The sequence below is a fragment of the Kitasatospora sp. NBC_01250 genome (assembly GCF_036226465.1).
Classification (GTDB): domain Bacteria; phylum Actinomycetota; class Actinomycetes; order Streptomycetales; family Streptomycetaceae; genus Kitasatospora.
This window is the reverse complement of record NZ_CP108476.1, coordinates 3,603,267-3,658,742: the sequence shown is the minus strand read 5'-3', so window position 1 is coordinate 3,658,742 and position 55,476 is coordinate 3,603,267. Positions and strand designations below refer to the sequence as shown.

The 55,476-nt window shown below is 73.1% G+C and carries 55 protein-coding genes, 2 tRNA genes and 2 pseudogenes (2 of these 59 running past the window's edge); 42 read left to right on the top strand and 17 right to left on the bottom strand.

Features of this window, described 5'->3' with window-relative positions; all coding sequences use genetic code 11:
* Positions 1-1,279, top strand: the 3' portion of a protein-coding gene (locus OG500_RS38185) for a (2Fe-2S)-binding protein (RefSeq protein ID WP_442907039.1). It extends 5 nt beyond the left edge of the window; the window shows 1,279 of its 1,284 coding nt (coding positions 6-1,284); its start codon lies off the left edge, out of view; the stop codon is at positions 1,277-1,279.
* The gene (locus OG500_RS14865; RefSeq protein ID WP_329580578.1) at positions 1,276-3,645 is read left to right on the top strand and encodes a xanthine dehydrogenase family protein molybdopterin-binding subunit; all 2,370 of its coding nucleotides are present in this window, start codon (positions 1,276-1,278) and stop codon (positions 3,643-3,645) included. The genes OG500_RS38185 and OG500_RS14865 overlap by 4 nt, the downstream gene beginning before the upstream one ends.
* A 124-nt stretch (positions 3,646-3,769) precedes the next feature.
* Here the strand turns inward: OG500_RS14865 and OG500_RS14860 are convergent.
* Positions 3,770-3,841 (bottom strand) — tRNA-Cys (locus tag OG500_RS14860).
* 267 nt (positions 3,842-4,108) lie between these two features.
* Between OG500_RS14860 and OG500_RS14855 the strand changes: the two genes are divergently transcribed.
* Positions 4,109-5,545, top strand: coding sequence for an MFS transporter (locus tag OG500_RS14855; protein WP_327067155.1), 1,437 nt, complete (start codon positions 4,109-4,111; stop codon positions 5,543-5,545).
* A 39-nt stretch (positions 5,546-5,584) separates the two neighbouring features.
* On the opposite strand, the gene OG500_RS14850 is transcribed toward OG500_RS14855, so the two are convergent.
* Together OG500_RS14850 and OG500_RS14845 are read right to left on the bottom strand one after the other, a co-directional pair.
* Positions 5,585-6,223, bottom strand: a complete 639-nt coding sequence (locus tag OG500_RS14850) for a hypothetical protein (protein ID WP_327067154.1) — start codon at positions 6,221-6,223, stop codon at positions 5,585-5,587.
* 188 nt (positions 6,224-6,411) lie between these two features.
* Positions 6,412-7,659: a hypothetical protein gene (locus OG500_RS14845; RefSeq protein ID WP_327067153.1), complete on the bottom strand. Its 1,248-nt coding sequence runs from the start codon at positions 7,657-7,659 to the stop codon at positions 6,412-6,414.
* Between the two features lie 289 nt (positions 7,660-7,948).
* Here OG500_RS14845 and OG500_RS14840 point away from each other — a divergent pair, with 289 nt between their 5' ends.
* Genes OG500_RS14840 through OG500_RS14825 form a run of 4 tightly spaced genes read left to right on the top strand, consistent with a single transcriptional unit; the run spans position 7,949 to position 15,086 of the window.
* Positions 7,949-10,549, top strand: coding sequence for a phosphatidylglycerol lysyltransferase domain-containing protein (locus OG500_RS14840; RefSeq protein ID WP_327067152.1), 2,601 nt, complete (start codon positions 7,949-7,951; stop codon positions 10,547-10,549).
* 27 nt (positions 10,550-10,576) lie between these two features.
* Positions 10,577-11,215 (top strand): class F sortase, encoded by a 639-nt coding sequence (locus OG500_RS14835; protein ID WP_329580574.1) that lies wholly within the window; start codon positions 10,577-10,579, stop codon positions 11,213-11,215.
* A complete protein-coding gene (locus tag OG500_RS14830; protein ID WP_329580571.1) occupies positions 11,212-12,534 on the top strand; it encodes an alpha/beta hydrolase in 1,323 nt (440 codons plus the stop codon). The genes OG500_RS14835 and OG500_RS14830 overlap by 4 nt, the downstream gene beginning before the upstream one ends.
* Entirely contained in the window at positions 12,531-15,086 is a 2,556-nt protein-coding gene (locus tag OG500_RS14825) for a bifunctional lysylphosphatidylglycerol flippase/synthetase MprF (protein ID WP_329580569.1), read from the top strand. Before OG500_RS14830 ends, OG500_RS14825 begins: the two co-directional genes overlap by 4 nt.
* A gap of 15 nt (positions 15,087-15,101) precedes the next feature.
* On the opposite strand, the gene OG500_RS14820 is transcribed toward OG500_RS14825, so the two are convergent.
* Positions 15,102-15,533, bottom strand: a complete 432-nt coding sequence (locus OG500_RS14820) for an SsgA family sporulation/cell division regulator (RefSeq protein ID WP_329580566.1) — start codon at positions 15,531-15,533, stop codon at positions 15,102-15,104.
* 247 nt (positions 15,534-15,780) lie between these two features.
* On the opposite strand from OG500_RS14820, the gene OG500_RS14815 reads away from it, so the two are divergent.
* From OG500_RS14815 to OG500_RS14805, 3 genes are all read left to right on the top strand, one after another.
* Positions 15,781-17,610, top strand: a complete 1,830-nt coding sequence (locus tag OG500_RS14815; protein WP_327067147.1) for a DEAD/DEAH box helicase — start codon at positions 15,781-15,783, stop codon at positions 17,608-17,610.
* A 387-nt stretch (positions 17,611-17,997) separates the two neighbouring features.
* On the top strand, positions 17,998-18,648 hold the full coding sequence (locus OG500_RS14810) for an IclR family transcriptional regulator (protein WP_327067146.1): 651 nt from the start codon (positions 17,998-18,000) through the stop codon (positions 18,646-18,648).
* 71 nt (positions 18,649-18,719) lie between these two features.
* Entirely contained in the window at positions 18,720-19,532 is an 813-nt protein-coding gene (locus tag OG500_RS14805) for a S16 family serine protease (RefSeq protein ID WP_327067145.1), read from the top strand.
* Between the two features lie 16 nt (positions 19,533-19,548).
* On the opposite strand, the gene OG500_RS14800 is transcribed toward OG500_RS14805, so the two are convergent.
* Positions 19,549-20,052 carry an Lrp/AsnC family transcriptional regulator gene (locus OG500_RS14800; protein WP_327067144.1) on the bottom strand — a complete coding sequence of 168 codons (504 nt, stop codon included), beginning with the start codon at positions 20,050-20,052 and terminating at the stop codon, positions 19,549-19,551.
* A 219-nt stretch (positions 20,053-20,271) separates the two neighbouring features.
* Here OG500_RS14800 and hppD point away from each other — a divergent pair, with 219 nt between their 5' ends.
* Positions 20,272-21,420: a 4-hydroxyphenylpyruvate dioxygenase gene (gene hppD, locus OG500_RS14795; protein WP_329580561.1), complete on the top strand. Its 1,149-nt coding sequence runs from the start codon at positions 20,272-20,274 to the stop codon at positions 21,418-21,420.
* A gap of 87 nt (positions 21,421-21,507) precedes the next feature.
* Here hppD and OG500_RS14790 read toward each other — a convergent pair whose 3' ends face one another.
* Positions 21,508-22,293: a hypothetical protein gene (locus tag OG500_RS14790; protein ID WP_329580558.1), complete on the bottom strand. Its 786-nt coding sequence runs from the start codon at positions 22,291-22,293 to the stop codon at positions 21,508-21,510.
* A 100-nt stretch (positions 22,294-22,393) separates the two neighbouring features.
* Here OG500_RS14790 and OG500_RS14785 point away from each other — a divergent pair, with 100 nt between their 5' ends.
* From OG500_RS14785 to OG500_RS14775, 3 genes are all read left to right on the top strand, one after another.
* Positions 22,394-23,107: a response regulator transcription factor gene (locus tag OG500_RS14785; protein WP_329580555.1), complete on the top strand. Its 714-nt coding sequence runs from the start codon at positions 22,394-22,396 to the stop codon at positions 23,105-23,107.
* Between the two features lie 101 nt (positions 23,108-23,208).
* Positions 23,209-24,627, top strand: a complete 1,419-nt coding sequence (locus OG500_RS14780) for a HAMP domain-containing sensor histidine kinase (RefSeq protein WP_329587582.1) — start codon at positions 23,209-23,211, stop codon at positions 24,625-24,627.
* Between the two features lie 141 nt (positions 24,628-24,768).
* Entirely contained in the window at positions 24,769-26,190 is a 1,422-nt protein-coding gene (locus tag OG500_RS14775; protein WP_327067140.1) for a glycosyltransferase 87 family protein, read from the top strand.
* A 47-nt stretch (positions 26,191-26,237) separates the two neighbouring features.
* On the opposite strand, the gene OG500_RS14770 is transcribed toward OG500_RS14775, so the two are convergent.
* The gene (locus OG500_RS14770; protein WP_327067139.1) at positions 26,238-26,681 is read right to left on the bottom strand and encodes an SsgA family sporulation/cell division regulator; all 444 of its coding nucleotides are present in this window, start codon (positions 26,679-26,681) and stop codon (positions 26,238-26,240) included.
* A gap of 352 nt (positions 26,682-27,033) precedes the next feature.
* Between OG500_RS14770 and OG500_RS14765 the strand changes: the two genes are divergently transcribed.
* The 8 genes and pseudogenes from OG500_RS14765 to OG500_RS14730 form a co-directional block, all read left to right on the top strand.
* Positions 27,034-28,344, top strand: coding sequence for an RDD family protein (locus OG500_RS14765; RefSeq protein WP_329580551.1), 1,311 nt, complete (start codon positions 27,034-27,036; stop codon positions 28,342-28,344).
* Between the two features lie 72 nt (positions 28,345-28,416).
* Positions 28,417-29,100, top strand: coding sequence for an RDD family protein (locus OG500_RS14760; protein WP_327067137.1), 684 nt, complete (start codon positions 28,417-28,419; stop codon positions 29,098-29,100).
* 157 nt (positions 29,101-29,257) lie between these two features.
* Positions 29,258-29,947 carry an endonuclease V gene (locus tag OG500_RS14755; protein ID WP_329587579.1) on the top strand — a complete coding sequence of 230 codons (690 nt, stop codon included), beginning with the start codon at positions 29,258-29,260 and terminating at the stop codon, positions 29,945-29,947.
* A 121-nt stretch (positions 29,948-30,068) separates the two neighbouring features.
* Positions 30,069-30,770: a hypothetical protein gene (locus OG500_RS14750; RefSeq protein ID WP_329580548.1), complete on the top strand. Its 702-nt coding sequence runs from the start codon at positions 30,069-30,071 to the stop codon at positions 30,768-30,770.
* Between the two features lie 70 nt (positions 30,771-30,840).
* On the top strand, positions 30,841-32,394 hold the full coding sequence (locus tag OG500_RS14745; protein WP_329580544.1) for a PPE domain-containing protein: 1,554 nt from the start codon (positions 30,841-30,843) through the stop codon (positions 32,392-32,394).
* A gap of 71 nt (positions 32,395-32,465) precedes the next feature.
* Positions 32,466-33,746: a type VII secretion-associated serine protease mycosin gene (gene mycP, locus OG500_RS14740; protein WP_329580542.1), complete on the top strand. Its 1,281-nt coding sequence runs from the start codon at positions 32,466-32,468 to the stop codon at positions 33,744-33,746.
* A 5-nt stretch (positions 33,747-33,751) separates the two neighbouring features.
* Positions 33,752-34,249, top strand: coding sequence for an HIT family protein (locus OG500_RS14735; protein WP_329580539.1), 498 nt, complete (start codon positions 33,752-33,754; stop codon positions 34,247-34,249).
* Positions 34,225-34,524 (top strand): annotated as a pseudogene (locus tag OG500_RS14730) (glyoxalase); the annotation flags it as partial. The gene OG500_RS14735 and the pseudogene OG500_RS14730, both read left to right, overlap by 25 nt.
* A 163-nt stretch (positions 34,525-34,687) precedes the next feature.
* Here OG500_RS14730 and OG500_RS14725 read toward each other — a convergent pair.
* Positions 34,688-34,990 (bottom strand): hypothetical protein, encoded by a 303-nt coding sequence (locus tag OG500_RS14725; RefSeq protein WP_184937733.1) that lies wholly within the window; start codon positions 34,988-34,990, stop codon positions 34,688-34,690.
* A 107-nt stretch (positions 34,991-35,097) separates the two neighbouring features.
* Positions 35,098-35,625: a hypothetical protein gene (locus OG500_RS14720; protein WP_329580532.1), complete on the bottom strand. Its 528-nt coding sequence runs from the start codon at positions 35,623-35,625 to the stop codon at positions 35,098-35,100.
* A 310-nt stretch (positions 35,626-35,935) separates the two neighbouring features.
* Between OG500_RS14720 and OG500_RS14715 the strand changes: the two genes are divergently transcribed.
* The gene (locus OG500_RS14715) at positions 35,936-37,093 is read left to right on the top strand and encodes a hypothetical protein (protein WP_329580529.1); all 1,158 of its coding nucleotides are present in this window, start codon (positions 35,936-35,938) and stop codon (positions 37,091-37,093) included.
* Positions 37,094-37,115: 22 nt separating this feature from the next.
* Here OG500_RS14715 and OG500_RS14710 read toward each other — a convergent pair whose 3' ends face one another.
* A complete protein-coding gene (locus OG500_RS14710; RefSeq protein ID WP_327067130.1) occupies positions 37,116-37,703 on the bottom strand; it encodes an isochorismatase family protein in 588 nt (195 codons plus the stop codon).
* A 119-nt stretch (positions 37,704-37,822) separates the two neighbouring features.
* Positions 37,823-39,178, bottom strand: coding sequence for a nicotinate phosphoribosyltransferase (locus tag OG500_RS14705; protein WP_327067129.1), 1,356 nt, complete (start codon positions 39,176-39,178; stop codon positions 37,823-37,825).
* A gap of 181 nt (positions 39,179-39,359) precedes the next feature.
* On the opposite strand from OG500_RS14705, the gene clpS reads away from it, so the two are divergent.
* The 6 genes from clpS (at position 39,360) to OG500_RS14675 (ending at position 42,404) form a co-directional block, all read left to right on the top strand.
* A complete protein-coding gene (gene clpS, locus OG500_RS14700; protein ID WP_327067128.1) occupies positions 39,360-39,653 on the top strand; it encodes an ATP-dependent Clp protease adapter ClpS in 294 nt (97 codons plus the stop codon).
* A 68-nt stretch (positions 39,654-39,721) separates the two neighbouring features.
* Complete coding sequence (locus OG500_RS14695) at positions 39,722-40,306, top strand: DUF2017 domain-containing protein (protein WP_327067127.1); 585 nt, start codon at positions 39,722-39,724, stop codon at positions 40,304-40,306.
* 62 nt (positions 40,307-40,368) lie between these two features.
* Entirely contained in the window at positions 40,369-40,800 is a 432-nt protein-coding gene (locus OG500_RS14690) for a M67 family metallopeptidase (protein WP_329580525.1), read from the top strand.
* Between the two features lie 134 nt (positions 40,801-40,934).
* Positions 40,935-41,039 (top strand): putative leader peptide, encoded by a 105-nt coding sequence (locus OG500_RS14685; protein ID WP_327067125.1) that lies wholly within the window; start codon positions 40,935-40,937, stop codon positions 41,037-41,039.
* Positions 41,040-41,157: 118 nt separating this feature from the next.
* Complete coding sequence (locus OG500_RS14680) at positions 41,158-41,436, top strand: MoaD/ThiS family protein (protein WP_184937747.1); 279 nt, start codon at positions 41,158-41,160, stop codon at positions 41,434-41,436.
* A complete protein-coding gene (locus tag OG500_RS14675) occupies positions 41,436-42,404 on the top strand; it encodes a PLP-dependent cysteine synthase family protein (protein WP_327067124.1) in 969 nt (322 codons plus the stop codon). The genes OG500_RS14680 and OG500_RS14675 overlap by 1 nt, the downstream gene beginning before the upstream one ends.
* A gap of 79 nt (positions 42,405-42,483) precedes the next feature.
* Here the strand turns inward: OG500_RS14675 and OG500_RS14670 are convergent, their stop codons facing one another.
* On the bottom strand, positions 42,484-43,038 hold the full coding sequence (locus OG500_RS14670) for a type II toxin-antitoxin system PemK/MazF family toxin (protein ID WP_329580519.1): 555 nt from the start codon (positions 43,036-43,038) through the stop codon (positions 42,484-42,486).
* A gap of 167 nt (positions 43,039-43,205) precedes the next feature.
* Between OG500_RS14670 and OG500_RS14665 the strand changes: the two genes are divergently transcribed.
* Positions 43,206-43,406, top strand: coding sequence for a MerR family transcriptional regulator (locus tag OG500_RS14665; RefSeq protein WP_327067122.1), 201 nt, complete (start codon positions 43,206-43,208; stop codon positions 43,404-43,406).
* Between the two features lie 212 nt (positions 43,407-43,618).
* Positions 43,619-44,365, top strand: coding sequence for an MBL fold metallo-hydrolase (locus OG500_RS14660; protein WP_329580516.1), 747 nt, complete (start codon positions 43,619-43,621; stop codon positions 44,363-44,365).
* A 74-nt stretch (positions 44,366-44,439) separates the two neighbouring features.
* On the opposite strand, the gene OG500_RS14655 is transcribed toward OG500_RS14660, so the two are convergent.
* Both OG500_RS14655 and OG500_RS14650 read right to left on the bottom strand, forming a co-directional pair.
* Entirely contained in the window at positions 44,440-45,696 is a 1,257-nt protein-coding gene (locus OG500_RS14655; RefSeq protein WP_327067120.1) for a PTS transporter subunit EIIC, read from the bottom strand.
* 253 nt (positions 45,697-45,949) lie between these two features.
* The gene (locus OG500_RS14650) at positions 45,950-47,194 is read right to left on the bottom strand and encodes a PTS transporter subunit EIIC (protein ID WP_329580512.1); all 1,245 of its coding nucleotides are present in this window, start codon (positions 47,192-47,194) and stop codon (positions 45,950-45,952) included.
* 317 nt (positions 47,195-47,511) lie between these two features.
* Here OG500_RS14650 and OG500_RS14645 point away from each other — a divergent pair, with 317 nt between their 5' ends.
* The 4 genes from OG500_RS14645 to rdgB all read left to right on the top strand — a co-directional run bounded on the left by OG500_RS14645 (position 47,512) and on the right by rdgB (position 49,824).
* Positions 47,512-47,802, top strand: coding sequence for a PTS glucose/sucrose transporter subunit IIB (locus tag OG500_RS14645; protein WP_327071564.1), 291 nt, complete (start codon positions 47,512-47,514; stop codon positions 47,800-47,802).
* 102 nt (positions 47,803-47,904) lie between these two features.
* Positions 47,905-48,630: a ribonuclease PH gene (gene rph, locus OG500_RS14640; RefSeq protein ID WP_329580509.1), complete on the top strand. Its 726-nt coding sequence runs from the start codon at positions 47,905-47,907 to the stop codon at positions 48,628-48,630.
* A gap of 102 nt (positions 48,631-48,732) precedes the next feature.
* The gene (locus tag OG500_RS14635) at positions 48,733-49,122 is read left to right on the top strand and encodes a hypothetical protein (protein WP_329580506.1); all 390 of its coding nucleotides are present in this window, start codon (positions 48,733-48,735) and stop codon (positions 49,120-49,122) included.
* 90 nt (positions 49,123-49,212) lie between these two features.
* Positions 49,213-49,824, top strand: a complete 612-nt coding sequence (gene rdgB / locus OG500_RS14630; protein WP_327067116.1) for an RdgB/HAM1 family non-canonical purine NTP pyrophosphatase — start codon at positions 49,213-49,215, stop codon at positions 49,822-49,824.
* Between the two features lie 67 nt (positions 49,825-49,891).
* On the opposite strand, the gene OG500_RS14625 is transcribed toward rdgB, so the two are convergent.
* The 3 genes and pseudogenes from OG500_RS14625 to bcp form a co-directional block, all read right to left on the bottom strand.
* Positions 49,892-49,973 (bottom strand) — tRNA-Leu (locus OG500_RS14625).
* 42 nt (positions 49,974-50,015) lie between these two features.
* Positions 50,016-50,159 (bottom strand): annotated as a pseudogene (locus OG500_RS14620) (HNH endonuclease); the annotation flags it as partial.
* A gap of 24 nt (positions 50,160-50,183) precedes the next feature.
* The gene (gene bcp, locus OG500_RS14615; RefSeq protein WP_327067115.1) at positions 50,184-50,657 is read right to left on the bottom strand and encodes a thioredoxin-dependent thiol peroxidase; all 474 of its coding nucleotides are present in this window, start codon (positions 50,655-50,657) and stop codon (positions 50,184-50,186) included.
* Between the two features lie 141 nt (positions 50,658-50,798).
* Between bcp and OG500_RS14610 the strand changes: the two genes are divergently transcribed.
* The 7 genes from OG500_RS14610 to OG500_RS14580 all read left to right on the top strand — a co-directional run.
* Positions 50,799-51,152, top strand: a complete 354-nt coding sequence (locus tag OG500_RS14610; protein WP_327067114.1) for a DUF3618 domain-containing protein — start codon at positions 50,799-50,801, stop codon at positions 51,150-51,152.
* 182 nt (positions 51,153-51,334) lie between these two features.
* Positions 51,335-51,637, top strand: a complete 303-nt coding sequence (locus OG500_RS14605) for a GroES family chaperonin (protein WP_327071563.1) — start codon at positions 51,335-51,337, stop codon at positions 51,635-51,637.
* Between the two features lie 171 nt (positions 51,638-51,808).
* The gene (locus OG500_RS14600) at positions 51,809-52,384 is read left to right on the top strand and encodes a hypothetical protein (RefSeq protein WP_329580502.1); all 576 of its coding nucleotides are present in this window, start codon (positions 51,809-51,811) and stop codon (positions 52,382-52,384) included.
* A gap of 275 nt (positions 52,385-52,659) precedes the next feature.
* Entirely contained in the window at positions 52,660-53,484 is an 825-nt protein-coding gene (locus OG500_RS14595; RefSeq protein ID WP_329580499.1) for an ABC transporter permease, read from the top strand.
* Positions 53,477-54,304, top strand: a complete 828-nt coding sequence (locus tag OG500_RS14590; RefSeq protein ID WP_327067111.1) for an ABC transporter permease — start codon at positions 53,477-53,479, stop codon at positions 54,302-54,304. Before OG500_RS14595 ends, OG500_RS14590 begins: the two co-directional genes overlap by 8 nt.
* A gap of 38 nt (positions 54,305-54,342) precedes the next feature.
* A complete protein-coding gene (locus OG500_RS14585) occupies positions 54,343-55,299 on the top strand; it encodes an ABC transporter ATP-binding protein (protein ID WP_329580495.1) in 957 nt (318 codons plus the stop codon).
* A 55-nt stretch (positions 55,300-55,354) separates the two neighbouring features.
* Positions 55,355-55,476: the beginning of a hypothetical protein gene (locus OG500_RS14580; RefSeq protein ID WP_329580492.1), read on the top strand. 1,177 nt of this gene lie beyond the right edge of the window; 122 of the gene's 1,299 nt are visible here — the first part of the coding sequence; the start codon lies at positions 55,355-55,357; the stop codon falls past the right edge of the window.

The following is a 55,476-nucleotide window of genomic DNA, read 5'->3' as shown; positions in this document are numbered from 1 at the left end:
GACCGATCCGACCAACCACCCCGTCGCGCTGGGCGACGGACGACCCACCACGTCCTACACGCTGCGGGTCAACGGCTTCGAACGGCCCGTCACCGACGCCTGGATCGGCGAGAGCCTGCTCTACGTGCTGCGCGAGCGCCTCGGCCTGGCCGGCGCCAAGAACGGCTGCGAGCAGGGCGAGTGCGGGGCCTGCTCGGTGCAGGTGGACGGCCAGCTGGTGGCCGGCTGCCTGGTGCCGGCGGCGCTCGCGGCGGACAGCGAGATCAACACCGTGGAGGGCCTGTCGGCCGGCGGTGCGGCCAGCGACGTGCAGCAGGCGCTGGCCGAGTCGGGCGCGGTGCAGTGCGGTTACTGCACCCCCGGCATGGCGATGGCGGTGCACGACCTGCTGCAGCGCAACCACCGGCCCAGCGAGGTGGAGGCGCGGCAGGCGCTGTGCGGCAACCTCTGCCGGTGCACCGGCTACCGCAGCGTGCTGGCCGCCGTGCAGACGGTGGCGGACGCGCGGGGGGCGGCGCTGCTGGAGGCCGAGCAGGCCGCCGAACAGGCCGCCGGGGAGGCGGGCGCCGCACCCGCACCCGCCCCCGACGCCGCGGGCCCGCAGGCGCCGCTCGCCGAGCCGGCCCCGCTTCCCGCGCCGGACCCGGTGGCCCAGGCCGCCCCGGTGGCGCCGGTCGACCAGGTCGATCCGCCGGTCTACCAGGACGCCTGGACCGAGACCGCCACCACCGGCGAGGTCCCGCTGTTCGGCAGCGACGGCAGCGGCTGGATCACCGCCGACCCGCTGCTGGGCCAGCAGCCGCCCGCCGCCGAGCACCCCGCGGCCACCGCCGCCGGCATCGGCCTCGGGGTGATCCCGAACCAGGGCTACTCCGGCTACGACCCGACCGCCTACGGCCCGGGCACCGTCTACGACGGCGGCAGCAGCTACGAGCCCACCCCCGCGCACGGCACCGCCGCCCCCGGCGCGCCGTACGAGGGGACCCCGGCGCACGGCACGCCGTACGAGCCGACGCCCCCGCACGGCGTCCCGTACGACGCGACGCCCGCGCACGGCACCGCGTACCCGGCCGCGCCGCCGTACGCGGCCGGGCCGTACGCCCAGGCGCCCTACCCGGGTGTGGCCTACGACGGCGTCGGCTACCAGGGCACCCCCGCGCACGGGGTCCCGGCCCCCGGCACCCCGTTCGACGGCACCGTCTACGAGACCGCCCCCGGGATGCCCGAGGCGGGCACCCCGGCCCACGGGCTCCTCCTCCCCGAGGACGACCACGCATGACCACGCCCACCGAGACCAGCACCGCCGCCACCACCGCGGGCGAGGACACCGAGCGCGGGGGCGCGCCGCAGGGCCGGCCCGTGACGGCCTTCGGCCGGGGCGGTCCGCACGGACTGGGCAGCTCGCCGCTGCGCACCGACGCGCTGCCCAAGGCGCTCGGCATCTACCCCTACGCTGCCGACCTGTGGGCCGAGGGGATCCTGTGGGGCGCGGTGCTGCGCTCGCCGCACCCGCACGCCCGGATCGTCTCGATCGACACCTCGGCCGCGCTGGCGATCCCCGGCGTGCACGCGGTGCTCACCGCCGCCGACCTGCCCGCCCCCGGTGCGGGTGGGAGCGGCACCGGCCCGCTGTGGCCCGGCGGGCGTCCGGTGCTGGCCGGCGAGGTGGTCCGGCACCACGGCGAGCCGGTGGCCGCGGTGGCCGCCGACCACCCCGACACCGCGCGCCTGGCGGCGGCCTCGATCGCGGTCGAGTACCAGCTGCTGGACGCGCTCACCGACCCCGAGCAGGCCTTCCACGGCCCCGCCCTGCACCCCGACGGCAACCTGCTGCGCCACCTGCCGCTGCGCACCGGCGACCCCGACGTGGTCGGCGAGGTGATCGTGGAGGGCCTCTACCAGGTCGGCCGCCAGGACCCCGCCCCGATCGGCGCCGAGGCCGGCCTCGCCGTGCCGCGCCCGGACGGCGGCGTCGAACTGCACCTGTCCTCCACCGACCCGCACGGCGACCGCGAGCGCACCGCCGCCTGCCTGGGCCTGGAGCTGGACCGGGTGCGGCTGGTGGTCACCGGGGTGCCCGGGGCGACCGCGGACCGCGAGGACCGTTCGTTCCAGGCGACGCTGGCCCTGCTGGCGCTGCGCACCGGGCGGCCGGTGAAGATGACGCTCACCCGCGAGGAGTCCTTCCTGACCCACGCGGCCCGGCACCCGGCGCTGCTGAGGTACCGCCACCACGCCGACGCGCAGGGCAAGCTGGTCAAGGTCGAGGCACAGATCCTGCTGGACGGCGGCGCCTACGCCGACGTGTCGAGCGAGGTGCTGGCCGCTGCCACCGCCTTCTCGGTGGGCCCCTACCTGTGCCCGAACGTCTTCGTCGACGCCTGGGCGGTGCGGACCAACAACCCGCCCGCCGGGCGGATGCGCGGCGAGGGCGCGCTGCAGTCCTGCTTCGCCCACGAGTCGCAGCTCGACCTGCTGGCCGCCCGGCTCGGCCTCGATCCGCTGGAGGTGCGCCGGCGCAACGTGCTGGCCACCGGCGACGCGCTGCCCACCGGGCAGGCCGTCACCTGCCCGGCCCCGGTGGCCGCGCTGCTCGACGCGGTCGCCGAGACCCCGCTGCCCGCGCTCCCGGTGGCCGAGCCCGACACCGAGTGGCTGCTGCCCGGCGGCCCCGGCGGCGCGGGCGAGCCCTCGGCGGTGCGGCGCGGGATCGGCTACGCGGTGGGCATGGTGCACATGCTCGGCGCGGAGGGCGAGGACGAGGTCTCCACCGCCACCGTGCGGGTCAGCGGCGACAGCGCCACGGTGATCTGCGCAGCGGTCGACGCCGGGCAGGGCTTCGCCACGCTGGCCCGGCAGATCGTACAGTCGGTGCTCGGGGTGAGCGAGGTCTACGTCGCGCCGGTGGACAGCGACCAGTCGATCGCCGGGCCCTCGGCCCGCGGCCGGCACACCTGGGTGTCGGGCGGCGCGGTGGAGAAGGCCGCGCTGATGGTCCGCCACCAGCTGCTGGCGCCGATCGCGGCGGACTTCGGCATGTCGGTGGAGCTGCTCTCGATCGCCGACGGCAAGATCACCTCCTACGACGGGGTGCTCGGCATGCCGGTCGAGGAGGCGTTGGAGGGCAAGGAGCTCTGGGCCACCGCCCAGTGCCGTCCGCACCCGACCGAGCCGCTCGACGAGGCCGGTCAGGGCGACGCCTTCGTCTCGATCGCCTTCTGCGCGATGCGCGCGGTGGTGGACGTGGACATCGAGCTGGGCGCGGTCCGGGTGGTCGACGTGACGGTGGCCCAGGACGTGGGCCGGGCGCTGAACCCGGGCCAGATCGAGGACCGGATCGAGGCGGGCGTGGCCCAGGGCGTGGGCCTGGCGCTGCTGGAGGACCTGCGCACCGCGGGCGGCGTGATCGCCAACCCCTCGCTCACCGGCTACCGCCTGCCCACCGCCCTGGACACCCCCGAGGTGCGGATCGCCGCGCTGCTGGAGGAGCGCGACGTGGTCGCCACCTTCGGTGCCAAGGCGGTCAGTGCCGTCCCGGCCGTGGTCGCGCCCGCGGCGGTGGCCGCGGCCGTCCGGGCCGCCACCAGCCTGCCGATCGGCCGGCTGCCGATCCCGCCGGAGGACGCGGTGGTCCTGGCGGTCTGACCGCTGCTCAGCACATGCCGAACCCGCCGGGCCCGCCCGGCGGGTTTCGCGCTTTCCGGCGCCCGGGAATGCCGGAATATCCGGTCGGCGAGAAGCCGACCGGATATTCCGGGAAAAAACGCGGAGGCCATGACGGGAATCGAACCCGTGTAAACCGCTTTGCAGGCGGTTCCCTCAACCACTCGGGCACACGGCCGTGCGAAGGGCGCTGACGGCCCTTCGAGTCAGGAGTGGGCCGGGCGACAACAGGAGGGAGCGGCGGGGCGAATACGGTGGCACATCGCGGGGCTCCTCTCCGGGGTCGGTATTTCTGCGATGCTTTCGGAATTCATTCTGCTGGCCGGTCGACGGGGCGTCAATAGCCGAATGTGACGGGCGTATGAAGTCCTACGACCATGGTCGGAGGACGGTCGGGACTCCAGGTCAGGAGTCAATCGCTCGGTTGGCACTTACCATGGCGGGCATGAGCATAGCCACCGAGACCTCGAAGCCCTCGTCGCTGCCGGCGGACCACGGTGGCGAAGGCGTGCTGAGTGCCCGCTACCGCGCGCTGACCCTCGGGATCGTCTCCGTCGTGCTGCTGCTCGCGTTCGAGGCGACCGCCGTCAACACGGCGATGCCGGTGGCGGCCCGGCAGCTGCACGGGCTCGGCCTGTACGCGTTCGCCTTCTCCGGCTACTTCACCAGCACGCTCTTCGCGATGGTGCTGTCGGGGGAGTGGTGCGACCGGCGCGGCCCGGTGCTGCCGCTGTTCGCCGGGATCGGGATCTTCGCGGCCGGGCTGGTGGTCGCGGGGACGGCGGGCAGCATGTGGCTCTTCGTCGGCGGCCGGGCGATCCAGGGGCTGGGCGGCGGGCTGGTGATCGTCGCGCTCTACGTGGTGGTGGGGCGGGCGTTCCCGGAGCGGCTGCGGCCGGCCGTCTTCGCGGCCTTCTCGGCCGCCTGGGTGCTGCCCTCGATCGTCGGTCCGCTGGTCTCCGGCCTGGTCACCCAGCACCTCGGGTGGCGCTGGGTGTTCCTGGCCGTCCCGGCCCTGGTGGTGCTGCCGCTGGCGGTGATGGGCCCGGCGCTGCGCCGCGCCGAGCGCGAGCTGCCGGCGGCCCCGCCCGGCGGATCGCTGGACCGGGGCCGGATCGGGCTGGCCGCGATGGCCGCGCTGGGTGCCGGGCTGCTCCAGTACGCGGGCCAGCGGCTGGACCTGCTGGGTCTGCTGCCGGCCGCGGCGGGCGGCGCGCTGCTGCTGCCGGCCGTGCTGCGGCTGCTGCCGAGCGGCACGCTGCGGGCCGCGCGCGGGCTGCCGACGCTGATCCTGCTGCGCGGGGTGGCGGCGGGGGCCTTCTTCGCCGCCGAGGCGTTCATCCCGCTGATGATGGTCACCCAGCGGCACCTGTCGCCGACGCTGGCCGGGCTCACCCTGACCAGCGGCGGACTCTCCTGGGCGTTCGGCTCCTGGCTGCAGGGGCGCCCGGGCGCGGAGCGGTACCGCGAGCGGCTGATCAGGATCGGCTTCCTGCTGACGGCGCTGGCGATCGCCGGTGCCGCGCTGGTGCTGCTGCCGGCGGCCCCGACCTGGACCGCCGCACTGGCCTGGGTGTTCGGCGGGGTGGGCATGGGCCTGGCGATCGCCAGCATCAGCGTGCTGATGATGAAGCTCTCGCCGCCCGAGGCGGCCGGCGCCAACTCGGCCTCGCTGCAGATGTCCGACGCGCTCGGCAACGTGCTGCTGGTGGGACTGGCCGGGGTGCTGTTCTCCGCGCTCGGCGGCGGCGCGGTGGCAGCGGCGGACGCGAGCGGCGCGGGCGGCGGGGCGCGCGGCGGCTTCGCCGCGATCTTCCTGGTGATGACGGCCGTCGCGCTGCTCGGCGCCGGGCTGGCCGCCCGGGTCAGGGAGCGGGCCTGAGGGCCCGGGCGGGCGGCTGACGGCCGGTCGGTCGGCCGGTCAGGAGGACCGGCGGCGCCGGTACTGCTGGAAGGTGGCCGCGCCGGCGGTGGCCAGCAGGGTCACCCCGGCCAGCGTCTCGGGGGTGTTCGGGCCGGTGCTGCCGCCCAGCCCCGCGTGCGAGGTGCCCTTGGGTCCGGTCTCGCCGGGCTGCCCGTAGTGGCCCGAGCTGCCGCTCTGGTCCTCGTGGCCCGGGCGGTCCGACTGCGCCGAGGAGCCGGGCGCCGCTGACCCCGCGCCCGGCCCGGACCCCGACTGCCCGGGCTTGGCACTGCTGTCGTGCACGGTGAAGGTGGTGGTCACCTGGCTCTTGGTCACCGTGGTGCACTTGATCGTCACGTCGTAGACGCCGGGCCTGGCGTGCTCGGGGACGGTGGCCATGGCACCCGTCAGCCCGCGCAGCGAGCCGAGCTTGACCGCGGGGATGTCCTGGCCGTCGGAGCCGCCCTGCTCGCGGGAGCGGAAGACGGCCTGGCCGCCGGCGCCGTCGCAGTTGCCCCCGTCGAAGACCGCGAACTGGCTGCCGGGGGTGACCGGGTCCGGCTCGATGATGACCGGGTTGGCGGCGGCGGTGCCGGCGCAGCCGAGGCCGACGGCCAGCGCCAGCAGCCCGGTGGCGGCGAAGTGACGAGCGCGCATGGTGTCTCTCCGGGACGCGGCCACGGGGTCGTCCCCGTGGAGGAGTAGGCGGAACCGTGTCCTGGCATCCAGGGGACGGGCTCACGCGGTGGTGCGCATCCGCACCAAGGCCGCGCGGAGGGCCGAAAACCGGCAGCTACCTGGGGTGATGGCGACTCACCCGGGGTAGCGCCAAACGGGGCCCCGGGTCAGTGCGCGGCACCCAGGAAGCTCGACCAGCCGCCCGCCGGGGCCTCGCCGACCGCCAGCGACTGCAGCTTGCGCAGCACCGCCGGGTCCTGCACCTCCAGCCACTGCACCAGCTGGCGGAAGGAGACCAGCCGCACCTCGGGCTTGTCCGCGATGGTCTTGAGCACCTCCTCGACGGCGTTCATGTAGATGCCGCCGTTCCAGCCCTCGAAGTGGTTGCCGATGTACATGGGCGCGCGGTTGGTGGTGTAGGCACGGTCGAAGCCGGACAGGTAGGACTCCGTGGCCTGCTTCTGCCAGGCCGTGTGCATCGTCGGATCGCCCTTGGTGTTGTCGCCGGACTGGTTGAACATGATGTTGTAGTCCATCGAGAGCACCTGGAAGGTGTGCCCGGGGAACGGGATGGACTGCAGCGGCATGTCCCACAGCGCGCCGCCCTGCACCTTCTGCGGCCAGATCTGGAGCCCGCCGGGCCCGCTGGTGTCGTACTTCCAGCCGCGCGCGGCGGCCGTCGGGAGCAGGCCGCGCTGGCCCTCCAGGCACGGGGCGCGCCCGCCGATCAGCTCCTTGCGGTAGTCGAAGGGCAGCGCGGGCAGGTCGGTGAAACCGGTGTTGGTCTTCCAGTTCATGACGAAGGACATCGCCTGCTCGATCTCGCTGTCCCAGTCCTCGGGCGACCACTTGCCGCCGCCGGTGGCGCCGCAGAAGTGCCCGTTGAAGTGGGTGCCGATCTCGTGCCCGTCCAGCCAGGCGGCGCTGATCTGGGTCAGCGTGTCGTGGATGTGCTGGTCGCTCAGGTAGCCGATGTCGGAGGCGCCGATGCGGTGCTGCGGCGGGTGGTAGAGCTCCTTCTTGGACTCCGGCAGGGTGTAGATCCCGCTCAGGAAGAAGGTCATCGAGGCGTCGTGGTCCTTGGCCAGGCGGCGGAACCGGGAGAACAGCTGGTCGTCCAGCTCGCCGGCGCCGTCCCACGAGAAGACGACGAACTGCGGTGGGCGCTCGCCCAGTTCGAGCGGGACCGGTTGCGGCTGGGCGGGCTGCGGGCCGGTGTCGGAGGTCGAGCCGTCGCCGATCAGGGTGGTCGGCGGCTTGGCGGGGGTGTTCGGCATGCTCGGGGAGGCGGAGCTCGGGGCGGGGGCGGCCTCGGTGCTCTTGGCGGTGGTGCCGGGGCGGGCACAGCCGGCGGCCACCGTCGCGGCGGTGGCCGCGCCGGCGGTCAGCAGGGTACGGCGGGACAGGTCGTCCATCATCACTCCGGTTCGGGTCGGGGCTCGGGGCGGGGCGCGGAACCGCGAGCGGGCGGGCGGCGGAGCTCAACGACGAGACGGTGCCCGACTGGTGGCGATTAGTCCGCTGAAAGACCGTTATGGGCGATTTGTCCCACAGCATCGCACGCTCTATCGCGGCGCACCGGGATGGCGATGCCCAAACGCCCGATAAGCGCAGCCGCACGGCGTGTCGAGTCGCGTCCCGGCCGCAAAGATCATCAGATTGGACGCGGGCTGTGCGGTGCGGGGCGGGAGGAGCCGAGGCGTCATGTGGGAGTCGCTGCGGGACGCGTACCACTCCCGGATCGTCGAGCCGGGCCGGGAGCCGCTCTTCCTGCTGCTGATCGGCCTGATCACGGCCTTCCTGTTCATCCGCTTCAGCACCCGGATGATCCGGCGCGGCACCTCCTGGTGGCCGGGCAACGTGACCCCCGGCGGCCTGCACATCCACCACGTGGTCTTCGGGCAGGCGCTGATGGTGGTGGCCGGAGTCGCGAGCTTCGCCTACCACGGCACCCACGGCCTGGCGCGCGACGGACTGGCGATCGCCTTCGGCGCGGGCTGCGGCCTGGTGCTGGACGAGTTCGCGCTGGTGCTGCACCTGGAGGACGTCTACTGGAGCGAGCAGGGCCGCAAGTCGGTGGACGCGGTGATCCTCGCGATCGCGCTGATCGCGCTGGTGCTGGTCGGCGAGCTGCCGCTGGGCGGGATCAGCGGCAAGCCCTCGATCGGGCAGCTGGCCGGGGCCGCGGTGCTGCTGCTCCTGGTGGTGGTCAGCCTGCTCAAGGGCAAGCTGTGGACCGGGCTGATCGGCGTCATGCTGCCGGTGCTCGCCGTGGTCGGGGCGATCCGGCTGGCCAGACCCGGCAGCCCGTGGGCCCGCTGGCGCTACCGCAGCCGCCCCAAGCGGATGGCCCGCGCCGAGCGGCGCGAGGCCCGGGTGCACCGGCGGATGGAGGCGTTCAAGGTGGGCGCGTACAACCTGCTGGCCGGCGCCCCGGACGCGGTACCCGACGGCACGGCGGCTGCGCCGGCCGCGGCCGAGGCCCCCGCGGCCGTCCCCGTACCCGTCCCCGCCCCCGCGCCGGCCCGCCCACTGCCGCCGTGGCGCCGGCGCTGCGCCGTGAGCGCCGAGTGGTACGCGCGGATCGCCGCCGCGCTCAACCTGCTGGCCGGGCTGATCGCCCCGTTCCGGGAGCGGGTGGAGCGGGCCAACAGCGGCGAGTTCTTCACCCCGGTGCTGGTCACCGCCGGGTTCACGGCCGCGCTCTTCGCCGCCCTGCTGGCGGTGATGCTGCGCCGGCGCAAGCGGGCGGCCTGGATCGTGGCCACCGCGGTGGCGGCGATCTACACGGTGCCCTTCGCGGTGGCCCTGGCGGTGCTGCCCGAGGACCGGGCGCACCCCTTCAACTGGGTCTCCTTCGCACTCACCGCACTGCTGCTCGCCGTGCTGCTGGCCGGCCGGCGCGCCTTCCACGCCCGGGGCGCCCGCGGCAACCTGGTGCTCGGCCTGTCCGTGCTGCTGATCGGCGGGCTGCTCGTCACCGTGCTCGGCGCCGTGCTGGTGCACGCCGGCACCACCCCGCAGGCGGACTGGGGCGACTGCTTCGGCTACGCGGTGGTGCGGCTGTTCACCGTCTCCGGCTTCGGCGACGTGACCGCGCAGGTGAGCGTCGACCGCTGGGCCGACCTGACCATCAACGTGCTCGGCGCCGCGCTCTTCCTGCTGGTGCTGCGGGTCTTCTTCCGCTCCCCGCACGGGCGGGTGCACCTGCAGCCGCAGGACGAGCAGCGGCTGCGCGCCCTGCTGGAGCGGCACGGGGCGCGCGACTCGCTCGGCTACTTCGCGCTGCGCCGCGACAAGTCGGTCTGCTGGTCGCCCTCCGGCAAGGCCGCCGTGCTCTACCGGGTGGTCAACGGGGTCGCGCTGGCCTCCGGCGACCCGATCGGCGACCCGGAGGCGTGGCCGCAGGCCATCGCGTGCTGGCGGGAGCTGGCCCGGGCCAACGCCTGGGTGCCGGCCGTCACCGGCGCGGGCGAGCAGGCCGGCACGGTCTACCGGCGGACCGGCCTCAAGGCACTGGAGTTCGGCGACGAGGCGATCGTCGAGGTGACCGCCTTCAGCCTGGAGGGCCGCAGCATGCGCACCCTGCGCCAGGCCCACAACCGGGTCCGCAAGGCCGGCTACCGCGCGGTGATCCGCCGCCACCGGGACATCCCCACGGACGAACTGACCGCGCTGGTGCACCTGGCCGACGCCTGGCGCCACGGCCGCACCGAGCGCGGCTTCTCGATGGCGCTGGGCCGGCTCGGCGACCCCGCCGACGGCGACTGCGTGCTCGCCGAGTGCCGGGACGAGAACGACCGCACCTGCGCGCTGCTGAGCTTCGTGCCCTGGGGCGCGCACGGCCTCTCGCTCGACCTGATGCGCCGCGACCGGGAGTCGGAGAACGGTCTGGTGGAGTTCCTGGTCACCGAGCTGCTGCTGGCCGGGGCGGCCGGTGCGCTGCCGCTCACCCGGGTCTCGCTGAACTTCGCGATGTTCCGCTACGTCTTCGAGCAGGGCGGCAAGCTGGGGGCCGGACCGGTGCTGCGGCTGTGCCGGGCCGTGCTGCGCTTCCTGTCGCGGTGGTGGCAACTGGAGTCGCTGTACCGGGCCAACGCCAAGTACCAGCCCAGCTGGGAGCCGCGCTTCCTGCTCTACGAGAAGTCCTCCGAGCTGCCCACCATCGCGGTGGCCAACGGACTGGCCGAGGGGTTCCTGGTCCGGCCCAGGCTGCGCGGCTCGCTGCGCCGGGGCGCGGCTCACCCGTCCGGCGGCACAGCCGATGCGGCGGGGCAGGCCTCCGGTTTGGCTGAGCAGGGGTGAGCCGAGGATCTGCGGACGGGAGCCGGCGTGGGCAGGCAGCGCAGTCCCTGGTCGGCGGCGGTGGCGCTGGGGGCGACGGTGGTGGTGGGGGCCTGGCTGGTGCAGGACGGCAGCCGCGGTTCGCTGCCGCCCGCGCCGTCCGCCGCCGAGGCGGGGGAGGACGGCGCGATCCGTCCGGCCGCGCTCAGCGGCACCCCGATGCGGGCCTCGGAGCCGATGCGGGTCAGGATCCCGGCGGTCGGCGTGGACGCCCCGGTGACCGGGGTCGGGCTGGACGGCGAGGGCCACCTGGCCACCCCGCCGGACAATCGGCGCAATCTGGCGGGCTGGTACCGTGACGGGGTGACGCCCGGCCAGCGCGGTACCGCGCTGCTGGTCGGCCACGTGGACACCGCCGCCGGCCCCGCCGTCTTCTACGGTCTGGGTGCGCTGCACCGCGGTGACCAGGTCGACGTGGCCCGGCAGGACGGCACCACCGCCTGGTTCGTGGTCGACGCCGTCGACGTCTACGACCGTTCGGACTTCCCGGACCACCGGGTCTACGGCCAGGCCCCGGACGCGCAACTGCGGTTGATCACCTGCGGCGGCGGGTTCACCAAAGGACAGGGCTACCACGGCAACGTGGTGGTATTCGCACATCTGACAGGTCATCGGGGGGCACAGTGACGGCAGCACTGGCGTGGGACGGTCCGCTGGACTGGCCGATCACCAGCGGGGTGATCCCGATCCTGGTGCTGGCGCTCGGCTGGCTCGCGCTGGTCGGCCTCGCCGTCTCCAGCAGCACCCACTGGTGGAGCCGGCGGTTCCCGTGCGCCGTGCTGCTGACCGCGGCGCTCACCGTGCTGGTGCGGGCCGTGGTGAACGACTGGTGGCAGCCGTGGCCCGACGGGCTCACCCGCGAGGTGGTGTTCTGGGTCGGGATCGGGATCCTCGGCCTGCTGCTGGCGCTCTTCCGGCTGCCCCCGCTGCGCTGGCGCGGCCGGTTCGCGGTGCTGGGCGCGGCGCTGCTGGTGCTGCTGATGTCCGGCTCGGAGATCAACCGGCAGTACGACCAGTACCCGACGCTGCGGGTGCTGCTGGCCCCCTGGATCCAGCACACCCCGACCTTCTCGGCGGGCAGGGCCACCAGCACGCTGAGCGCGCCCGCCGGGCGCACGCTGGCCGAGGTCTGGCACAGCCCGGCCGGGCTGCCGGCCAAGGGCACCATCACCACCACGGCGATACCCGGGCACAAGTCCGGCTTCGATCCCCGCGACGCCTACATCTACCTGCCGCCGGCCTACCAGGCCACCGCGCCGCGCCCGCTGCTGCCGGTGCTGGTGCTGATGGCCGGCCAGCCCGGGGGACCGGCCGACTGGGTCAACTCCGGTGGCCTGGCCGGCACCATGGACTCCTTCGCCGCCGCCCACCAGGGCCTGGCGCCGATCGTCGTGGTGGTCGACCCGACCGGCTCCGACTGGGCCAACACGCTCTGCATGGATTCCAAGATCGCCAAGGCGCAGACCTACCTCGCCCAGGACGTGCCCGACTGGGTGCACGCCCACCTGCAGACCGGCACCGGCCGCGGCGCCTTCGCGATCGGCGGGCTCTCGCTCGGCGGCACCTGCTCGCTCCAGATGGCCGTCAACGCGCCGCAGGTCTACGGCTCCTTCCTGGACATCTCCGGCCAGGACGAGCCCACCCTGGGCAGCCACGACAAGACCGTGCAGGCGGCCTTCGGCGGCAACGAGGCGGCCTTCGACGCGGTGGACCCGCTGCACGTGATGGCCCGCCAGAAGTTCCCCGACACCGCGGCCGCGTTCGTGGTCGGCAAGAGCGACGGCGAGTACGGCCCGCAGCAGCGCAAGGTCTACCAGGCCGCCGTCGCGGCGGGCATGAGGGCGACCTTCACCGAGGTGCCCGGGGGCCACGACTGGAACACCTTCCGGGCCGGGCTGAGCGGCCAGCTGACCTGGTTGTCCCAGCAGCTCGGGCTGATCGGATGAGCCCGGCGGAACCGCTCGGGAGCGGGCCCGCGACCACCGACGCCGGTGCCGCGCAGCCCGTCACCCCGCGGCCCGAGTCGCCCTGGCGGCGTGGGCTGCGGGCCTGGCTGCCGGTGGCCCGGGCGCTGCGCGAGGCGCCGCTGACGGTGGCGCTGACCGTGCTGCTCTGGGTGGTCGGCGCCGCCACCGGCAGCCTGGGCAGCGGCCCCTCGCCGCACCTGCTCTCCCGGGTCGGGGTGGGCATCCCGACACTGGAGGCCGGGCGCTGGTGGACCCCGCTCAGCTCGCTGTGCTGGTGCTCGGGCATCGCCGCCTACCTGCTGACCACCGCCGCGCTGCTGGTGATCGGGCCGATCGCCGAGCGGCGGCTGGGCCGGCGGCGGGCCGGCGCGGTGGTGATCGCCGGCCAGGTGGTCGGCGTCCTGCTGGGCACCGGCCTGGTGCGGCTGGGCATCGCGGTCGGCGAGACCTGGACCCAGGGGCTGAACGAGCAGATCGCGGTCGGCCCGGCGCCGGGGCTCTTCGCGCTCGCCGGTGCGGTCAGCTTCCGGCTCACCGCGCTGTGGCGGCGCCGGCTGCAGCTGGTGGTGGTGCTGGTGCCGCTGGTGCTGATGCTCTACGTCGGCCACCTGCAGGCCGTCCAGCGCCTGGTCGCGGCGGCCTTCGGGCTGGCCGCCGGGCTGCTGCTGGTCCGCGAGCGGGTGTCCTGGCGGCCGCGCCGGCCCTCGCACGCCGAGACCCGGGTGCTCGTCGCGCTCTGCGTGGCCGGGTCCGCGCTCGGGCCGCTGATCGCCTCGCTCTACCGGGACGCCTACGGCCCGTTCAACACCTTCAGCGACCTCTACTTCTCCCGCCCGCCCAGCGCCGAGGACATCGCCTACGCCTGCTCGGTGTCGGCCGACGAGTGCGCGCACCTGAAGTCGGCGCTGCACTTCTACGACTCGCCGGGGCGGCTGATGGCGGCGCTGATCCCGGTCCTGCTGCTGGTGCTGGCCGAGGGGCTGCGCCGCGGCCTGCGGCTGGCCTGGTGGTGCATCGCGGTCGTCCAACTGCTGTGGATCGCGCTGCTCAGCTGGCTGCTGGAGGTGCTGCTCGGCCAGGCCGGCGACCTCGGCGGCCAGGGCGAGGTCTGGCAACTGGTCGGCGAGGCACTGCTGATGCCGGTGCTGGTGCTGCTCCTGCTGCTGATCACCCGCAAGCGCTTCTCGCTGCGGCTGCCCGCCCGGGACCTCAAGCGGCTGGGCCTGGTGACCGGCGGCACCCTGCTGGCCGCGTGCCTCGCCTACCTGGGGATCGGCTGGCTGGTGCGCGACCAGTACAACCCGGACGCCACCCTGCCCGTCCTGCTGCGGGGCCTGCCCTCGGAGTTCCTGCCGCCCGCCTACAACGACCTGATCCTCACCTCCCCGGTGGCCGTCGGCGGCACCTCGCAGGCCCTGTCGGCCTATACCGGGCTGCTGTTCTGGGTGGTCGCCCTGCTCTCGCTGCTGCTGGCCTTCCGCCGTCCCAGCGTGCAGGCGGACGCCGCGGACGCGGCCCGGGCGCGCGAGCTGCTGACCCGGCACGGCGGCTCGACGCTCTCCTTCATCGCCACCTGGGACGGCAACCACTACTGGTTCGACGAGGGGCGCGAGGCCGCCGTGCCGTACCGGGTGATCTCCACCGTGGCGCTGACCACCGGCGATCCGTTCGGCGAGCCGGCGGCGCGGCGGCGGGCGGTGGCCGGGTTCGCGGCGTACTGCGACGCGCGCGGCTGGACCCCGTGCTTCTACAGCGTCACCCCGCAGACGCTGGACGAGGGCGAGCGGCTCGGCTGGCGCTCGCTGCAGGTCGCCGAGGACACCGTGGTGCCGCTGGCGGACCTGGCCTTCACCGGGAAGAAGTGGCAGGACATCAGGACCTCGCTGAACAAGGCCCGCAAGGAGGGCATCACCGCCGAGTGGTGGAGCTGGCAGCACGCGCCGATGGCCGTGCGCGACCAGGTGCGCTCGATCTCGGAGGAGTGGGTGGCCGACAAGGGCCTGCCCGAGATGGGGTTCACCCTGGGCGGCCTGGACGAGCTGGCCGATCCGGCGGTGCGGATCCTGGTCGCCGTCGACCAGGACCGTACGGTGCACGGCCTGACCAGCTGGATGCCGGTCTACCGGGACGGCGAGCCGATCGGCTGGACGCTGGACTTCATGCGCCGGCGCGCCGACGGCTTCCGCGGCGTGATGGAGTTCCTGATCGCCTCCGCGGCGCTCGGCTTCAAGGAGGAGGGCGCCGAGTTCCTGAGCCTGTCCGGGGCGCCGCTGGCCCGGGCGGACCGCGGCGTGCCGCAGACCGCGCTGCAGCGGATGCTCGACTGGATGGGCAAGAGCCTGGAACCGGTCTACGGGTTCCGCTCGCTGCTCGCCTTCAAGGCGAAGTTCCAGCCCGAGTACCGGCCGATGTACATGCTCTACCCCGACCCGGCGGCGCTGCCCAGCATCACCCGGGCGATCGGCAAGGCCTACCTGCCGCACCTGACGCCCAGCCAGGGCATGCGGCTGATGCGCAGGCTCTCGGGCTGAGCCGCGCGGCCCGGGTCAGCCGAGCAGCTCGGCCAGCGCGCGGTCGGCGTCCAGGTGGCGGCCCTCCTGGTGCTCGGGCACGCAGCGGTAGCTGGCCGCCAGGAAGCGCCGCAGGTCCCCCGCCTCGAAGCGGAGCAGGGCGATCCCCTCGGGTGCCCGCAGCTCGACCATCGTGTGCGGACCGCGCGAGGGCCTGATGTGCACGTCGCCCAGCCCGGCGGGCAGGTCGAGCCCGGTGGCCAGCAGCTGCCGGGCGAAGACCCAGATCACCTCGTCCGCCGCGGATGGCGCCGCCACCTCGTCCAGCGAGTACTCGCCGGGGAACACCAGCCGGACCGCCAGCGGGTCGGCGGCCCGGTAGCGCAGGGTCATCTGCAGCTGGGTGGAGCAGTGGCTGGACAGGATCAGGGCGGCCTGGACGGACTGCTCGACTGCGGCGCTGCACATGGAGACTCCTCGGGTCGGGTGGTGCGCGTACGACAGGAGAGAGTGCGGGGGAGCGGGTTGATTACCCGGGTTCGCGGGGTGATCCCGGTCACGTGGCGTCCGTCGGTGTCGAGCCCTCGATGACGGCGCAGCCCGGTAGGCTAGGCGGGTTGTCCGATCGCCCATCCACCGCACACCCGGGCCGCTCCACCGCCCTGACCTGCGACGATCCCCCTCGGAGACCGTGAGTACTGCCGCCTCGTCCGCCATGTCGCCCCTGTTCTCAGACGCGCAGCCGACCGCGCAGCCGCAGGCCCGTCCGGCCGCGGCGGCCGGGCAGCACCACCTGTCGCCGGCCTTCCCCGGGCGTGCCCCCTGGGGCACCGCGGGCAAGCTGCGCGCCTGGCAGCAGGGGGCGCTGGACACGTACATCGAGAAGCAGCCCCGGGACTTCATGGCGGTCGCCACCCCGGGCGCCGGTAAGACCACGTTCGCCCTCACCCTGGCCTCCTACCTGCTGCACAACCACCTGGTGCAGCAGGTGACCGTGGTCGCGCCGACCGAGCACCTGAAGAAGCAGTGGGCCGAGGCCGCCGCGCGGATAGGCATCCGGCTGGATCCGGCCTACTCCTCGGGGCCGCTCTCGAAGGACTACCACGGCATCGTGGTCACCTACGCGGGCGTGGGCGTCAACCCGATGCTGCACCGCAACCGCACCGAGGCGCGCAAGACGCTGGTGATCATGGACGAGATCCATCATGCCGGCGACTCCAAGTCCTGGGGCGAGGCCTGCTTCGAGGCCTTCGAGCCGGCCACCCGCCGGCTGGCGCTGACCGGGACGCCGTTCCGCTCGGACACCAACCCGATCCCGTTCGTCCAGTACGAGGCGGACACCGACGGGCTGCGCAAGTCGGTGGCCGACTACACCTACGGCTACGGGCACGCGCTGGCCGACCACGTCGTGCGTCCGGTGATCTTCCTGTCGTACAGCGGCAACATGCGCTGGCGCACCAAGTCCGGCGACGAGCTGGAGGCCCGGCTCGGCGAGCCGATGACCAAGGACCTGATCGCCCAGGCCTGGCGCACCGCGCTCGCTCCGCAGGGCGAGTGGATCCCCAACGTGCTGCGGGCCGCGGACAAGCGGCTGACCGAGGTGCGCAAGGCGATCCCGGACGCGGGTGGTCTGGTGATCGCCACCGACCAGAACGCGGCCCGCGCCTACGCCAAGATGATCCGCGAGATCACCGGGCACAAGGCCACCCTGGTGCTCTCCGACGAGGCCGAGGCCTCCCAGCGGATCTCCGACTTCTCGGCGAACGACGACCGCTGGATGGTCGCGGTCCGGATGGTCTCCGAGGGTGTCGACGTGCCGCGGCTGGCGGTCGGCGTCTACGCCACCTCGATCTCCACCCCGCTCTTCTTCGCGCAGGCGGTCGGCCGCTTCGTGCGCGCCCGCAAGCGCGGCGAGACCGCCTCGGTCTTCCTGCCCTCGGTGCCGATGCTGCTCGGCTTCGCCAACGAGATGGAGCTGCAGCGCGACCACGTGCTGGACCGGCCCAAGAAGGAGAGCGAGGGCCTCTTCGACGAGGAGGACCGGCTACTGGCCGAGGCCGAGCGGGCCAACGACGGACCGGACGGCGCGGGTGGCGAGGAGCTCTCCTACGAGGCGCTCGGCTCCGACGCCGTCTTCGACCGGGTGCTCTACAACGCCATGGAATTCGGCATGCAGGCGCACCCGGGCAGCGAGGAGGAAGAGGAGTACCTCGGCATTCCCGGCCTGCTGGAACCCGACCAGGTGCACCTGCTGCTGCAGAAGCGCCAGAGCCGGCAGATCCAGCGCTCGAAGAGCAAGCCCGCCGACGAGGCCGACCTGCTCGAGCTGCCGGCCGAGCAGCGCCCGGTGGTGACCCATCAGGAGCTGCGCGACCTGCGCAAGGAGCTGAACGGGCTGGTCGCCGCCTGGCACCACCGCACCAACCAGCCGCACGGGACGATCCACAACGAGCTGCGCCGCCAGTGCGGCGGCCCGCTCACCGCGCAGGCCACGGCCAATCAGCTCAAGGCCCGGATCGCGATGGTCAGGAAGTGGGCGAACTGATGCCCCGCACGGTGCGATTCCGCTAACGATTCGCTGGGAGTCCACTGGGGAGATGCTGTGGAGGTGAGGGTGTCCGAAGTCCGAACCCAGGGCACCCGAACCATCGCCGTGCTCCGGTGAAATTGGTGGCATTGCCCCGATAGGTCCGAATCGGAAATATCGATCATGACCGAATTTTGGACAACCACTTCCGCAGCGGCGAATCAGTTATTACCTTTCCCCCACGCTCTCACGCAGGCACGACCGCCGACCGGAGCGCTCAGAGCCGCGTGTGCCGACGACGACGCAGCCGGCCTGGACCGCGTCCACCACCCCTGCGCGCGACACCACCGTCCCGTCCCGGCCCTCCGCCGAGGCTGCCGACCACCGCGGAAAGGAATGCGTGTCGTGACCGCAGAGACCTCCCAGACCCTCGACCGCGGCGTCAGGGTCCTCAAACTGCTGGCCGACTCCGAACGCGGCCTGACCGTGACCGAGCTGGCCGCCCGGCTCGCCGTCAACCGCACGGTGGTCTACCGGCTGCTGGCGACCCTGGAGCAGCACGGCCTGGTCAGACGTGACATCGGCGGCCGGGCCCGGGTGGGCCTGGGCGTGCTGCGGCTGGCCCACCGGGTGCACCCGCTGCTGCGCGAGGCCGCGCTGCCGGCGCTGCGCAGCCTGGCCGAGGACCTCGGCGCCACCGCCCACCTGACCCTGGTGGACGGCACCGAGGCGCTCGCCGTGGCCGTGGTGGAGCCCAGCTGGACCGACTTCCACGTGGCCTACCGCACCGGCCTGCGCCATCCGCTGGACGAGAGCGCCGCGGGCCGGGCGATCCTGGAGGCCCGCAAGTTCCCGGGCCAGCGCCGGCCCGAGCAGAGCTTCGTGATCACCCGGGCGGAGGAGCAGTCCGGCGCCAGCGGTGCGGCGGCCGCGCTGGTCGGGCTGAGCGGCATCGAGGGCAGCGTCGGCGTGGTGATGCTCAACGGGCTGGTGCCCGAGCGGGTCGGGCCGCGGGTGGTGGAGGCCGCCACCGAGGTGGCCGACGCGCTGCGCTGAGCGGACGGTGCGCCCCGGCCGCCGTGTGTTCGACGGGCCGTCGGGGAAATGAGGGGCGCCGGTGTGTTTGGATGCCCTACGTGCCTGCGCTCACCGCTGACCCGAAACCGTCCGGCCGTCCGACCATCCGGCTGCGGGCCGTGCTGCTCTGCGCCGTCGTGCTGGCCGGGTTCCTCGCGTTCTCGTTCCTGGCCCCGCTGCCGTTCACCAAGACCTGGCCCGGGGACACCGCCGACGCGCTGAACAGCTACCAGGGCCAGCAGGTGCTCACCATCACCGGCGCGCCGGTGCGCCGGACCAGCGGATCGCTGCGGGTCGTCACGATCAGCGCGACCGGACCGGGGGACTCGCTCACCCTGGAGCAGGCGGTCTCGGGCTGGCTGGACCCGGACGTCGCGGTGCTGCCGCGCCAGGCCGTCTACCCGCCGAGCAACCCGAGCGCGGCCACCCAGGAGATGACCCAGTCCCAGGACGACGCGACCATGGCCGCGCTCGACTACCTGCACCTGTCGCCGGACCAGGTCAAGGTCACCGTCGACCTGGGCCGCATCGGCGGCCCCAGCGGCGGGCAGATGCTGAGCCTGGCGATCATCGACAAGCTGGTCGGCAACGGCAAGGGCGGTGACCTGACCGGCGGGCGCAACATCGCCGGGACCGGCACCATCACGAGCGACGGCACGGTCGGCCCGGTCGGCGGGGTCCAGCTGAAGACCCACGCGGCGGCGCGCGACGGGGCGACCGTCTTCCTGGTGCCGCGCGGCGAGTGCTCGGACGCCAAGGTGAACCCGCCGGCCGGGCTGCGGCTGGTGCCGGTGAACACGCTGACCGACTCGCTGAACGCGCTCAACGCGCTGAACAGCGGCGGCCCGCTGCCCAGTTGCTGACACCGAGGGCGAGCGCTCAGTCGGACTCGGCGGCCTGCTGGGCGCCCTCCGCCGCGGCCTGGGCGACCAGCGGCAGCACCCGGTAGGGCACCGGGTTCTCCAGTGCGATGGCGGTGGAGGCCCGGACGATGCTGTCGAAGCCGACCACCCGGTCGATCACCCGCTGCAGATCGGCGTTGGAGCGCGCCACGATCCGGCAGAGCATGTCGCCCTGCCCGGTGATGGTGTGCAGCTCGAGCACCTCGGGGACGGCGGCCAGGTGCGCCCGGGCGTCCGCGCCCTGCCCCTGGGAGATCTCCAGGGTGGCGAAGGCCGTCACCGGGTACCCGAGCGCGGCCGGCTCCACCTCGGGACCGAAGCCGCCGATCACGCCGCGCGCCTGCAGCCGGTCGAGCCGTGCCTGCACCGTGCCGCGGGCCACCTGCAGGCGGCGCGAGCACTCCAGCACGCCGATCCGTGGCTCCTGGGCCAGCAGGGCGATCAGCCGGCCGTCCAGGGCGTCGATGGGAGAGTTCAGCACGATGGCCCTTTCGCTGGGCAACCTGTACAGGCGACGCACGAATTGTCCCGCCGAACGGCACAGCTTGACCAGAGCAAAATGGAACAGTTGCTTAATGCTGTGATCAGCGCCACGCTCCCTGCACAGCCCGTGGCGAAGCACCCCCATGCCGAACCCGGCTCACCCCCGCCCCACACCCTCGGGGCGCGTCGAGGTCCAACGCCCTACAGGGAGGCCGTCATGACCGATACCGCCGCTCAGTCCGTCCCCGCGCACGCGGGAGAGGTCGACCCCTTCCCGGTCCGGGGGATGGACGCGGTCGAGTTCGCCGTCGGCAACGCCAAGCAGGCCGCGCACTACTACTCCACCGCCTTCGGGATGCGCTGCGTGGCCTACCGTGGCCCCGAGACCGGCCACCGGGAGACCGCCAGCTACGTGCTGGAGTCCGGCAGCGCCCGGTTCGTCCTCACCTCCGTGATCAAGGCCACCACCGAGTACGGCAAGTTCCTGGAGCAGCACGTCGCCGAGCACGGCGACGGCGCGATCGACCTGGCGATCGAGGTGCCGGACGTGCGCGCCGCGTACGCCTACGCCACCGGGCACGGCGCCACCGGTGTGGTCGAGCCGCACGAGGTGAACGACGAGCACGGCACCGTGGTGCTGGCCGCGATCGCCACCTACGGCCAGACCCGGCACACCCTGGTCGACCGCTCGCGCTACTCGGGCCCGTACCTGCCCGGCTTCGTGACCCGCACGCCCATCGTCGAGCCGCTCAAGAAGCGCAACTTCCAGGCGATCGACCACTGCGTGGGCAACGTCGAGCTCGGCAAGATGAACGAGTGGGTCGCCTTCTACAACAACGTCATGGGCTTCACGAACATGAAGGAGTTCGTCGGCGACGACATCGCCACCGAGTACTCCGCGCTGATGTCCAAGGTGGTCGCGGACGGCACCCGCAAGGTGAAGTTCCCGCTCAACGAGCCGGCCATCGCCAAGAAGAAGTCGCAGATCGACGAGTACCTGGAGTTCTACAACGGCCCCGGGATGCAGCACATCGCGCTGGCCACCAACGACATCGTCCAGACGGTGCGCCAGATGCGGGCGGCCGGCGTGGAGTTCCTGGACACCCCGGACAGCTACTACGACACGCTCGGCGAGTGGGTCGGCGACACCCGGGTGCCGATCGACGAGCTGCGCGAGCTGAAGATCCTGGCCGACCGCGACGAGGACGGCTACCTGCTGCAGATCTTCACCAAGCCGGTGCAGGACCGGCCGACCGTCTTCTTCGAGATGATCGAGCGGCACGGCTCGATGGGCTTCGGGAAGGGCAACTTCAAGGCGCTCTTCGAGGCGATCGAGCGCGAGCAGGAGAAGCGCGGCAACCTCTGAGCCGTCCACTGCGCTGTGCGCACCCCGGGTCGCCGCCGACCCGGGGTGCGCGGCGTTGCGCGCGGCTCCCGACGGCCGACAGGGCGGTCAGCGGACCACGGTCTGCACGTCCGGGGCGTGGCCGTTCCAGGTGACGAAGACCGAGTTGGCGGCGTTGCCGCGGGAGAAGTCGATGCGCAGCCACTCGTCGCCGTTCCACAGCTGCATCTGCCAGCCCGGGTCGGGGACGGCGGAGACCAGCTCGGCGCTGTCCGGCCCGAGGTCCAGCGCCACCCGGCCGCCCGGCACCAGGTAGCTGTGCACCGTGCCGGTGGTGGCGCCCACGGTGCCCGCCGAGCCCTGGGTGCCCAGCGCGGCGCTCAGCGGGTCCTGCGCGTCGTCGTCCGGGGTGCCGCCCGGGCTGTCGTCGTCGGAACTGCCGGGCGTGGTCGCGCCGCTGCCGCTGGGGTTGGTGGTGCCGGTGGAGCTGGTGGTGCTTCTGGGGTCCGCCGCACCGCTGGGCGCGGGCCTGGTCGCGGGCGCCGGGGCGGTCACGGGTGCGGCCGTCGTCGGCGGCGTGGGCGTGGGTGCGCCGGCCGTGGGGCGCGGGGCGGGGGTGGCGGGCTCGGCGGGCGCGGCACGGGACCGGGAGGCGGCCGGCGGGTCGGTCGGCGCGGCGGACAGCGGGGTCGCCCCGGTCGGCGGTGCGGACGGCGCGGGTGCGGCGGCGGTGAGGCCGGCGGGCTGGTCGGGCGCGGCCACCGGCAGCGGCAGGGCGCTGGGCGCCTCGAAGGCGGAGTCGGACAGGACGGCATTGACGCCCAGCCAGGACAGCACCACCCCCGCTGTGGTGGCCACCGCCCAGGCGCCCGTCTGAACCAGTCCGCTTCGCATCGCCCGCCATCCTGCCGTATCCACCGGCCGGTGACGGCGGGGGCCCTTCGGCCCGGATCCCGGTGCCGGGCCCGGCACCGATGCCGTAGCGTGCAGGGCCATGGCAACAGTCCTGGTGGTCGAGGACGACCCGTTCGTCCGTTCGGCCCTGATCCGGCACCTGTCCGAGTGCGGGCACGCGGTGCGCAGCGTCGGCACCGCGCTCGAGGCGCTGCGCGAGGTCTCCCAGGTCGGCTGTGACCTGGTCATCCTCGACCTCGGCCTGCCCGACCTGGACGGCGGCGAGGCGCTGAAGATGATCCGCGGGCTGAGCAACGTGCCGGTGATCGTCTCCACGGCCCGCGACGACGAGGCGGAGATCGTCCGGCTGCTCAACGACGGCGCGGACGACTACCTGGTGAAGCCCTTCTCCGGTGAGCATCTGACGGCCCGGATGGCGGCCGTGCTGCGCCGGCTCGTCGGCGGCGCGGCCCCGGTCTCGCCGGTGCTGCGGGTCGGCGGTCTGGCGGTGGACGTGCAGCGGCGCGAGGCGGTGCTGGACGGCCAGGCGCTGGACCTGACCCGCCGTGAGTTCGACCTGCTGGCCTTCCTCGCGGCCCGGCCAGGTGTGGTGGTGCCGCGCCGCGAGATCCTGGCGGAGGTCTGGCGGCAGACCTACGGCGGCGACCAGACCATCGACGTGCACCTGTCCTGGCTGCGCCGCAAGCTCGGCGAGACCGCCTCCACGCCGCGCTACCTGCACACCGTGCGCGGCGTCGGGGTGCGGCTCGAGGCCCCGGCCCCGGCCCCGGCGGGCGCGGAGCACCAGCCGTGAGACCACGGGGCGGCACACCGGCGCCGGTCGCACCGGCGGGCGGTGCACGGCCGGCGGAGGGCGCCGCGGCCGGCGAGCGGCCCGCGCCCGCCAGCCAGTCGCTGCGCTGGGTGCTGGTCAAGGCGGCCGTGGCCGGGACGACGATGGTCGCGCTCGCCTTTCTGATCCCGCTCGGCCTGATGGTCCAGAAGACCGCCAGGGAGCGCGCCTTCACCGCCGCCGACCGCCAGGCCGCCGCGCTGGGCCCGGCGCTGGCGATCACCACCGACCAGGCGGCGCTGTCCCGCGCGGTGGCCAGCACCGACGCCGGCGCCCGGGGCTGCATCGCCGTCCACCTCCCGGCGGTCGGCTCCGGCCCCGCCCGCAGCGGCGCCGGCCAGACCATCGGCACCGGCCGGGCCCAGGCCGCGGAGATCGCCGCCGCGGCCGGCGGCCGGGTGCTCACCGTCGCGGTGCCCGGCGGCTACGCCCGCCTCCAGCCGGTCGCCGTGGACCCGGCCCGGGTCGCCGTGGTGGAGGTCTTCGTCGCCGACGCCGACCTGACCCGCGGCGTGCCCACCGCCTGGCTGGTGCTGTCGCTGGTCGCGCTCGGCCTGGTCGCGCTCGCCGTGCTGGTGGCCGACCGGATGGGCGCCCGGCTGGTCGGCGCGGCCCGCCGGCTGGCCGGTGCGGCCCGGGCGCTGGGCACCGGCGACCTCGCCGTGCGGCTGCCGGTGACCGGACCGCAGGCCGAGGGCAGCCCCGCCGAACTGCGCGAGGCGTCGGCCGCCTTCAACGCGATGGCCGACCGGGTGGTCCAGCTGCTGGCCGCCGAGCGCGAGCTGGCCGCCGACCTCTCACACCGGCTGCGCACCCCGCTGACCGTGCTGCGGCTGAACGCCGCCTCGCTCGGCGAGGGGGACGCCGCCGACGCGACCCGGCACGCGGTCGCCCAGCTGGAGCGCGAGGTCGACCAGATCATCCGCTCCACCCGCCGCGCCCCGGGCGAGCCCGCGCCCGTCGTGGTGGGCTGCGACGCGGCCGAGGTGATCCGCGAACGCGTCGGCTTCTGGTCGGCGCTGGCCGAGGACGAGGGCCGGCCCTGGCAGCTGCACGGCGCCGAGGTGCCCGCGCCGGTGCCGGTGGCGCGCGGCGACCTGGCCGCCGCGGTCGACGCCCTGCTCGGCAACGTCTTCCGGCACACCGCCGTCGGCACCGCCTTCGCGGTGGACGTGACGGCCGCCGAGCACGGCGTGATCGTGCTGGTCGGTGATGCCGGAGCGGGGTTCGACGATCCGTCGGCCGCGCTGCGACGCGGCGAGGGGGACGGCGGCGAGGGCTCCACGGGCCTCGGCCTGGACATCGTCCGCAAGCTCGCCGAGGCCAGCGGTGGACACCTGGCCCTGGGCCGCTCGGCCGCCCTGGGCGGTGCCGAGATCCAGCTGCGGCTGGGCGGCGAGCGGCCCGCCCCGGTCGCCCCCGCACGCCGGCTGGGCCGGGCCCGGCGGGCGGGACGGGGTGCGGTGCGGCGCGGGGCCTGAGGCAGCCGGAGCGGTCCGGTCACCGACCGCTCCGCAGGACGATCTTCACGGCCCGTAGCGGCCCGAACGAACCGGCGGTCGGGTGGTGGTCGTCCGGTATGGTCGATGGCTGGTCGACCGACCGGCGGGATGGAGCGGGCAGTGACAGCGGTGCAGCAGGACCAGGGGACCGCACAGGTCGCCCCCGGCCCCGTCCCCTCCGATGCCCCGGCCTGGCGCCGCCGGCTGGAGTCCCCGATACGCGCGGTACGCGAAGCACCGCGGCAGCAGATGCGCAAGGCCGCCCTGATCGCCCTGGGCTCGCTGCTCGCCTACGCCGTCGTCCGGCACTTCATCGGCACCTCGATGGTCGACATGATGGTCTACCGGGCCGAGGGCGGCGCCGTGGCCAACGGCCACGACCTCTACGCGCTGCGGGTCACCCAGTGGAACCTGCCCGCCACCTATCCGCCGTTCGCGGCGATGCTCTTCGTACCGACCACCTGGCTGCCGGTCCCGTTCCTGCGGGTGGCGGTCACGGTGGGGAACATCGGGCTGCTCGGGCTGGCCGCGCTGCTCTCGTTCCGGCTGGTGGGCTGGCCGCGCCGGGAGCTGCGGCCGGTCGGCGTGGTGCTGGTGGCCGGGCTCGGCGTCTGGCTGGAGCCGGTCTTCACCACGCTGCGCTACGGCCAGATCAACCTGATCCTGCTCTGCCTGGTGCTCTGGGACGTCACCACGCCCGACCACCGCAAGTGGAAGGGCATCGGCATCGGCATCGCGGCCGGCATGAAGCTCACCCCCGGGCTCTTCGCGGTCTACCTGCTGCTCACCGGACGCGTCCGGGCCGCCTTCACGGCCGGTGCGGCCTTCCTGGCCTCGTTCGCGATCGGGGCGGCGGTGCTGCCCGGCGCCACCTGGGGCTTCTGGACGAAGTATCTGTACGACTCCTCCCGGGTCGGCGTGGTCTACATCGTCGACAACCAGTCGCTGCGCGGCGTCACCGCCCGGTTCCTGCACCTGGCCGACCCCGGCATCGTCGCCACCCTGGCCGCCGGGCTGATCGCGGTGGCGGGCCTGGCCGTCGCCACCTGGACCTACCGCAGCTCCCGCTGGCTGCCGCGGGGCGAGGCCTGGGGGGTGTGCTGCGCCGCCGTCACCGCGCTGCTGATCTCGCCGATCAGCTGGACCCACCACTGGATCTGGTGCGTGCCGATCGTGATCCTGCTGGCCGCCGAGGCCGCTCACGAGCGCTCCAGGCCGCCGGCGGTCCGCCGTCGGCGCTGGCGGCTGATCCACCGCCTGACGGTGGTCGGGTTCTGCTCGTTCTCGATGTGGCTGGTGCCGCACAAGGGCATCACCAACCTGCAGATGAACATCTTCAAGCAGGTGCCGGCGGGGATGTACCCCCTGATCGGGCTCTGCTTCCTGCTGGTCGCCGCGCTGCGGGTGCGCTCCCGCCGCCGCGCGGCCGGCCAGCCGCTGCTGCCGCCCCTGGTTCCGGGACAGCGGGTGGGCAGTGCGGACGAGGGGACGAGGACGGACGTGGTGGGCGCGGCCGGTCAGCGCGCCCCCGCGGCGCGCTGACGTCCCCGGTCGGTCGGCGCCGGACCCGCGGCACCGTCGGCACGCGCTCAGGCCAGCAGCTCGGCGAGCGAGCTGTCCAGGTCCAGCACGTTCAGCTCACCGCCGGGCGGCACCAGCCGGTGCGCCCGCTCCAGCCAGGCGGCCACGGCCGGCAGCGGCGCCTCCAGCAGGGCGTCACCACCCGGTGAGGTGAGCGCGAGGCAGAGCACGCTCTGCCGCCCGCTGTGGGTGACCCCGGCCGCCGGGTGGGGCCGGGTCGGCCAGATCCGCACGTCGCCCTGGCCGCACGGGCGGAAGGTGCCCTCCACCAGCAGCTCCCGGGAGAACACCCAGGTCACCGGGGTGCCGGTGTCCAGGTGGAAGGTGATGTGCACCGCGTACGGGTCGTGGCTGCCGTACGAGAGCCGGGCCGGGACGGGGACGCTGCGCTCGGGGGAGAGCACCAGGTTGAGCTCGAGTTCCAACTCCACCACGCTCGGCCGGCTGTCCATGTCGCTGATCCTCTCGGTCGCGTCCGGGCCCGCGGTGGGCCCGGTACACCTGGAGAGAGCGCGGAGCGGCCCGGCTCTTACACGGGTTTTCGATCCGATTTCCGCAAGCTCTCCGAGGAGCGGGAGCGCGGCCCGGCCGCAGGGCGCGCAGCGTTCGGTGCGCGCTGGCAGCGCACGAGGGGGCGTGCTCGGCCGGGCAGGCAGACCACCGGGCCAGTCAAGCGGGTCGGGCTCCCGGCCGTGGTCCTTATCCGCAACTCTCCGCCGGAGCCGATCCGGAGGTACTACTCTTTGTGACTGCCCGGCGACGTGGCGTACCCCTCGCCGGTGGATCACAGGAGAGTAGATCTGCATGTCGGACCAGCCGTTGGTCGCCAGCGCGGACACCGCCGCGGTCCCCGCGCCCGGTTACTACCCGGACCCGTCGGTGCCGGGCTTCGTCCGCTACTGGAACGGCGGCACCTGGGTGCCCGGGACCAGCCGCCCCGCGCCCGCCGAGGGCGAGGTCCTGGCGGTGCCCGCGTTTGCGGCCCGGCCCGCGGTGCGCCCCAACGCGCGGTACATCCCGCCGCCGGCGGTGCCGGAGCGCGCGGTGCCGCAGCGGGCGGACGGCGGCGGGGGCGAGACCGGGCCGGTCTTCCTCGACCAGACCGGGGCCGGGGCGGTCTTCACCATGGCGCCGCCGGAGCCGGAGAGCGCGGCGGAGCTGCCGGAGCACAGCGGCTGGCAGGCGGACCCGCAGGCGCAGCGAGGGCTGCTGGAGACCGGGCGGGCGCCGCGGTGGGTCTCCTGGGGAGCGCTGGAGGAGGCGGCGCCCGCTGCCGAACCGGCGCCGGTGGCGGTACGGCGGGCCGAGCCGGTGGCGGCCGTGCCCGTGGCCGAGCCGGAGCCGGCCCGCGCGCCGGTTCCGGTGCCCGTCGCGGCGCCGGCCGTGCCGACGGTCCCGGCGGTGTCTGCGATGCCGGCGGTGCCTGCTGCGCCCGCGGCGGCCGTGGTGCGCCGGAAATCGGCGGAGCCGACGTCCAGTGCTGCGGTGCTCCCCGCTCGGGCGGCTCGGCCGCCTGCGCGCGTGACCGCGTCCGTGCCGGTGCCTGCTGCCGCACACGTTTCCGCGCCGGTGGTGACCGGCGGGGTCGGCCGGCGGCTGGCGGCCCGGCTGGTGGACGTGCTGATGCTGGGCGGCCTGGGCGCCGCGGTCGGGATCCCGCTGACCATGGCGACCCTGGCGGACGTGCAGCTGAAGCTCGACCGCGCCCGGACGGCCAGTCACCTGACCGGCCGCGAGGTGCAGGTCTGGCTGATCGACGGCAGCCTCATCGGCCGGGTGGCGCTGCTGCTCGGCACGCTGCTGCTGGGCGGCTTCCTCTTCGAGGTGCTGCCGACGGCCCGCACCGGCCGCACCTTCGGCAAGAGACTGCTCGGCCTACGGGTCGTCAGAGCCGAGGCGGGGCCGCAGGGGCGCGACGGTCGCGGTGGTCACGGTGGCCGCGGCGCCGATCGAACCCCGCCGCGGCCGCCGAGCCTGGGCCGGTCCTTCGTCCGCTGGCTGGTGGGCCAGCTGACGATGGTGACCGTGCTGGGCCCGCTCGTGCTGCTGGCGGACCGTCAGCGGCAGCGCAGCTGGGCCGATCGGGCGGCGCGGACGCGGGTCGTCAAGGCCTGACACCCAGGCGCCGATCATCAAAACGGGTCAAATATCCATAGAAGATACGATTTTCGGTGTTCTACTCTCCCTATGAGCACCTACGACCCTTCGAGCTCTGAGCCGGAAGGGGGCGGCAAGCCCTCCTTCGACAAGCAGCCGCCTTCGTCGAGCACGCCCGGGGAGACCCCGCCCAACGGCTCCCCGTACGACACCAACGCCTATGGCGCCGGCCCCTACACGGGCGGCCCGTTCGGGGGCGACCCGCACGGCGCCGGTCCGTACGACGGCGGCCCGCACGGCGGTGGGCCGGGGGGATCGCCCTACGGCGCCCCGGGCGCCGGGCAGCCCGCCGGCATGCCGCCGCTCGGCACCTGGCCGCACCGGATCCTGGCCCGGGTGATCGACTACGTGCTCATCCAGGTGATCGCGCTCGTGGTGGTGCTGCCCTTCACCGGCTTCGGCAACCGGGACGGCTGGACCGACGGGGTCTGGGTCTACTACGCCCTCTACCTGGTCTACGAGGGCGTGATGCTCTCCCGGGACGGCCAGACGCTCGGCAAGAAGGTGATGAACGTCCGCGTCGCGATGCTGGCCGACGGCAGCAGCCCGGTCAGCTCCGCCGCGTGGACCCGAGCGGCGGTCTACACGCTGCCGGCCGCGATCTGCTGCGGGATCTGGTGGCTGGTCGACGGCATGTTCGGGGTGTTCAACAAGCCCTACCGGCAGTGTCTGCACGACAAGGCGGCGAAGACGGTGGTGGTTTCCACCCGGTGAGGGTGGGTGCGGGCGGACCGCGCCGGCGGCAGCGCTAGCGTGGTCCGCGACGTCCGTACCGACTTCGGGGGAAACCGTGAGCGTGTCCGACCGCCCTGCCGACTGCCCTGCCGACGGCCGCGGCGTGCCCGGCTCGGGTGCCGAGGCGCCGGCCCGGGTGGACCTGGCGAGCTGGCCGCGCACCGAGGAGGCGGCGCTCGCCGAGCAGCGGCGGCTGCGCCCGCTGGTCGAACCGCAGGGGCCGGCTCCCGCCCCCGGCGCGCTGGTGGCCGGGGTGGACGTGGCGTACGACGACGAGCGGAACACCGTCGCCGCGGCAGCCGTGCTGCTCGACCTCGGCACCCTGGAGGTGGTCGAGGAGGCCACCGCCGTCGGCCCGATCGCCTTCCCGTACCTGCCGGGGCTGCTGGCCTTCCGCGAGGTCCCCGCCGTGGCCGACGCCCTGGCCGGGCTGCGGCAGCGGCCCGACCTGGTGGTCTGCGACGGCTACGGCCTGGCCCATCCGCGCCGGCTCGGGCTGGCCAGCCACCTCGGCGTGCTGACCGGACTGCCGACCCTGGGCGTCGCCAAGACGCCGTTCGGCTTCGAGCACCGGGACCCGGCACCCGAGCGCGGCGCCTGGTCCCCGTTGCTCGACCGGGACACCGGCGAGGAGGTGGGCCGTGCACTCCGTACCCGCGCAGGGGTGAAGCCGGTCTTCGTGTCGGTCGGTCACCGGATCGGGCTGACCGAGGCGGTCGCCGTCGCCCTCGCGCTGACGCCGCGTTACCGCCTGCCGGAGACCACCCGACAGGCCGATTCGCTGTGCCGCAGGACGCTGGCGGCGAGCCTGCCGGTCGACTCCTGACGGGACGCCGGGTGTTGCACGGCGGGGTTGGAGTTGAGTTGAATACTTGGGAAGCTGAGTCGGTTCGGGACTGACGCGAACACGACGGGCATGACGGGGTGAAACGGGGGAGGCACGAACCGTGGCCGACAAGGGGAGCAGCGGATCGGGTTCGACGGGCGGTGCCGGTTCGGGCTACCAGGTCGAGGTGGACAGCCTGCGCGCGTTCGCGGGCCAGGTCCGCGGCCTGCTGGCGGAGTTCCAGGCGAGCGCCGACGGGCCCACCACGCACGCCAGGACCGGCGTGGGCGGCACCTCCTTCGGCGAGTTCGCCGAGGCCAAGGCGCTGCACGACCAGTACGAGCTGATGCGTGACGGCCTGCGCGACGTGCTCAGCGCGTTGCACGAGGCGATCGACGACGCGCAGCGGAAGGCCGATCTGACCGCGACCAACTACGAGGAGCAGGAGCACCGGACGGCGCAGACGCTGAAGGTCTCCTCCGACGGCTGGTCGGTCAGCACCGCGACCCCTGCGCCGATCACCTACGGCGCGGGCGCCGCCGGGGTGGTGGCGGGCGCTGTCGCCGGGCGCTCGGCGGCGAAGCCCGCCGGCCGGACGGCGGTCAAGGACACGGCGGCGGAGGCACCGCAGGAGCCGCCGGCGGTGACGCCTGGGGAGGTGCCGGGGGAGGCGCCTGGAGCAGTGCCCGGGGCGGTGCCTGGCGCGGTGGCGCCGGGTGGCGGGGTGCCGGGTGCGGCGGGGAAGGGCAACTCCACGCGGCCCGGGGTGACGGACGAGAACGGTGACGGGGACAGCGGACCGGTGGAGCAGCCGACGTGGTGATGACAACCGTGCAGAGGACCGAGTGCAGGACCGACCGCGGGACCGACCGCGGGACCGGAGGCGTGCGATCGTGAGTGCCGATGTCACCGACTTCAACGGCTACAGCCACAGCGCGCTGCGGAAGATGGTCGAGGCCCTGAACTCGGGCGATGTGATGGCCGCCAGCGACCCCTGGCGGCGGGCGTCGGACACCCTCAAGAAGATCCGCACCGCCCTGGACACGGCCTCCGGCGACGCCACCTACAGCTGGCAGGGCAACACCAGCGACGCCTTCTACTCGAAGATGACGAAGCTGGCGACGAGCGTCAACAACGCGGCGGCGTACGCGAACGACGCGGCCAACACGTTGCAGATGATGTCCGAGGCGATCGACCAGGCCAAGCACGACATGCCCGAGGAGCCCGGCTTCTGGTCCCAGGTCGGCAACGCGATCTCCGACACCGCGCAGAACGCGGTCGGGATCCAGGACGACAGTACGCAGATCCCGATCAAGGATCAGAAGAAGTCGGAAGCGGTCGCGGTCATGCAGACCCTGGCCAACAAGTACCGGACGGCGACGCCGGTGCTGAAGCCGCCGCCTCCCATCTCAGGCCCCTCAGATGTGGACAATGTCCCGCCGCCGGACCCAACGGCGCAAGCTGCCCTAAGCGCCTTCGTGATGGGCGCTGGCCTCGGTGCCATCGGCGGTTACACCTCGGCCCCTGTGAACACCCAGGTGGTGGGCCGTGTTTCCGAGGTACCGGCTGCTCCGGCAGTCGCCCCGCCGCGTCCGTCGGCCTGCGCGCCCGTGGCGCCGACGGACGCCGGGATCAAGGGTGGCGTCGCCAATCCGGCGCCGAAGCCGTTGAAGTCGGTGGCGGTCGGCGCGGATGCGCCCGTCGCCGACCACAAGGCCGACTCGCATGCTGCCCGCCCGGCCTCCGGGCCGTCAGCTCCCGCGGCGCAGTCGAGCGTCACGGGCAACGGGACCGGTCTCGACGCCACTGCTGTCGCTGCGCCAAGGCCGCCCTCGGCCGCGCCCTCGGGCGGTCCGACCGGTCTGGTCGGAGGTGGGGGCGGCTCGGGCAGCATGCCGCCGATGGGCTTCGGTACCGGCGCCGGACGGATTCCGACGGTGGATCCCCGGCTCTCCGCCGGGGCCTTCAACGGTGAGGCGGAGTCGAACCGGCCTCCAGGTGCGGGCGGGTCGACGCCCGGCGAGGAGGGCGCAGAGGAATCGGCCGGCGGCTCCGGACGTCCCGGTGCGACGCGGCAGGGTCTCGGCCCGGCCGAGGAAGCGTCAGCAGCTGGTCGCAGCAGCGGCTTCGGGCGCGTCGGTGCTGCCCGGAGGGGTGGCGGCGGCGGGTCCGTGGTCGGCGAGGGCGAGGAGGCGATGGTCGGCCGGGCCGAGAGCGCGCAGCGCAAGGGCTTCACCGAGGGCGGCAGCGGCCTCGGCCTGCGCGGCCGGGCGGCGAGCGAGTCCGAGGCCGCCGCCGCGGAGCGGCCCCAACCGGGCCTGCTGCCGGGCGGGACGCAGGCGGCCCGCCGGAAGAAGCGGAAGGAAGGCAAGCGGGCCGACTACCTGGTCGAGGACGAGGAGACCTGGATGTCGGACAAGGGCGTCAACCCGGGCGTGGTGGAATGAGTCACCGTCTGAGGTGACAGCTTCGAGGAATGGGGTGACCGACAGTGGCGAGTCGTCGGCCGGTGCGGGGGATGGCCGTCCTCGCCGCGGGGGCGTTGGTGTGGGGGCTGGCGGCTGCGCCTGCCCTCGCGGACAGCACCAGGGATCAGCAGTGGCCGTTGCAGGCCTACCAGGCCGATACCAAGGTGTGGCCGATCAGCCAGGGTGACGGTGTGACCGTCGCGGTGATCGATACGGGAGTTGATCCTGACCACCAGGACCTGACCGGTCAGGTCCTAGATGGCGCGGACTTCTCTGGGGAACACAGCAATGGCAAGAAGGACGCAGTTGGACACGGCACCGGGATGGCCGGGCTGATCGCTGGGCACGGTCACGGCGCTGATTCTGGCGTTATGGGATTGGCGCCGAAGGCGAAGATACTGCCGATCAGGGTGCCGCTCGATGCAGATGGCAATGTCGCATCCGGGCAGCAGGTGAATTTCGCTGACGCCTTGCGCTACGCAGTTGACCATGGGGCGAAGGTTGTCAATATGTCCCTGTACGTGGGTGGCATGCGGACCGACACCGCAGCCAGGGCGGCCGTCAACTATGCAGTCAGCCGGGACGTTGTGCTGGTGGCGGCAACCGGGAACTTCGGGAACATCAGTGGTTCTCCAATCGACTACCCCGCTGCGTTTCCGGGCGTAGTTGCGGTCGGTGCCATTGACCGACAGGGAGCGGTCTGGGACCGCTCCAATCGAGGCCCGGAGATCAGCCTTGTTGCACCCGGTGTAGATATCACCAGTCCCGGCAGCAACTCCCCCACCGACTACCGCTATACCTCTGGCACCTCCGACGCCACCGCCTACGTCTCCGCCATCGCCGCCCTGGTGCGGTCCAAGTACCCCGCGCTCTCGGCCGGTCAGGTCATCCGGCGCATGATCACCAGTGCCGCCGCGCCCCCCGACCACAGCCAGGTGCCCAACGACCGCTACGGCTACGGGATCGCCTCGCCCTCCAAGGCGCTCGCCCCCAACCCGGCGGTGGACAACGGGCCGAAGGACAACCCGCTGCTGACCCGCGTCGAGTCGCAGGGGGCGCCGGACTCGTCCTCGCCGGCGCCGGTGCCGCAAGCAACCGGCGGCAGCCACGGCGGATCGACGCTCTGGCTCTACGGGGCCGGTGGCGGGGTGCTGGTGCTGATCGTGCTCGGCGTGACGTTCCTGATCCGCCGGGCCAACCGGCGCCCGGCCGCCGCCGCCCCGGCCGCCCCCAACGGCGTGCCGGCGCCGGGCGCCTACCCGCCCCCGTATCCGCCTCAGCAGCCCCATCAGGCGCCCTACCCGCCCCAGCACCACGACCCCAGGAGCTGACCCGCGTGCCTGCCGAAGCCGCCGCCACAGCCACCTGCTTCTCCTGCGCCAACACCGCGCTCCTGCCCGACCTGCCGCCGCGCGAGTCGGTGGCGCTGGACGAGCACTGGCGGGTGGCGCACGCGGTCGGGGTGGGGCTGCTCGGGTGGCTGGTGCTGGTCCCGCGGCGGCATGTGACCACCATCGCCGAGCTCACGGACGAGGAGGCGGCGGCGCTCGGGGGGTGGCAGGTGCGGCTGTCGCGGGCGCTGTCGGAGGTGACGGGGTGCGTGAAGACGTACCTCGCGCAGTTCTCCGAGGCACCGGGCTTCAGCCACCTGCACTTCCACCTGGTGCCGCGGCCGGCCGAGTTGGATCCGCAACTGCTCGGGCCCGGCGTCTTCACGCTGATCGACAACCCGGCGCACCCCGCGCCCGCGCCGGCGGCGGTGGATGCGTTCGCCCGGCGGCTGCGTGCCTGTCTCGACCGCAATCAGAGTTCTGGGGCGAGGCCCTGGGGATGACCGAGCTGGTCAAGCCGCCGGTGCCGGCGGCCCGGGGCGGCTGCTGGTTCCGGGGCGGCGGGCCGGAGGTGCACCTCGGCGTCGAGCAGGACTTCGTGCCCGCCCGCAAGGCGCACCCGGGCATCCTGGTGCACGGGCTGCGGGCGCTGGGCGAGCGGCTGGAGGCACACGGGCACCCGGTGCAGTGGGACGGCGAGTTCCCCGGGTACGACCGGTTCTACGCCTTCGACAAGGTGGGCAACCGGCTGGAGTTCCTGGAGCCGAAGCAGGGCTGACGGCGTTGGGCCACTCATCGGGCCGGCAGAGCTGGGGTCCCCCGTCACCGTGGCTGCCGGTCGCCCCTCGCGGGCTCGCGCAGTCTCGGTGCCATGGTCCGTGCTGGCTGCACGGGTGGTGCTGGTCGTGCGGTTGGTGCGGGTCGTGCGCGGGCCACGGTGTTCAGGCGACGAGTTCGCGGGCCTCCAGGTAGGTCCGCACCACCGCCATGCCGTACACCGGCTGGATCAGTTGCTGGCCTTTGAAGAAGGGCCGGGCGGGTGCGAACCCGGCCGCGACGAGCAACTCGCGGATCTCTGCTATCTCCGCCTCGCTGCGGGCCGTGAAGCGGACCTCCCAGCCCTTCTTGTACGTCGAGCCCCGCTCGCCGGCCCGGCGGGCGGGGTCGGGCTGCCGGACGTATCCGGGCAGCCGGCCCAGGCGCAGCTGCGCCGCGCTCAGACCTGATGTCTCGTCATATGGCATGCCCTGATGGTAGGCAATGCCTCTGCGGGACTTGTTCCGAGGGAGTGTTCCCGGGGCGTGGCCCGGGTCACACCGGCGCGCGGTGCCGCGCGCCGGCCCCGGCCGGTTCAGGCCGTCGCCGGGCTGTCCTGGGCGGCGAGCGGCGCGGCCGGGACGAGGTGCAGGGCGTCCTGGGCGGCCTTGGCCCGGGCGTTCTCCAGCGCGCGCAGCGCGGTCTGCTGGGTGAAGGCGAGCAGGCCGACCGTGATGGCGGCCATCACCACGCCGAAGACCAGGTGGGCGGCGGTGCTGGTGACCGTGACGCCGACGGCGTTGAGGACGAAGTGGCTGCCGAGCCGCAGCGCGAGCAGCCCGATGGCGACCTTGCGGGTCTCCTTGCCGCGCCAGAGCGCCTTGGCCAGCCGCAGGCGCTTGCGCATCATGGTCAGCGAGACGGCGATGTTGGCGACGACCAGCGCGCCGAGCACCGGGAGCAGGACCGGGTAGGCCTTGATCAGGTCGTAGGCGCAGGCGAAGACGGCCTCGAAGCCGAAGAACCAGACCGGGAGCTTGAGCTCCTCGATCGGCTCGGTGATGGCGGCGAGCCCCTTGGGTGCGGCGTCGGTCCCGGCCGGCTCGGCGGTCTTCGTGAACATGGCGGACTCCCCGTTTTCCGTCCGGCCTCGCGCTCTCCGCCCCGCCGGTGATCATGATTCTGCCGGGCGGCGGCCCATCGGGGCCAGTGCGAAAGGGTCACTCGTCCGTCATGACGGATGTCACGGTCCGGGCCCGAAATCGGGGTGTGGTTCAGGTCGTGATGCAATCTGCAAGTACTTTGCTCCTAATTACTCCGTTTGAGTGAGGGTATGGCGACTTTAGTGCTGGGCTGTCCCGATTTGACGACGGTTCAGTAACGGTGCGTCAGGTCGTGAATGCGGCGACCGGGTGACAGGGGAGGGTTGTCGCATGAGCTACCAGATCCCTTCCTCGGTCCCCTCGCTCGAAGAGCTGGCCCGCCGCCAGCAGAACGTGATCACGGCGAGTCAGCTGCGCGCCCGCGGCGTGCCGTCCCGGGTGGTCAGTGAGCACTGCCGGCGCGGCGGTCCCTGGCAGCGCCTGCTGCCCCGGGTCTACCTGCTGCAGACCGGTGCGCCGACCCCCGAGCAGCGGATGTGGGCCGCGCTGCTCTACGCGGCGCAGAACGGCCGCGAGACGGGCAGCCGGGAGGGCGCGGTGATCACCGGCGCCGCGGCCCTCGCGCTCTACGGGTTCACCGCGGTGCCCCGGCTCCCGGCGGTCACCGGCGTGCAGGTGCTGGTGCCCAGGCAGCGCCGGCTGCGGGACGCCGGTGACGTGCGGATCCAGCGCACCGCACGGGAGTTGGAGGCTCATGAGGTGCACGGGCTGGCCTGCGCGCCGGTGGCCAGGGCGGTGGCGGACGCGCTGCGCGAGTGGATCGACGGCGAGGCGGCGGCCGAGGCGGAGCGTGCCGAGCAGTGCGCCGCGGAGGCCTCAGGGACGGGTGCCGGCCAGCCCGCGAGCCAGTCCGTGAGCCAGTCCGTGAGCCCGGCGACCGGGCCGTCCGCCGGGCCGGCGGTGCGGCTGGAGCCGCGGGCGCTGCGCTCGGTGCTGCGCGAGGCGGTGGCCGGGACCGCCGCCGACGCGCAGCCGGGCTGCACCCTCGCCGAGCTGATCGCCGAACTGCGCGAGGCGCACCTGATCGAGGTCCCGCGGGTCCGGGCGGCGGTGGACGAACTGCTCGCCGCCGAGCGTGAGTCGGCGCTGCTGTCGGTGATCGAGCTGGCCGCCGCCGAGTTGCTGCCCGCTCCGCTGGTCGGCCCCGAGCTGCGGATGCGCGGCGGCACCTTCGTCGCGGTGCCGGACCTGTACTGGCCGCAGGCGGGGGTGGCGGTGGAGGTCGACTCCGAGCTGCGCTGCGTCAGCGAGGGCGAGCAGGCCTGGGTGCGGGCCGGTCAGCACCGGATGGAGTACCTGGGGGTCCGGGTGGTCTACCTCGACGCCGAGCGGCTGGCCGGCGAGCCGGCGGCGGTGGCGGAGCAGCTGCGGCAGACCTTCCTGGTGGGCGGGGCCGACCTCGTCGAACTGCTGCTGTCGGAGGGCTGAGCGGCACCCGCCGCCCAGCGCCTCACCCCAGGGCCGGGGCTCCGGTCAGCTCCACTCCGGCCTCGCGCAGCTGGTCGAGCGCGGCGGCCGTGGTCGCGGGCGCGACGCCCGCGGTCAGGTCGAGCAGCACCCGGGTGGCGAACCCCTCGCGCACGGCGTCCAGCGCCGTGGCCCGCACGCAGTGGTCGGTGGCAAGGCCGACCAGGTCCACCGCCGTCACGGAACGCTCGCGCAGCCAGTCCGCGAGCGAGCCGCCGTTCTCGTCGACGCCCTCGAACCCGCTGTACGCGGCCGCGTACGCGCCCTTGTCGAAGACCGCCTCGATCGCCCCGGAGGTCACCGAGGGCGCGAAGTTGGGGTGGAAGCCCACCCCCTCCGTCCCGGCCACGCAGTGCGGCGGCCAGCTGTCGACGAAGTCGGGGTCGGCGGAGAAGTGCGCCCCGGGGTCGTGGTGGTGGTCGCGGGTGGCCAGGATGTGGCTGTACTCGCTGCGGGCGGTGGCGATCAGCTCGGTGATCGCAGCCGCGACCTCGGCGCCGCCGGCGACGGGAAGACTGCCGCCCTCGCAGAAGTCGTTCTGCACATCGATGACGATCAGGGCCCGTTGCATGGCTGGTTCCTCGCAGGCGGTCGGTCGGGGTAGGGGAGTGGAGTGTGGCCACTCTAGGGAGTGGGGGTGGGGGGCGGAAGGGGCGGCACCGGCGGGATACCGCCCCTGGCGTCCGCCCGTCAGCCCAGCAGCAGCTCGGTGGTCAGCACCGGCTCGCCCTTGGAGAGCTGGGTGGCCGACAGCGGCAGCGCGGCCCGGGAGCGCAGGTGCCGCTCGCGTGCGGCGGTCAGCGGCTCGCGTCCCACCATCTCGCCGCCGCGCACCAGCGGGACCTGCAGCGCGTACGGTGCGAGCTGCTCCGGCAGCGCTCCGGTGCCCACCACCTCGGCCTCGGCCACGCCGTCCGCGTCCGGGCGCCTAGCGGCCCACTTGCGCCCGCCCACACTGGACTTGGCGCCCGCCGAGCGCTTGGCCACCGGCACCAGCGGCGCCTCGGGACCGGCCGAGGCGGCGCGGGCCACCAGCTTGTAGACCATGGCGCAGGTCGGGTGCCCGCTGCCGGTCACCAGGCTGGTGCCGACCCCGTAGCCGTCCACCGGGGCGGCGGCCAGGGCGGCGATGGCGTACTCGTCCAGGTCGGAGGTGACGATGATCCTGGTCCTGCGCGCGCCCAGCTCGTCCAGCTGGCGGCGGACCCGGTGGGCGAGCAGGGTCAGGTCGCCGGAGTCGATCCGTACCGCGCCCAGCTCGGGCCCGGCCACCTCGACGGCGGTGCGCACCGCCTCGGCCAGGTCGTAGGTGTCCACCAGCAGCGTGGTCCCGGTGCCCATCGAGTCGAGCTGCGCGGTGAACGCGTCCCGCTCGCTGTCGTGCAGCAGGGTGAAGGCGTGCGCGGCGGTGCCGGTGGTCGGGATGCCGTGGGCGAAGCCGGCCGCCAGGTCGGAGGTGGCGGCGAAACCGGCGATGTAGGCCGCGCGGGCGGCGGCCACGGCGGCGGCCTCGTGGGCCCGGCGGGCCCCCATCTCGATGCACGGCCGCTCCCCTGCGGCGGCCGTCATCCGGGAGGCCGCCGCCGCGACCGCCGAGTCGAAGTTGAGGATGGAGAGGATCACCGTCTCCAGGATCACCGCCTCGGCGAAGCTGCCCTCCACGGTGAGCAGCGGCGAGCCGGGGAAGTAGGCCTCGCCCTCCGGGTAGCCGTGGATGTCGCCGCTGAAGCGGTAGTCGGCCAGCCAGCTCAGCGTGGCCTCGTCCACCACGCGCTGGTCGGCCAGCCAGTCCAGCTGGGGGGTGGTGAAGCGGAAGTTCTCCACCGCGTCCAGCACCCGGCCGGTGCCGGCGAACACCCCGTAGCGGCGGCCGTCGGGCAGCCGGCGGGTGAAGACCTCGAAGACCGAGCGGCGGTGCGCGGTGCCGCTGCGCAGTGCGGCCTGCAGCATGGTCAGCTCGTAGCGGTCGGTGAGCAGCGCGGTCGAGCCGGCTGTCGGCGAGGTGGGCGCGGCGGACTGCGTCGCCGCGAATGCCTGGGCGTCCATGAGGATGATGCTACTACCACTTAGCGTCAGATTGACGATTTCCTGCCCGAGGGCCGGGTCGGAATCGCTCCGAGGTCCCCCGGATGGCAGCATGGGAGGTCAGACGAGCTGTACCGAAGCATGCCCGGATCCGGCTGGACCCGCTCCGGGCCCCGCGAGCCACCGATGAGGAGAGCCAGTCGTGAGTGTCGCGCCGGCCGAGATCGAACGCCCCGAGGCCGAGAGTCTCCCGGTGGCGGAGCCGGACACTCCGTGGGTGACCATCGTCCACAACGACCCGGTCAACCTGATGAGCTACGTCCTCTACGTCTTCCAGGCCTACTTCGGCTACCCGAAGGAGAAGGCGCGCAAGCTCATGATGGAGGTCCACACCCGGGGCCGCGCGGTGGTCTCCAGCGGTACCCGCGAGGAGATGGAGCGCGACGTGCAGGCCATGCACGGCTACGGCCTGTGGGCCACGCTGCAGCACGACTGACCCGCCGTCGGCCGGCGGGGCGCCGGCTGATCCAACGACACCTACGAGAACCGGACGGTTACCTGACGATGGCTGGGTTGTTCGAGCGGACCCGAGACGGCGGCGCCGCGATCGCCCTTGAAGAGGTGGAGGTCGCCATCCTCCGCTCGCTCGAGGTGCAGATGCTGGAGCTGATCGGTCCAGGCCCCGGCGAGGCGCCCGGTGCCGAGGCCGACCCGTTCGCCGCGCTCTTCGCCGACGGGCCCACCGAGGCGCCGGGCGATCCCGCGCTGGCCCGGCTCTTCCCCGACGCCTACGGCGAGCCCGGCAAGCCGGTGGACGCCGGGACCAAGGCGGCCGCCGGGGAGTTCCGCCGGTACACCGAGCTGGACCTGCGCGCCCGCAAGCGCGAGGACGCGCTGCTGGTGATCCGCTCGCTGGACACCGTCGGCCAGGGGGGCGGGGTGCTGCAGCCCAGCACCGAGGACTGCCCGCGCTGGCTGAGCGCGCTCAACGACCTGCGGCTGACCCTCGGGGTGCGCCTGGAGGTCACCGAGGAGGACGAGCAGGGGCTGTACAGCCTGCCCGACAGCGACGAGCGCAAGCCGCTGGTGATGGCCTACCTCTGGCTCGGCGCGATGCAGGAGTCGCTGCTGGAGGCGATGACGGGCTGAGCCCGTCCGGCGGGTCCCGGGCGAGCCCGGGGCCCCGGACGGCCGGGCCCTATCCTGGCCGCATGCTGACCATCACCCGAGAGCTGCACGACGCGATCGTCGCCCACGCCCGCGCCGACCACCCGGACGAGGCCTGCGGGGTCGTCGCGGGCCCGGCCGGCAGTGACCGCCCCGAGCGCTTCATCCCGATGCTGAACGCGGCCCGCTCGCCCACGTTCTACGAGTTCGACTCGGCCGACCTGTTCAAGCTGTACCGCGAGATGGACGACCGGGACGAGGAGCCGGTTGTGGTCTACCACTCGCACACGGCCACCGACGCCTACCCCTCGCGCACGGACGTCAGCTACGCCTCCGAGCCGAACGCGCACTACGTGCTGGTCTCCACGGCCGAGGGCACCGGTGCGGACGACCCGTTCCAGTTCCGCTCGTTCCGGATCGTCGAGGGCGTGATCACCGAGGAGGAGGTCACGGTCGTCGACGGCGCCGCCGCCTGACCGGGGCGCCGGGATCGCCCCCGGTGCAGGAGCGACGGGGCGGGCCGCGAGGGAATCTCACAGCGTGGTCGAAAAGCATCCAGTCTGCGAGACACTCATGTCGGAACCGGGGCGGGAATCTATACGATGAGCCCATGCGTTCCGTCGATGTGAGCACTCAGGCCCCGGGCACCCGCCTCGTGGCGCGCCTGCACATCGACCTGTGCCGGCACGCCGCGGCCATCTGTCCCGGCACCTGAACCGCGATCGCCCCGCCCGTACGGGGAGGCCGCGCAGCACGTCCCGTCGCACGTCACGAAGCCAGTTCACCCCCGCCGCGCGCCCGCGGCACCCTCTCACCCGCCCAGGAGCGCAGCCATGGCCATCGAGGTCCGCATCCCGACCATCCTCCGTACCTACACCGACGGTGCCAAGGCCGTCGAAGGCGCCGGCACCAACCTCGGGGAGCTCATCGCCGACCTCGATGTCCGCCACCCGGGCATCGCCGCCCGCCTGCTGGACAACGGCGACCTGCGCCGGTTCGTGAACGTCTACCTGAACGACGAGGACGTCCGCTTCCTGGAGGGCATCGCCACCGGCGTCAAGGACGGTGACAGCATCACCATCCTGCCCGCCGTCGCCGGCGGCTCCCGCTGATGCGCTACGACAGCCCGCTCGCGGCCGTCGGCAACACCCCGCTGGTCCGGCTGCCCCGCCTGTCCGCCGCCATTCCCGGCAACGCGGACGGGCGGGTCAGCCTGTGGGCGAAGCTGGAGGACCGCAACCCGACCGGCTCGATCAAGGACCGCCCGGCGCTCTACATGATCGAGCGGGCCGAGGCCGCCGGCCGGCTCACCCCCGGCTGCACCGTGCTGGAGCCCACCAGCGGCAACACCGGTATCTCGCTGGCCATGGCGGCCAAGCTCAAGGGCTACCGGATGGTCTGCGTGATGCCGGAGAACACCAGCGAGGAGCGGCGCGAACTGCTGCGGATGTGGGGCGCGGAGATCATCTCCTCGCCCGCCGCCGGCGGTTCGAACACGGCGGTGCGGGTGGCCAAGGAGCTGGCCGCCGAGCACCCCGACTGGGTGATGCTCTATCAGTACGGCAACCCCGACAACGCCGGGGCGCACTACGCCACCACCGGTCCGGAGATCCTGGCCGACCTGCCCACGGTCACGCACTTCGTGGCCGGACTCGGCACCACCGGCACCCTGATGGGCGTCGGCCGCTTCCTGCGCGAGAAGGTGCCGGGCGTGCGGATCGTGGCTGCCGAGCCGCGCTACGACGACGTGGTCTACGGGCTGCGCAACCTGGACGAGGGCTTCGTCCCCGAGCTCTACGACGCCGAGGTGCTCACCACCCGGTTCAGCGTCGGCTCGGCCGACTCGGTCCGCCGCACCCGTGAACTCCTCGCCGAGGAGGGCATCTTCGCGGGCGTCTCGACCGGCGCGATCCTGCACGCCGCGCTCGGCGTCGGCCGGCGCGCGGCCGAGGCGGGCGAGCAGGCGGACATCGTCTTCGTGGTCCCCGACGGCGGCTGGAAGTACCTGTCCACCGGCATCTACACCGCCGAGAGCACCGAGGCGGCCGTCGAACTGCTCCAGGGCCAGCTCTGGGCGTGACGCCACCGCACCACAGGCGTGGCCGGCCCCCGAGCAGGGGAACCGGCCACGGCGGTGTCAGGGGGCATGCGGGTGGGGTTCACCTGGACGGGTGAGCGCTCTGGACGCGGGCCCAGAGGTGGCTGTCGACCGGGCCGACGCGGCGGCGGAAGTGGGTGAGCGGGACCTGCCGGAGTTCGTCCAACTCCAGCCAGCTGGCCCGGCCCTGGCGGTCGGCGACGGTGCCCGGGGGGAGGGCGAGGACGCCGGGCAGCTCGGCGTGGTGCTTGCTGGTGATCTTCGCGACGGTGGCGGTGCGCCCGTCCACCCGCAGGACCAGGCACGGGCGGTCCTTGCTGCCGGGGCCGTCCTCGAAGGGGACTTCGGCCCACCAGATCTCGCGCGGCGCGGGCGTCCGCCCGGCCCCGCCGGGGCGCGCGCCGGGCCGTTCGTCCCGGCCGGCGGGCCCGGGGCGGCCCGCGGGCGGTGCGCTGCGCGGCCGGGGCGGGCGGGGGCCGCGACCGCGGTCCGTTCCGCCGCCCGATCCGCTGCCCCGGCGCCGGCCCGCAAGCACCGCGAGGCCGATCAACAGGGCCAGGGCGGCCAGCACGATCAGCCCGATCAGCGTGGGCGGGACGCCATGCGAGTGATTCATGTGCTGACCGTACCGGGCTGTGACAGTTGAGAATTTATCCGCTTCCCGTTTCCGCTCTGTCACGGATCCATCACCGGGCCCGGCCGACACCCGCGCCCCTCACGTCACCGGAAATCGTTCAGGCAAGCCCCTAGCTCAGCTCTCGGAACACCCGGAGGTGGCGCCAGATGAGCAGTCAGCGCAGCAACGGCGACGCGTGGTCCTACGCCGAGATCGCCCGCCACATCGGAGTCCAGCCCGACACCGTGCGCAGCTACCGCCGGCACGGCCTGCTCCCCGACCCCGACTTCGTCGACCAGGCCGGCCACCCGCGCTGGTACGCCGACACCATCCGGGCCTGGGCCGTGCGCCGCCCGGGCCACCGCTGAGAAGGGGTGCGTCCGCCCCCGCGCGCGGCCCGAGCGCGCGACCCGCCCCCGCGCCGCCCCGTTCTGGTGATTCCAGCCACAGCGCGGCACGGGGGCGGGGGCAAAGTGCCGCTCCGCCCTTACTCTCGACACGCGACCGCTGCAGCTACCCGCCGGTGTGACCCGGCGGTAACTGGCGTGCTCGGGACCTGGATCGGGCGGAGGGGCTCAGGATGAAACTGACTGTGGTGGGGTGCTCCGGGAGCTTCCCCTCGCCCGACTCGCCCTGCTCCAGCTACCTGGTCGAGGCCGACGGCTACCGCCTGGTGCTCGACCTCGGCAACGGCGCGCTCGGCGCCCTGCAGAACCACATCGGCCTGTACGACGTGGACGCCGTCGCGCTGAGCCACCTGCACGCCGACCACTGCGTCGACCTGTGCGTCTACTTCGTGGCCCGCAACTACCGCCAGGAGGGCTGCCCGGAGCCGCTGCCGGTCTACGGTCCCGAGGGCACGCCGGGCCGGCTGGCCCGCGCCTACGACATGCCCGAGCAGCCCGGGATGAGCGGGGTCTTCGAGTTCCACACGCTGACCCCCGGCACCTTCGCGCTCGGCCCGCTGACGGTCACCGCGATCCGGGTCAACCACCCGGTGGAGGCCTACGCCTTCCGGATCGAGCACGGTGGCCGGTCGCTGGTCTACTCCGGCGACACCGGGGAGTGCCCGGAGCTGATCGAGCTGGCCCGGGACTGCGACTTCTTCCTGTGCGAGGCCGCCTTCACGGACGGCAAGGAGACCGTGCGGTCGATCCACCTCAACGGCCGCGAGGCCGGCGAGCACGCGGCCGCCGCCGGTGCGCGCCGCCTGGTGCTCACCCACATCCCGCCGTGGACCGATCCGCAGCGCAACCTGCGCGATGCCGAGGCCGCGTTCCGGGGCCCGGTGGAGCTGGCCAAGGCCGGCGCGACGTACGAGATCTGAGCGGGGAGACGGACATGCGAGAGGGGCACCGGCCGCGGCCGGTGCCCCTCTCGCATGCGGTCAGTGCGCGGGCGTCACGCCTTGGTGACGTCCTCGACCTCGTCCTCGGGCTCGCGGCCCGGGGTCGGGAGGTTGAACTTGGTGATCGCGAAGCGGAAGACCACGTAGTAGACCACCGCGAAGACCAGGCCGATCGGGATGATCAGCCAGGGCTTGGTGGCGAAGTGCCAGTTGAAGACGTAGTCGATCGCGCCGGCCGAGAAGGTGAAGCCGTCGTGCACGCCGAGCGCCCAGGTGATCATCATCGACAGCGCGGTCAGCACCGCGTGGACGGCGTAGAGCGCGGGGGCGATGAAGAGGAAGGCGAACTCGATCGGCTCGGTGATGCCGGTCATGAACGAGGTCAGCGCCAGCGACATCATCATGCCCATGACGGCCTTGCGGCGCTCGGGGCGGGCGCAGTGCGCGATGGCGAGCGCGGCGGCGGGCAGGCCGAACATCATGACCGGGAAGAAGCCGGACATGAACTGTCCGGCGCTGTGGTCGCCGGCGAAGAAGCGGTTCAGGTCACCCTGGACCAGCTTGCCCGAGGCGTCGTGGAAGGTGCCCGCCTGCTGCCAGAAGAAGGTGTTCGCGAACTGGTGCATGCCGACCGGCAGCAGCCCGCGGTTGATCAGGCCGAAGATGCCGGAGCCGACCGCGCCGAGGCCGATCGCCCAGTTGCTGAAGCTGTTGAGCGCGTCGCCGACCGGGCCCCAGGCCAGGCCGAAGGCGATGCCGAGGAAGGTGCCGACGAAGGCCATGATGAGCGGCACCAGGCGGCGGCCGTTGAAGAAGCCGAGCCAGTCGGGCAGCTTGGTGCGGTGGTAGCGCTGCCACAGCGTCGCGCTCAGCAGGCCGATGACCACACCGCCGAGCACGCCCGGGTTCTGCGGGGTGCCGGCCGGGTTGGCGGCCGTGACGCTGCCGGACATCGGGAAGACCGTCAGGACGTTGTGGAAGACCAGGTAGCCGACGAGGGCCGCGAGTGCGGTGGAGCCGTCCGCCTTCTTGGCGAGACCGATGGCGATGCCGACACAGAAGAGCAGCGGCATGTTGTCGAAGACCGCGTGACCGGCGGCTGCGAAGGTGGCGACCAGCTTGGCCGGCAGGTGCAGCTTGTCCTGTACGTCCGTCTGCCCCAGGCGCAGCAGGATTCCGGCGGCCGGCAGGACGGCGATCGGCAGCTGGAGGCTGCGGCCGATCTTCTGCAGGCTCTGCAGGGAGTTCTGCCCGAACTGCTTGAGGGGCGATGGTGCGGCGGGCGCCGGTGCCTGCGCAGTCGTACTCATGGGGTGGTTCCTCACGACAGGGCGTACCGGGTGGGGTGCGGCCGGGGCCGGTACGCGAACTGGTCTACACCACTAGTGGTGTAGACCAGTTTTGTAGCACGGGCCGAGAGGGGCTGGAAGGGCAGAAAGGCCCGCAGGTGGGAAGCGCTATGAAATCGAAACCTTGTTGTGGATTAACGATCATCCCACTGGATCGCGATCGAACCGTGAGCTGTCTCACGCTGGGCCATGACGGCCCTTGGGGCCACCGGGTTCAGTCCCTGGTGGTGTCCTCGACCTCGTCCTCGGGCTCGCGGCCGGGGGTGATCAGATTGAACTTGGTGATCATGAAGCGGAAGAGCGCGTAGTAGACCACCGCGAAGCAGGCGCCGATCAGGATGATCAGCCAGGGCTTGGTGGCCAGGGTCCAGTTGATCAGGTAGTCGATCAGGCCGGCGGAGAAGCTGAACCCGTCGTGCACCCCCAGTGCCCAGGTGACGCCCATCGACACCCCGGTCAGCAGGACGTGCGCCACGTAGAGCAGGGGGGCGACGTAGAGGAAGGAGTACTCGATCGGCTCGGTCACGCCCGTCACGAAGCTGGTCAGCGCGACCGAGGTCATCAGGCCCATCACCTCCTTGCGGCGGTGCGGCTTGGCGCAGTGCGCGATGGCCAGGGCGGCGGCGGGCAGCGCGAACATCATGATCGGGAAGAAGCCCGAGGTGAACTGCCCGGCCGTCGGGTCGCCCGCCAGGAAGCGGTTGATGTCGCCGTTGACCACGGTGCCGTCGGGCTTGGTGTAGCTGCCGTACTGGAACCACATGAAGGTGTTCAGGAACTGGTGCATGCCGATCACCAGCAGCGCGCGGTTCGCCACGCCGAAGATGCCGGAGCCGAGCGAGCCGAGGTCGGAGAGCCACTTGCTGAAGTGGGTCAGCGCCGTCCCGATCGGCGGCCAGACCCACAGGGCCAGGACCGCGAAGACCAGCCCGACGAAGGCCATGACCATCGGCACCAGGCGGCGCCCGTTGAAGAAGCCCAGCCAGTCCACCAGCTTGGTCCGGTGGAAGCGCACCCAGCACCAGGCGGACATCAGGCCCATGATGATGCCGCCGAAGACCCCGGGGTTCTGGTAGCTCGGTGGCGTGGTCGGCGGCTTCACCGGGAACTGGTGCAGGATGTTGAAGTAGACGAGGAAGCCGGCCACCGCCGCGAGCGCGGTCGAGCCGTCGGCCTTCTTGGCCATGCCGATCGCGACGCCGACGCAGAAGAGCAGCGGCAGGCCGAGCGAGGAGTCCAGCAGTGCGCCACCGGCGCCCGACAGCACCTTGGCGACGTCCGGCCAGTCGGCGACCTTGCCCTCGGGGCCGAAGATGTCCGGCTGGCCCAGGCGGTTGAGGATGCCGGCGGCGGGGAGCACGGCGACCGGCAGCTGCAGCGAGCGGCCCATCTTCTGCAGGCCCCCGTAGAAGGTCTGCCACCGCTGCTTGCGCGGGACCGCGGGGCTCGCCGAGCTCATCATCGTCCTTCCGCAGTTCCGGCAGGCCGGAGCCGCGAGCGGTCCGGGCGGTGGGCGGTTGCGGGAACACCGGCACCACCCCGCACGTTTTGGGAAGTACACCCGTATTGGTGTAGACCAGTCGTGGCGCAGCCGTACCGACGTGGACCTGAACCCCACTCATCGTCATCCTGGGAGGAAGATCCACGACGTGCGCGCGGTGCTGGGCCGATCGGGTACCAGCGTGGCGCATCATCCGGAACCGGGTGATCCTGGTCGCGCCGGTGTGCGCGGCGGGCTGCTGAGCCCGCGTCATCCCGGCCACCCCCGCAGGGCACATCGCAGGACGGCCTCCGGCAAAGCAACCGGAACGCCGAAACAGAGGGAGAAAGACAATGGCCACCAAGGCTGAGAAGATCGTCGCCGGTCTCGGCGGTATCGACAACATCGAAGAGGTCGAAGGCTGCATCACCCGGCTGCGGACCGAGGTCAAGGACGCCTCCCTCATCGACGAAGCCGCCCTGAAGGCCGCCGGCGCCCACGGCGTGGTGAAGATGGGCACCGCGATCCAGGTCGTCATCGGCACCGACGCGGACCCGATCGCCGCCGAGATCGAGGACATGATGTGAGCTGAGGCTCATCCGGCACCGCCGCCCGGGCCCGTCACCGCACCGCGGTGGCGGGCCCTCGGGGTATGTCCGGTATGCGTGGAGCGACTAGGCTCAGACGCTATGTCACGCATCGACGGTCGCACGCCCGACCAACTCCGCCCGATCACCATCGAGCGCGGCTGGAGCAAGCACGCCGAAGGCTCGGTCCTGGTCTCCTACGGCGACACCAAGGTGCTCTGCACCGCCAGCGTCACCGAAGGCGTCCCGCGCTGGCGCAAGGGCAGCGGCGAGGGCTGGGTCACCGCCGAGTACGCCATGCTGCCGCGCGCCACCAACACCCGCGGCGACCGCGAGTCCGTCCGTGGCAAGATCGGCGGCCGCACCCACGAGATCAGCCGGCTGATCGGCCGTTCGCTGCGCGCCGTGGTCGACCACCGCGCGCTCGCCGAGAACACCATCGTGCTCGACTGCGACGTGCTGCAGGCCGACGGCGGCACCCGCACCGCCGCGATCACCGGCGCCTACGTCGCCCTGGTCGACGCCGTCTCCTGGGCCCGGGAGCGCAAGCTGCTGCGCGCCAAGGGGCAGCCGATCACCGGCGGCGTCAGCGCGGTCAGCGTCGGCATCATCGACGGCGTGCCGATGCTCGACCTGCGCTACGAGGAGGACGTGCGCGCCGAGACCGACATGAACATCGTCTGCACCGCCGACGGCCGCTTCGTCGAGGTCCAGGGCACCGCCGAGGGGGCGCCGTTCGACCGCGACCTGCTCAACCAGCTGCTCGACCTGGGCACGCTGGGCTGCGCCGAACTGGACGAGATCCAGCGCAAGGCGCTCGACGGCTGATCGGATCCGAACGGATCACGTCAGGGTGGGCGGGCGGGGCTGTACACGGCGCCGTCCGGAACGTACGGTTCCCGGACCAGCACACCGCATCGGAGGACCGCGATGCAGCAGAGCATGACCCGTCCCGCCGCCCTCGCCGTGGCCGCGCTGATCCTCGTCCTCCCGCTCAGTGCGGTCAGTTGCTCGGCCACCCAGAAGGCGCTCGACTGCGGCAACACGGCGGTGCGGGTCGGCACCGACCTCGGCCAGCTCAACAGCGCCTACGGCAACGCGAACAACGACCCGGCCGCGGCCGGGCGCGCGCTGGCGAACCTCAAGGCCGACCTCGACAAGCTCGGCAGGAACGCCGGCGGCACCGACGTCTCCAAGGCCGTCACCGACCTGCAGCAGCAGGCCGACAAGGCACAGCAGGCGATCGACGCCAAGCAGGTCCCCGACCTCGGGCCGATGGGTGACGCGGCGTCGAACCTGACGAAGGTCTGCACCGGCTGAGCCGCTGACGGGCCGTCGCACGGCCGGGCGGCGGCCCGTCAGCGGGCCGTTGGGCGGCGACTGGGGCGGGACGGGGGATACTCGGGGGTCATGAGCACTCCCCGACGCCTCGTCCTCGCCACCCGCAACCAGCACAAGGTCATCGAACTGCGCGCGATCCTCGGCGCCGCGGGCCTCGACGTCGACTTGGTCGGCGCCGACGCCTACCCCGAGATCCCCGACGTCCGCGAGACCGGCGTGACCTTCGCCGAGAACGCCCTCCTCAAGGCCCACGCGCTGGCCCGGGCCACCGGCCTGCCCGCCGTCGCCGACGACTCCGGCCTGTGCGTGGACGTCCTCGGGGGTGCGCCCGGCATCTTCTCCGCCCGCTGGGCCGGCAAGCACGGCGACGACCGCGCCAACCTGGAGCTGCTGCTCGCCCAGCTCTCCGACATCGCCGACCCGCACCGCGGCGCCCACTTCGCCTGCGCGGCGGCGCTGGCCCTGCCGGACGGCACCGAACGCGTGGTGGAGGGCCGCCTGCTGGGCACCCTGCGCACGGCCCCGGCGGGCGAGGGCGGCTTCGGCTACGACCCGATCCTGCAGCCCCTCGGCGAGACCCGCACCTGCGCGGAACTGACCGCGGCGGAGAAGAACGCGATCAGCCACCGGGGCCAGGCGTTCCGGGAACTGGCGCCGGTGGTGGGGGAGTTGCTGGGGTGAGCCCAACGCGAGGAGAAGGCCGGGCTGAAGCTCTCAGCCCGGCCTTCTCCTCGCAGGTGAACCTGAGTGCGGCCGAAGGGATTCGAACCCTCAAGCCCTCACGGGCCAGCGGACCTAAACCGCTTGCGTCGCCGTTGCGCCACGGCCGCAGGAACTGCTGCGGCCAATGGTACTTGGGTCCGGCGGGTTGTTCACATCCCGTTGGTGAGATCCGACGACGCGCTGATCTTCTTGCGGCGACAGTAGGTCGCGGTAACGGCGTGACAGTTGGGGCAGAGGAGGCGGAGGTTGTTGGGTCGGTTGTCCGACCAGTCTCCGTTGATGTGGTCGACTTCGCCGCCACCGCTGTGGGGGTCGGGTCAGGCCTCGACCTTGAGGTCGCGCAGGAGCTTGGCGACGTGGCCGGTGGCCTTGACGTTGTAGAGGGCCCGCTCGACCTTGCCCTGCTCGTCGACGATCACGGTGGAGCGGATCACGCCGACCACCGTCTTGCCGTAGAGGGACTTCTCGCCGTAGGCCGCGTAGGCCGCAAGGACGGACTTGTCGGCGTCGGAGAGCAGGGTGACCTTGAGGTTCTCGGTCTCACGGAACTTGCCGAGCTTCTCCGGCTTGTCCGGCGAGATGCCGATGACGTCGTACCCGGCGCCGGCGAAGACCTCCAGGTTGTCGGTGAAGTCGCAGGCCTGGGTGGTGCAGCCGGGGGTCAGGGCGGCGGGGTAGAAGTAGACGATCACCTTGCGGCCGAGGTGGTCCGCGAGGGACACCTGCTTGCCGTCGGCGTCGGGCAGGGAGAAGGCGGGGGCGGTGTCCCCGGCCTGGAGACGCTCAGTCACGGTTGATCTCCTGTGCTGGACTAGGTGGTCGTGCCATCGGCAAACCTACCTCTGATGGTGGGTGGGACTGCGCGCCCTGGCGGGGGAGCTGACAGACTGAGCGGGAGCAGACCGTGACGCGAGGCGAGTGAGGTGGCCCGGGTGGGCAAGGGGAAGACGAAGGACGCGGTGCGGGACGACGCCGGGCGGAGCACCGCCGAGATCGAGGCGAACATCGCCCGCACCCGCACGCAGCTGGCGGACACGCTGGACGAGCTGGCGATGCGGGTGCACCCGACCACGGTCGCCGCCCAGGTGCGGGCGAAGGCGCTGGCCGCGGTGGAGCAGCGGGCCGGGCGGCTCTACGTCGGCGCCAGCCGGGCCGTGGAGCAGGTGAAGGCGCAGTTCGTGGACGAGAAGGGCCAGCCGCGCAAGGAGCGGATCGTGCCGGCGGTGCTGGTCGGCGGCGGTGTGCTGCTGCTGGTCGCCTCGGCGCGCAAGCGCAAGAGCGACTGACGCGAGCGGGGCGACCGACCGGGGACGGATCGTGGGCCAGCGCTCCGGCGCGGGCCCGCGCCAGGTACCGTCTGGGCGTGAGCGCGAACGACGAGCAGAGCAAGCAGGCCGAGCAGCCGGTGTCCACCGGGCTGCCCGAACACGGCCGACACGACCGGCTGGGCGAGAAGCTGCCGATCCGGATGCTGCATGACCGGGTGCTGGTGCGCACCGAGGGCGGGGAGGGCGAGCGCCGCTCGACGGGCGGGATCCTGATCCCTGCCACGGCCGAGCTGAGCAAGCGGTGCACCTGGGCGGAGGCGGTCGCGGTGGGCCAGTCCGTGCGCGCGGTGGAGCCCGGGGACCGGGTGCTGTACGACCCCGAGGACAAGCTGGAGGTCGAGGTGCGCGGCGCGACCTACGTGCTGCTGCGCGAGCGTGACCTGCACGCGGTGGCCGCCGAGCGGCTGAAGGACTCGGAGGGGTCGACGGGGCTCTACCTGTAGGACCGCCGGCGCCGTTGGCATGTCGAGGGCCCCGCCTGGTGTCAGGTGGGGCTCCTCCTCGTTCGGGCTAGGCGGGGTGGCTGGGGTGGGTCGGCTGACTCACCGTGTGGAGTGCGGCGGATGCGTTCCGTCGCGACTCCCCGAGCCCCCTGGAACAGGAGAAGTACCCTCATGCGTGCCCTTTGGACGGCTGCCGCGCTCACCGCGGCGATGAGCCTCACCACGGTCGGCGCCGCGGCTGCGGCCGTCCCCACCCGGGACCCCGACGCGCTGGCGGTGGTGGCGGCGCACCTGGCCTCGCTGCCGATGCCGGCGATGCCTGCCATGCCGGTGCGGGATGCGGATCCGGCGCTGCCGTCGCTCCCGATCACCCTGCCGACGAGCCTGCCGTCGCTGCCGATCACCCTGCCCACCGGCTTGCCGACGAGCCTTCCGTCGCTCCCCGCGCTGCCGACGAGCCTTCCGTCGCTGCCGGTCACCCTTCCCTCCCTGCCGGCCCTGCCGACCAGCCTTCCCACCACCCTGCCGGGCGTCGGTGCGCTGACCGCGCTGCTCAGCTCCTTGCTGTCCACGATCACCAACCTGCTGGCCAGCCTCGGGATCCCGATCACGCTGCCCACCCTGCCCGCTCTGTCCCCCGCGGACCCGGCTGCTCTCCAGCAGACGGTGAACGGCCTGCAGCGGGCCGCGGAGCAGCTGAACGGGGCGGTCTCGGCCGCCAAAGCGGGTGCCGCGCACGCGCACTGACGCTGCTGTGCCCCTGATGCCCCCGGCGCCGCGCCTCGGCGCACCGGGGGCATCGGCGCGTCCGGGTGAGTCCGCGGAAAAACCCCTGCCGTCGCGGGGGCGGGCCGCTACCGTGGTCTGACACAACCTCAGATCTGTCGCAGCCCCGAACGAGGCCCCGGACCCCCCGGGTGTCCATCGGTCGGGGCTCTTGGGCGCGGCCCCGTGCCGGGCGGCGCCGTCCTGTTCGCGTGCGGAGCGGCAGCTTCGCCGAAAAGTCGACAAGGAGATATTTGATGGACACGTCGGCCGGGCTCTACCTGGCCATCGCGCGCGGCGGCTTCCGCCGCTACTCCACCTATCGGGTGGCGACGCTGGCCGGGGCCTTCACCAACACCGTCTTCGGGTTCATCCTGGCCGCCACCTTCCTGGCGCTGTGGCGGGCCAAGCCGGGCCTGGGCGGCTACGGCACCGAACAGGCCGTCACCTACATCTGGGTCAGCCAGGCGCTGCTGGTGACCGTCGCGGCCTGGGGCGGCGGGTTCCAGGACGACATCCAGGCGCGCTTCCGCACCGGTGACATCGCCGTCGACCTGTACCGCCCGGTGGACTTCCTCGGCTGGTGGCTGGCCGCCGAGCTGGGCCGGGCGGCCTTCCAGCTGCTCACCCGCGGCGTCGTCCCGCTGGCCGTCGGAGTGCTGGCCGGACAGGCCGTGCTGCCGCACTCGGTGCTGACCTGGCCGGTCTTCCTGGTCTCGGTGCTGCTCGCCGTGCTGGTCAGCTTCGGGCTGCGGTTCCTGGTCTCGGTGGCCGCCTTCTGGCTGCACGACGCGGACGGGCTGCGCGCGCTGATGCTGGTGATCTCGATGTTCATGTCCGGGATGCTGCTGCCGCTCACCCTCTTCCCCGAGGGGCTGCGGCAGGCGGCCCAGGCGCTGCCCTGGTCGGCCATCATCCAGGTGCCCTGCGACGTCTTCCTGGAGCGCTACGGCGACCGGCCGCTGACCGGGCGGGTGCTGGGCGAGCTGGGGTTCCAGCTGCTCTGGGCCGTGCTGCTGCTCGCCGCCGGGCGCCTGGCCCAGGCGCTGGCCACCCGCAAGGTGGTGGTCCAGGGTGGCTGACCCGCTGGTCGCACGGGTCTGCTGGGCGGCCACCTCCTGGCGGCTGGCAGCCGCCATGTGGATGCGCGCCGCACTCTCCTACCGCACCTCCTTCGTGCTGACCTCGCTGGGCAGCCTGGCCATCACCGGCCTGGACTTCGTGGTGCTGGTCCTGATGCTGCGGCACACCGGCCGGCTCGGCGGCTGGACGCTGCCCGAGATCGGTCTGCTCTACGGCACCTCGGGCTTCTCGCTGGGGGTCGCCGACCTGCTGATCGGCTCGGTGGACGGGCTGGGCGAGCGGATCCGCTCCGGAGAGCTGGACGTGCTGCTGATCCGGCCGGCCCCCGCGCTCTCGATGGTCTGCGCCGAGCGCTTCACGCTGCGCCGGATCGCGCGTCCGCTGCAGGCGCTGGCGGTGCTCGGCTGGTCGCTCGGCGAGCTGCCGCTGCACTGGACCTGGGGGCGGATCCTGCTGCTGCCCACCCTGCTGATCAGCGGCACGGTGATCTTCGGGGCGGTCTTCGTGGCCGGTGCGGCCGTGCAGTTCTGGTGGGACGAGAGCCGGGAGTTCCAGAACGCCTTCACCTACGGCGGCGCCAGTCTGCTCAGCCACCCGCCCGGCATCTACGCCAGGAAGCTGCTCGCCGGGGCCACCTTCGGGATCCCGCTGGCCTTCGTCAACTGGCTGCCGCTGCTCTACCTGCTGGACCGCCCGGACCCGCTCGGCCTGCCGGCGGCCTTCGGCCTGGCCTCGCCGCTGGCGGCCGTGCTCAGCGCGCTGGGCGCCGGGCTCGCCTGGCGGGCCGGGCTGCGCGCCTACCGCGGCACCGGCAGCTGATCAACCGTCAGCTCCGCTCCACTGAAAGGAAGTCAGTCATGAGCCTGATCGAACTCGACGATGTGTCAAGGACCTTCAGTATCCGGACCAGGACCGGCCGGCTGCGCCGTGAGCGGCGCGAGGTGCGCGCGGTGGACGGGTTGAGCTTCACCGTGGCGGCCGGCGAGTGCGTCGGCTACATCGGGCCGAACGGCGCGGGCAAGTCGACCACGATCAAGATGCTCACCGGGATCCTGGTGCCGACCTCGGGCCGGCTGCGGGTGGCGGGGGTGGACCCGGCGCGTGACCGGGTCGCCCTGGCCCGCCGGATCGGGGTGGTCTTCGGCCAGCGCACCACGCTCTGGTGGGACCTGCCGCTGCGCGACTCCTACGAGCTGGCCCGCCGGCTCTACCGGATCCCACCCCCTCGGTACCGGGCCAATCTGGCCCGGTGTGTCGAACTGTTGCAGCTGGGCGACCTGTTGGACACCCCGGTGCGCCAACTCTCGCTCGGCCAGCGGATGCGCGGCGACCTGGCCGCCGCGCTGCTGCACGACCCGCAGGTGCTCTACCTGGACGAGCCGACCATCGGCCTGGACGTGGTCAGCAGGGCGCGGGTGCGCGAGTTCCTGCGGGAGATCAACGCGAGCGGCACCACCGTGCTGCTGACCACCCACGACCTGACCGATATCGAGCAGCTGTGCGGGCGGGTGATGGTGATCGACCACGGCCGGGTGGTCTACGACGGCGACCTGCCGGGGCTGCACGCGACGGGCGAGAGCGAGCGGGTCCTGGTGGTCGACCTGGCCAGGGAGGCCGCGCCGATCGAGGTGCCCGGCGCGCGGGTGGTCAAGGTGGAGGGCAGTCGGCAGTGGCTGGCGTTCCCGGCCCAGCGCAGCGCGGCGCCGATCGTGGCCGCGGTCGCCGAGCGCTACCCGCTGCTCGACCTTTCGGTGCGGGAACCGGCGATCGAGGACGTGATCGCGCGGATGTACGCGGGGGTCGCGATCGGCTGAACGGGCGTGACCCGGGCGGGGCGGCGGCGGTTGAGTCCTGCGGCGAGGTGATGGTGTGGCGGGCAGTGCGCGGGCGGGCGGGGGCGAGGGCACCCCGGTGCCCGAGGTGACCGTGGTGCTGGCGGTCCGCCACGCGCCGGCCGCCCGGTCGGCGGCGCTCGCGGCGCTGCCGGCGCA

Excerpts from the sequence above, each read along its gene's own strand:
- OG500_RS14865 (WP_329580578.1), top strand. The coding sequence starts at position 1,276 with ATGACCACGCCCACCGAGACCAGCACCGCCGCCACCACCGCGGGCGAG.
- OG500_RS14855 (WP_327067155.1), top strand. The coding sequence starts at position 4,109 with ATGAGCATAGCCACCGAGACCTCGAAGCCCTCGTCGCTGCCGGCGGAC.
- OG500_RS14850 (WP_327067154.1), bottom strand. The coding sequence starts at position 6,223 with ATGCGCGCTCGTCACTTCGCCGCCACCGGGCTGCTGGCGCTGGCCGTC.
- OG500_RS14845 (WP_327067153.1), bottom strand. The coding sequence starts at position 7,659 with ATGGACGACCTGTCCCGCCGTACCCTGCTGACCGCCGGCGCGGCCACC.
- OG500_RS14840 (WP_327067152.1), top strand. The coding sequence starts at position 7,949 with ATGTGGGAGTCGCTGCGGGACGCGTACCACTCCCGGATCGTCGAGCCG.
- OG500_RS14825 (WP_329580569.1), top strand. The coding sequence starts at position 12,531 with ATGAGCCCGGCGGAACCGCTCGGGAGCGGGCCCGCGACCACCGACGCC.
- OG500_RS14820 (WP_329580566.1), bottom strand. The coding sequence starts at position 15,533 with ATGTGCAGCGCCGCAGTCGAGCAGTCCGTCCAGGCCGCCCTGATCCTG.
- OG500_RS14815 (WP_327067147.1), top strand. The coding sequence starts at position 15,781 with ATGTCGCCCCTGTTCTCAGACGCGCAGCCGACCGCGCAGCCGCAGGCC.
- OG500_RS14805 (WP_327067145.1), top strand. The coding sequence starts at position 18,720 with ATGCCCTACGTGCCTGCGCTCACCGCTGACCCGAAACCGTCCGGCCGT.
- hppD (WP_329580561.1), top strand. The coding sequence starts at position 20,272 with ATGACCGATACCGCCGCTCAGTCCGTCCCCGCGCACGCGGGAGAGGTC.
- OG500_RS14790 (WP_329580558.1), bottom strand. The coding sequence starts at position 22,293 with ATGCGAAGCGGACTGGTTCAGACGGGCGCCTGGGCGGTGGCCACCACA.
- OG500_RS14785 (WP_329580555.1), top strand. The coding sequence starts at position 22,394 with ATGGCAACAGTCCTGGTGGTCGAGGACGACCCGTTCGTCCGTTCGGCC.
- OG500_RS14770 (WP_327067139.1), bottom strand. The coding sequence starts at position 26,681 with ATGGACAGCCGGCCGAGCGTGGTGGAGTTGGAACTCGAGCTCAACCTG.
- OG500_RS14765 (WP_329580551.1), top strand. The coding sequence starts at position 27,034 with ATGTCGGACCAGCCGTTGGTCGCCAGCGCGGACACCGCCGCGGTCCCC.
- OG500_RS14760 (WP_327067137.1), top strand. The coding sequence starts at position 28,417 with ATGAGCACCTACGACCCTTCGAGCTCTGAGCCGGAAGGGGGCGGCAAG.
- mycP (WP_329580542.1), top strand. The coding sequence starts at position 32,466 with ATGGCCGTCCTCGCCGCGGGGGCGTTGGTGTGGGGGCTGGCGGCTGCG.
- OG500_RS14725 (WP_184937733.1), bottom strand. The coding sequence starts at position 34,990 with ATGCCATATGACGAGACATCAGGTCTGAGCGCGGCGCAGCTGCGCCTG.
- OG500_RS14720 (WP_329580532.1), bottom strand. The coding sequence starts at position 35,625 with ATGTTCACGAAGACCGCCGAGCCGGCCGGGACCGACGCCGCACCCAAG.
- OG500_RS14715 (WP_329580529.1), top strand. The coding sequence starts at position 35,936 with ATGAGCTACCAGATCCCTTCCTCGGTCCCCTCGCTCGAAGAGCTGGCC.
- OG500_RS14710 (WP_327067130.1), bottom strand. The coding sequence starts at position 37,703 with ATGCAACGGGCCCTGATCGTCATCGATGTGCAGAACGACTTCTGCGAG.
- OG500_RS14705 (WP_327067129.1), bottom strand. The coding sequence starts at position 39,178 with ATGGACGCCCAGGCATTCGCGGCGACGCAGTCCGCCGCGCCCACCTCG.
- OG500_RS14695 (WP_327067127.1), top strand. The coding sequence starts at position 39,722 with ATGGCTGGGTTGTTCGAGCGGACCCGAGACGGCGGCGCCGCGATCGCC.
- OG500_RS14690 (WP_329580525.1), top strand. The coding sequence starts at position 40,369 with ATGCTGACCATCACCCGAGAGCTGCACGACGCGATCGTCGCCCACGCC.
- OG500_RS14685 (WP_327067125.1), top strand. The coding sequence starts at position 40,935 with ATGCGTTCCGTCGATGTGAGCACTCAGGCCCCGGGCACCCGCCTCGTG.
- OG500_RS14680 (WP_184937747.1), top strand. The coding sequence starts at position 41,158 with ATGGCCATCGAGGTCCGCATCCCGACCATCCTCCGTACCTACACCGAC.
- OG500_RS14675 (WP_327067124.1), top strand. The coding sequence starts at position 41,436 with ATGCGCTACGACAGCCCGCTCGCGGCCGTCGGCAACACCCCGCTGGTC.
- OG500_RS14670 (WP_329580519.1), bottom strand. The coding sequence starts at position 43,038 with ATGAATCACTCGCATGGCGTCCCGCCCACGCTGATCGGGCTGATCGTG.
- OG500_RS14665 (WP_327067122.1), top strand. The coding sequence starts at position 43,206 with ATGAGCAGTCAGCGCAGCAACGGCGACGCGTGGTCCTACGCCGAGATC.
- OG500_RS14660 (WP_329580516.1), top strand. The coding sequence starts at position 43,619 with ATGAAACTGACTGTGGTGGGGTGCTCCGGGAGCTTCCCCTCGCCCGAC.
- OG500_RS14655 (WP_327067120.1), bottom strand. The coding sequence starts at position 45,696 with ATGAGTACGACTGCGCAGGCACCGGCGCCCGCCGCACCATCGCCCCTC.
- OG500_RS14650 (WP_329580512.1), bottom strand. The coding sequence starts at position 47,194 with ATGAGCTCGGCGAGCCCCGCGGTCCCGCGCAAGCAGCGGTGGCAGACC.
- rph (WP_329580509.1), top strand. The coding sequence starts at position 47,905 with ATGTCACGCATCGACGGTCGCACGCCCGACCAACTCCGCCCGATCACC.
- OG500_RS14635 (WP_329580506.1), top strand. The coding sequence starts at position 48,733 with ATGCAGCAGAGCATGACCCGTCCCGCCGCCCTCGCCGTGGCCGCGCTG.
- rdgB (WP_327067116.1), top strand. The coding sequence starts at position 49,213 with ATGAGCACTCCCCGACGCCTCGTCCTCGCCACCCGCAACCAGCACAAG.
- OG500_RS14605 (WP_327071563.1), top strand. The coding sequence starts at position 51,335 with ATGCTGCATGACCGGGTGCTGGTGCGCACCGAGGGCGGGGAGGGCGAG.
- OG500_RS14600 (WP_329580502.1), top strand. The coding sequence starts at position 51,809 with ATGCGTGCCCTTTGGACGGCTGCCGCGCTCACCGCGGCGATGAGCCTC.
- OG500_RS14595 (WP_329580499.1), top strand. The coding sequence starts at position 52,660 with ATGGACACGTCGGCCGGGCTCTACCTGGCCATCGCGCGCGGCGGCTTC.
- OG500_RS14585 (WP_329580495.1), top strand. The coding sequence starts at position 54,343 with ATGAGCCTGATCGAACTCGACGATGTGTCAAGGACCTTCAGTATCCGG.